The 54,914-nt window shown below is 68.3% G+C and carries 55 protein-coding genes and 1 tRNA gene (2 of these 56 cut by a window edge); 33 read left to right on the top strand and 23 right to left on the bottom strand.

What is annotated here, in order from left to right; translation table 11 throughout:
- The 3 genes in view from G8O29_RS09515 to idi are tightly spaced (at most 2 nt apart) and all read left to right on the top strand, a layout consistent with a single transcriptional unit that may run on beyond the window.
- Positions 1 to 314, top strand: partial view of a BCD family MFS transporter gene (locus G8O29_RS09515; RefSeq protein ID WP_166403009.1) — the final stretch only. It extends 970 nt beyond the left edge of the window; only the last 314 of its 1,284 coding nucleotides appear in the window; its start codon lies beyond the left edge, outside the window; the stop codon is at positions 312 to 314.
- 2 nt (positions 315 to 316) lie between these two features.
- Positions 317 to 1,495, top strand: coding sequence for a geranylgeranyl diphosphate reductase (locus G8O29_RS09520; RefSeq protein ID WP_166403010.1), 1,179 nt, complete (start codon positions 317 to 319; stop codon positions 1,493 to 1,495).
- The gene (gene idi, locus G8O29_RS09525) at positions 1,486 to 2,055 is read left to right on the top strand and encodes an isopentenyl-diphosphate delta-isomerase (protein WP_242679033.1); all 570 of its coding nucleotides are present in this window, start codon (positions 1,486 to 1,488) and stop codon (positions 2,053 to 2,055) included. The genes G8O29_RS09520 and idi overlap by 10 nt, the downstream gene beginning before the upstream one ends.
- 104 nt (positions 2,056 to 2,159) lie before the next feature.
- Here idi and bchO read toward each other — a convergent pair whose 3' ends face one another.
- From bchO to crtA, 4 genes are read right to left on the bottom strand one after another with little or no spacing between them, the layout of a single operon-like run.
- A complete protein-coding gene (bchO, locus tag G8O29_RS09530) occupies positions 2,160 to 3,059 on the bottom strand; it encodes an alpha/beta fold hydrolase BchO (RefSeq protein WP_166403011.1) in 900 nt (299 codons plus the stop codon).
- Position 3,060: 1 nt separating this feature from the next.
- Positions 3,061 to 4,716: a magnesium chelatase subunit D gene (locus G8O29_RS09535; protein WP_166403012.1), complete on the bottom strand. Its 1,656-nt coding sequence runs from the start codon at positions 4,714 to 4,716 to the stop codon at positions 3,061 to 3,063.
- Positions 4,716 to 5,768, bottom strand: a complete 1,053-nt coding sequence (gene bchI, locus G8O29_RS09540; RefSeq protein WP_166403013.1) for a magnesium chelatase ATPase subunit I — start codon at positions 5,766 to 5,768, stop codon at positions 4,716 to 4,718. Before bchI ends, G8O29_RS09535 begins: the two co-directional genes overlap by 1 nt.
- On the bottom strand, positions 5,765 to 6,532 hold the full coding sequence (gene crtA, locus G8O29_RS09545; protein WP_367890161.1) for a spheroidene monooxygenase: 768 nt from the start codon (positions 6,530 to 6,532) through the stop codon (positions 5,765 to 5,767). Before crtA ends, bchI begins: the two co-directional genes overlap by 4 nt.
- A gap of 84 nt (positions 6,533 to 6,616) precedes the next feature.
- Here crtA and G8O29_RS09550 point away from each other — a divergent pair, with 84 nt between their 5' ends.
- Genes G8O29_RS09550 through tspO form a run of 3 tightly spaced genes read left to right on the top strand, consistent with a single transcriptional unit; the run spans position 6,617 to position 9,748 of the window.
- Complete coding sequence (locus tag G8O29_RS09550; RefSeq protein ID WP_166403014.1) at positions 6,617 to 8,197, top strand: phytoene desaturase; 1,581 nt, start codon at positions 6,617 to 6,619, stop codon at positions 8,195 to 8,197.
- A complete protein-coding gene (crtB, locus tag G8O29_RS09555) occupies positions 8,194 to 9,204 on the top strand; it encodes a 15-cis-phytoene synthase (protein WP_166403015.1) in 1,011 nt (336 codons plus the stop codon). Before G8O29_RS09550 ends, crtB begins: the two co-directional genes overlap by 4 nt.
- A 55-nt stretch (positions 9,205 to 9,259) precedes the next feature.
- Complete coding sequence (gene tspO / locus G8O29_RS09560; RefSeq protein WP_166403016.1) at positions 9,260 to 9,748, top strand: tryptophan-rich sensory protein TspO; 489 nt, start codon at positions 9,260 to 9,262, stop codon at positions 9,746 to 9,748.
- On the opposite strand, the gene crtC is transcribed toward tspO, so the two are convergent.
- Together crtC and crtD are read right to left on the bottom strand one after the other, a co-directional pair.
- Positions 9,745 to 10,608 carry a carotenoid 1,2-hydratase gene (gene crtC, locus G8O29_RS09565; protein ID WP_367890162.1) on the bottom strand — a complete coding sequence of 288 codons (864 nt, stop codon included), beginning with the start codon at positions 10,606 to 10,608 and terminating at the stop codon, positions 9,745 to 9,747. The genes tspO and crtC overlap by 4 nt on opposite strands.
- Positions 10,575 to 12,140: a 1-hydroxycarotenoid 3,4-desaturase CrtD gene (crtD, locus tag G8O29_RS09570; RefSeq protein ID WP_166403017.1), complete on the bottom strand. Its 1,566-nt coding sequence runs from the start codon at positions 12,138 to 12,140 to the stop codon at positions 10,575 to 10,577. The genes crtC and crtD overlap by 34 nt, the downstream gene beginning before the upstream one ends.
- A 110-nt stretch (positions 12,141 to 12,250) precedes the next feature.
- On the opposite strand from crtD, the gene G8O29_RS09575 reads away from it, so the two are divergent.
- From G8O29_RS09575 to G8O29_RS09645, 15 genes are all read left to right on the top strand, one after another.
- Positions 12,251 to 13,114, top strand: a complete 864-nt coding sequence (locus tag G8O29_RS09575; protein WP_166403018.1) for a polyprenyl synthetase family protein — start codon at positions 12,251 to 12,253, stop codon at positions 13,112 to 13,114.
- Positions 13,111 to 14,223 carry a methyltransferase gene (locus G8O29_RS09580; protein WP_166403019.1) on the top strand — a complete coding sequence of 371 codons (1,113 nt, stop codon included), beginning with the start codon at positions 13,111 to 13,113 and terminating at the stop codon, positions 14,221 to 14,223. Before G8O29_RS09575 ends, G8O29_RS09580 begins: the two co-directional genes overlap by 4 nt.
- A gap of 129 nt (positions 14,224 to 14,352) precedes the next feature.
- Positions 14,353 to 15,288, top strand: a complete 936-nt coding sequence (gene bchC, locus G8O29_RS09585; protein ID WP_166403020.1) for a chlorophyll synthesis pathway protein BchC — start codon at positions 14,353 to 14,355, stop codon at positions 15,286 to 15,288.
- A complete protein-coding gene (locus tag G8O29_RS09590) occupies positions 15,285 to 16,286 on the top strand; it encodes a chlorophyllide a reductase iron protein subunit X (RefSeq protein ID WP_166403021.1) in 1,002 nt (333 codons plus the stop codon). The genes bchC and G8O29_RS09590 overlap by 4 nt, the downstream gene beginning before the upstream one ends.
- A complete protein-coding gene (locus G8O29_RS09595) occupies positions 16,279 to 16,434 on the top strand; it encodes a hypothetical protein (RefSeq protein WP_166403022.1) in 156 nt (51 codons plus the stop codon). The genes G8O29_RS09590 and G8O29_RS09595 overlap by 8 nt, the downstream gene beginning before the upstream one ends.
- Positions 16,431 to 17,927 (top strand): chlorophyllide a reductase subunit Y, encoded by a 1,497-nt coding sequence (gene bchY / locus G8O29_RS09600; protein ID WP_166403023.1) that lies wholly within the window; start codon positions 16,431 to 16,433, stop codon positions 17,925 to 17,927. Before G8O29_RS09595 ends, bchY begins: the two co-directional genes overlap by 4 nt.
- Before the next feature lie 94 nt (positions 17,928 to 18,021).
- A complete protein-coding gene (gene bchZ, locus G8O29_RS09605) occupies positions 18,022 to 19,503 on the top strand; it encodes a chlorophyllide a reductase subunit Z (protein WP_166403024.1) in 1,482 nt (493 codons plus the stop codon).
- On the top strand, positions 19,500 to 19,733 hold the full coding sequence (pufQ, locus tag G8O29_RS09610) for a cytochrome PufQ (RefSeq protein WP_166403025.1): 234 nt from the start codon (positions 19,500 to 19,502) through the stop codon (positions 19,731 to 19,733). Before bchZ ends, pufQ begins: the two co-directional genes overlap by 4 nt.
- A 165-nt stretch (positions 19,734 to 19,898) precedes the next feature.
- Entirely contained in the window at positions 19,899 to 20,048 is a 150-nt protein-coding gene (gene pufB, locus G8O29_RS09615; RefSeq protein WP_128514097.1) for a light-harvesting antenna LH1, beta subunit, read from the top strand.
- 13 nt (positions 20,049 to 20,061) lie between these two features.
- A complete protein-coding gene (pufA, locus tag G8O29_RS09620) occupies positions 20,062 to 20,235 on the top strand; it encodes a light-harvesting antenna LH1, alpha subunit (RefSeq protein ID WP_166403026.1) in 174 nt (57 codons plus the stop codon).
- A 134-nt stretch (positions 20,236 to 20,369) separates the two neighbouring features.
- A complete protein-coding gene (gene pufL, locus G8O29_RS09625) occupies positions 20,370 to 21,218 on the top strand; it encodes a photosynthetic reaction center subunit L (RefSeq protein ID WP_166403027.1) in 849 nt (282 codons plus the stop codon).
- The gene (gene pufM / locus G8O29_RS09630) at positions 21,211 to 22,134 is read left to right on the top strand and encodes a photosynthetic reaction center subunit M (protein ID WP_166403028.1); all 924 of its coding nucleotides are present in this window, start codon (positions 21,211 to 21,213) and stop codon (positions 22,132 to 22,134) included. The genes pufL and pufM overlap by 8 nt, the downstream gene beginning before the upstream one ends.
- A 9-nt stretch (positions 22,135 to 22,143) precedes the next feature.
- Positions 22,144 to 22,377, top strand: coding sequence for an RC-LH1 core complex protein PufX (gene pufX, locus G8O29_RS09635; RefSeq protein ID WP_242679035.1), 234 nt, complete (start codon positions 22,144 to 22,146; stop codon positions 22,375 to 22,377).
- Between the two features lie 168 nt (positions 22,378 to 22,545).
- On the top strand, positions 22,546 to 24,486 hold the full coding sequence (dxs, locus tag G8O29_RS09640) for a 1-deoxy-D-xylulose-5-phosphate synthase (RefSeq protein ID WP_242679036.1): 1,941 nt from the start codon (positions 22,546 to 22,548) through the stop codon (positions 24,484 to 24,486).
- A 116-nt stretch (positions 24,487 to 24,602) separates the two neighbouring features.
- Entirely contained in the window at positions 24,603 to 25,211 is a 609-nt protein-coding gene (locus G8O29_RS09645) for a hypothetical protein (RefSeq protein ID WP_166403030.1), read from the top strand.
- Here the strand turns inward: G8O29_RS09645 and ribD are convergent.
- Positions 25,163 to 26,275, bottom strand: a complete 1,113-nt coding sequence (gene ribD / locus G8O29_RS09650) for a bifunctional diaminohydroxyphosphoribosylaminopyrimidine deaminase/5-amino-6-(5-phosphoribosylamino)uracil reductase RibD (RefSeq protein WP_367890155.1) — start codon at positions 26,273 to 26,275, stop codon at positions 25,163 to 25,165. The genes G8O29_RS09645 and ribD overlap by 49 nt on opposite strands.
- Positions 26,272 to 26,739, bottom strand: coding sequence for a transcriptional regulator NrdR (nrdR, locus tag G8O29_RS09655; protein ID WP_128514091.1), 468 nt, complete (start codon positions 26,737 to 26,739; stop codon positions 26,272 to 26,274). The genes ribD and nrdR overlap by 4 nt, the downstream gene beginning before the upstream one ends.
- Positions 26,740 to 26,933: 194 nt before the next feature.
- On the opposite strand from nrdR, the gene G8O29_RS09660 reads away from it, so the two are divergent.
- Both G8O29_RS09660 and G8O29_RS09665 read left to right on the top strand, forming a co-directional pair.
- Complete coding sequence (locus tag G8O29_RS09660) at positions 26,934 to 27,818, top strand: glycosyltransferase family 2 protein (protein ID WP_166403031.1); 885 nt, start codon at positions 26,934 to 26,936, stop codon at positions 27,816 to 27,818.
- Positions 27,819 to 27,881: 63 nt separating this feature from the next.
- Positions 27,882 to 28,151: a hypothetical protein gene (locus G8O29_RS09665; protein ID WP_166403032.1), complete on the top strand. Its 270-nt coding sequence runs from the start codon at positions 27,882 to 27,884 to the stop codon at positions 28,149 to 28,151.
- Between the two features lie 45 nt (positions 28,152 to 28,196).
- Here G8O29_RS09665 and G8O29_RS09670 read toward each other — a convergent pair whose 3' ends face one another.
- The 6 genes from G8O29_RS09670 to G8O29_RS09695 all read right to left on the bottom strand — a co-directional run bounded on the left by G8O29_RS09670 (position 28,197) and on the right by G8O29_RS09695 (position 35,394).
- Positions 28,197 to 28,709 (bottom strand): DUF2478 domain-containing protein, encoded by a 513-nt coding sequence (locus G8O29_RS09670; protein WP_166403033.1) that lies wholly within the window; start codon positions 28,707 to 28,709, stop codon positions 28,197 to 28,199.
- A 58-nt stretch (positions 28,710 to 28,767) separates the two neighbouring features.
- A complete protein-coding gene (locus G8O29_RS09675) occupies positions 28,768 to 31,227 on the bottom strand; it encodes an arsenate reductase (azurin) large subunit (RefSeq protein WP_166403034.1) in 2,460 nt (819 codons plus the stop codon).
- Between the two features lie 13 nt (positions 31,228 to 31,240).
- Positions 31,241 to 31,765 carry an arsenate reductase (azurin) small subunit gene (locus tag G8O29_RS09680; RefSeq protein ID WP_166403035.1) on the bottom strand — a complete coding sequence of 175 codons (525 nt, stop codon included), beginning with the start codon at positions 31,763 to 31,765 and terminating at the stop codon, positions 31,241 to 31,243.
- Positions 31,766 to 31,914: 149 nt separating this feature from the next.
- Positions 31,915 to 33,123, bottom strand: a complete 1,209-nt coding sequence (locus G8O29_RS09685) for a sigma-54-dependent transcriptional regulator (RefSeq protein ID WP_166403036.1) — start codon at positions 33,121 to 33,123, stop codon at positions 31,915 to 31,917.
- Positions 33,116 to 34,540: a sensor histidine kinase gene (locus G8O29_RS09690; RefSeq protein WP_166403182.1), complete on the bottom strand. Its 1,425-nt coding sequence runs from the start codon at positions 34,538 to 34,540 to the stop codon at positions 33,116 to 33,118. Before G8O29_RS09690 ends, G8O29_RS09685 begins: the two co-directional genes overlap by 8 nt.
- Entirely contained in the window at positions 34,540 to 35,394 is an 855-nt protein-coding gene (locus G8O29_RS09695; protein ID WP_166403037.1) for a substrate-binding domain-containing protein, read from the bottom strand. The genes G8O29_RS09690 and G8O29_RS09695 overlap by 1 nt, the downstream gene beginning before the upstream one ends.
- 112 nt (positions 35,395 to 35,506) lie before the next feature.
- Here G8O29_RS09695 and G8O29_RS09700 point away from each other — a divergent pair, with 112 nt between their 5' ends.
- Entirely contained in the window at positions 35,507 to 35,827 is a 321-nt protein-coding gene (locus G8O29_RS09700; RefSeq protein ID WP_166403038.1) for an ArsR/SmtB family transcription factor, read from the top strand.
- Positions 35,824 to 36,837 carry an ACR3 family arsenite efflux transporter gene (gene arsB, locus G8O29_RS09705; RefSeq protein ID WP_166403039.1) on the top strand — a complete coding sequence of 338 codons (1,014 nt, stop codon included), beginning with the start codon at positions 35,824 to 35,826 and terminating at the stop codon, positions 36,835 to 36,837. The genes G8O29_RS09700 and arsB overlap by 4 nt, the downstream gene beginning before the upstream one ends.
- A gap of 63 nt (positions 36,838 to 36,900) precedes the next feature.
- Here arsB and G8O29_RS09710 read toward each other — a convergent pair whose 3' ends face one another.
- From G8O29_RS09710 to G8O29_RS09725, 4 genes are all read right to left on the bottom strand, one after another.
- Entirely contained in the window at positions 36,901 to 37,998 is a 1,098-nt protein-coding gene (locus G8O29_RS09710) for an MFS transporter (RefSeq protein ID WP_242679038.1), read from the bottom strand.
- A 102-nt stretch (positions 37,999 to 38,100) separates the two neighbouring features.
- Positions 38,101 to 39,153: a permease gene (locus tag G8O29_RS09715; RefSeq protein ID WP_166403041.1), complete on the bottom strand. Its 1,053-nt coding sequence runs from the start codon at positions 39,151 to 39,153 to the stop codon at positions 38,101 to 38,103.
- A 52-nt stretch (positions 39,154 to 39,205) separates the two neighbouring features.
- Positions 39,206 to 39,523, bottom strand: coding sequence for an ArsR/SmtB family transcription factor (locus G8O29_RS09720; protein WP_166403042.1), 318 nt, complete (start codon positions 39,521 to 39,523; stop codon positions 39,206 to 39,208).
- A 282-nt stretch (positions 39,524 to 39,805) separates the two neighbouring features.
- Positions 39,806 to 39,880: transfer RNA gene (locus G8O29_RS09725), tRNA-Thr, on the bottom strand.
- Positions 39,881 to 40,190: 310 nt separating this feature from the next.
- On the opposite strand from G8O29_RS09725, the gene murA reads away from it, so the two are divergent.
- The 5 genes from murA to G8O29_RS09750 all read left to right on the top strand — a co-directional run bounded on the left by murA (position 40,191) and on the right by G8O29_RS09750 (position 44,452).
- Positions 40,191 to 41,459, top strand: coding sequence for a UDP-N-acetylglucosamine 1-carboxyvinyltransferase (murA, locus tag G8O29_RS09730; protein ID WP_166403043.1), 1,269 nt, complete (start codon positions 40,191 to 40,193; stop codon positions 41,457 to 41,459).
- Positions 41,456 to 41,929, top strand: coding sequence for a DUF2948 family protein (locus G8O29_RS09735; protein WP_166403044.1), 474 nt, complete (start codon positions 41,456 to 41,458; stop codon positions 41,927 to 41,929). Before murA ends, G8O29_RS09735 begins: the two co-directional genes overlap by 4 nt.
- 122 nt (positions 41,930 to 42,051) lie before the next feature.
- Positions 42,052 to 43,353, top strand: coding sequence for a histidinol dehydrogenase (gene hisD / locus G8O29_RS09740; protein WP_166403045.1), 1,302 nt, complete (start codon positions 42,052 to 42,054; stop codon positions 43,351 to 43,353).
- Positions 43,354 to 43,505: 152 nt separating this feature from the next.
- Positions 43,506 to 43,985 carry a UPF0262 family protein gene (locus G8O29_RS09745; protein WP_166403046.1) on the top strand — a complete coding sequence of 160 codons (480 nt, stop codon included), beginning with the start codon at positions 43,506 to 43,508 and terminating at the stop codon, positions 43,983 to 43,985.
- 62 nt (positions 43,986 to 44,047) lie between these two features.
- On the top strand, positions 44,048 to 44,452 hold the full coding sequence (locus G8O29_RS09750) for an arsenate-mycothiol transferase ArsC (RefSeq protein ID WP_242679046.1): 405 nt from the start codon (positions 44,048 to 44,050) through the stop codon (positions 44,450 to 44,452).
- Positions 44,453 to 44,592: 140 nt separating this feature from the next.
- Here G8O29_RS09750 and G8O29_RS09755 read toward each other — a convergent pair whose 3' ends face one another.
- Positions 44,593 to 45,240, bottom strand: coding sequence for a DUF2238 domain-containing protein (locus G8O29_RS09755; RefSeq protein WP_166403047.1), 648 nt, complete (start codon positions 45,238 to 45,240; stop codon positions 44,593 to 44,595).
- A 41-nt stretch (positions 45,241 to 45,281) separates the two neighbouring features.
- On the opposite strand from G8O29_RS09755, the gene G8O29_RS09760 reads away from it, so the two are divergent.
- The gene (locus G8O29_RS09760; RefSeq protein ID WP_166403048.1) at positions 45,282 to 45,986 is read left to right on the top strand and encodes an endonuclease/exonuclease/phosphatase family protein; all 705 of its coding nucleotides are present in this window, start codon (positions 45,282 to 45,284) and stop codon (positions 45,984 to 45,986) included.
- A gap of 186 nt (positions 45,987 to 46,172) precedes the next feature.
- On the opposite strand, the gene ade is transcribed toward G8O29_RS09760, so the two are convergent.
- Positions 46,173 to 47,873, bottom strand: a complete 1,701-nt coding sequence (gene ade, locus G8O29_RS09765) for an adenine deaminase (protein ID WP_166403049.1) — start codon at positions 47,871 to 47,873, stop codon at positions 46,173 to 46,175.
- A gap of 99 nt (positions 47,874 to 47,972) precedes the next feature.
- On the opposite strand from ade, the gene G8O29_RS09770 reads away from it, so the two are divergent.
- On the top strand, positions 47,973 to 48,893 hold the full coding sequence (locus G8O29_RS09770; protein ID WP_166403050.1) for a DMT family transporter: 921 nt from the start codon (positions 47,973 to 47,975) through the stop codon (positions 48,891 to 48,893).
- Here the strand turns inward: G8O29_RS09770 and G8O29_RS09775 are convergent.
- From G8O29_RS09775 to G8O29_RS09785, 3 genes are all read right to left on the bottom strand, one after another.
- Entirely contained in the window at positions 48,823 to 50,022 is a 1,200-nt protein-coding gene (locus G8O29_RS09775; RefSeq protein ID WP_166403051.1) for an aromatic ring-hydroxylating oxygenase subunit alpha, read from the bottom strand. The genes G8O29_RS09770 and G8O29_RS09775 overlap by 71 nt on opposite strands.
- A gap of 140 nt (positions 50,023 to 50,162) precedes the next feature.
- A complete protein-coding gene (locus G8O29_RS09780) occupies positions 50,163 to 51,839 on the bottom strand; it encodes an alpha/beta hydrolase (RefSeq protein WP_166403052.1) in 1,677 nt (558 codons plus the stop codon).
- Between the two features lie 99 nt (positions 51,840 to 51,938).
- Entirely contained in the window at positions 51,939 to 52,400 is a 462-nt protein-coding gene (locus G8O29_RS09785) for an Lrp/AsnC family transcriptional regulator (RefSeq protein ID WP_166403053.1), read from the bottom strand.
- Between the two features lie 105 nt (positions 52,401 to 52,505).
- Here G8O29_RS09785 and putA point away from each other — a divergent pair, with 105 nt between their 5' ends.
- A protein-coding gene (gene putA / locus G8O29_RS09790; protein ID WP_166403054.1) for a bifunctional proline dehydrogenase/L-glutamate gamma-semialdehyde dehydrogenase PutA crosses the window boundary here: on the top strand, positions 52,506 to 54,914 show its 5' portion. The gene runs 1,041 nt beyond the window's last position; only the first 2,409 of its 3,450 coding nucleotides appear in the window; its start codon is at positions 52,506 to 52,508; its stop codon lies beyond the right edge, outside the window.

The following is a 54,914-nucleotide window of genomic DNA, read 5'->3' on the forward strand; positions in this document are numbered from 1 at the left end:
TGGGCGTGTTCTCGGGCATGTTCGCCATCGCGTCCATCGGGGCGATGATGCAACTGGCGGGGCAGGGCCGTGCGGGGCGCGAGGGGACGCGGATGGGCGTCTGGGGGGCGTCGCAGGCCATTGCTCAGGGGCTGGGCGGGTTCGCGGGCGCAGCGCTGGTCGATGCGCTGCGGCTGGCGGGGTCGAACGCAAACGCCTTCGGCATCGTCTTTGCGCTGGAGGCGCTGTTGTTCGTAGCCGCCGGGCTGATGGCCTGGCGGATCATTGACGGGGGCCGTCTGAGAGCCTCGACGCGGCTGGTTCCGGGAGAATGACCATGTATGACGCATTCGTGGTGGGGGGCGGGCCTTCGGGGGCCACGGCAGCCGAGGATCTGGCGCGGGCGGGCTGCAAGGTGGCGTTGCTGGACCGCGATGGGCGGATCAAGCCCTGCGGGGGCGCGATCCCGCCCCGCGCGATCAGGGATTTCGACATACCGGACCATCTGGTGGTGGCGAAGATCAGGACGGCGCGGATGATCTCTCCCACGGGCCGCGCGGTCGATATCCACATCGAGGGCGGCTATGTCGGCATGGTGGACCGCGAGGATTTCGACGAATTCCTGCGGGATCGCGCGCGGATGGTGGGGGCGGAGCGGCTGACCGGAACCTTCCTGCGGGTGGAGCGGGATGCGGCGGGGACCCACGTTGTCTGGCGCGAGAAGGCGTCGGGGCAGGAGCGGCGGTCCTTGTGTCGCGTGGTGATCGGGGCGGATGGGGCGAAGTCGGGCGTGGCGCGGGCCGAGGTGCCGGGCGGGGACAGGATTCCTTACGTCATCGCCTATCACGAGATCATCAAGGCCCCGGCGGCGAATGCGGGCTATGACCCGGTGCGCTGCGATGTGGTCTATGACGGGCAGATTTCGCCGGACTTCTATGGCTGGGTCTTCCCGCATGGCGACAGGGCGTCGGTGGGGATGGGAACCGAGGACGGCGCGGTGGATCTGAAGAAGGCCACGGCGGACCTGCGGGCGATGGCGGGGCTGACGGATTGCGAGACGATCCGGCGTGAGGGGGCTCCGATCCCGCTGAAGCCTTTGGATCGGTGGGACAATGGGCGGGACGTGGTGCTGGCCGGGGATGCGGCGGGGGTTGTGGCACCAAGCTCGGGCGAGGGCATCTATTACGCGATGGCGGGGGGGCGGGCGGCGGCGACGGCGGCCATGGCGTTCCTGCGGAGCGGGCGCGCCAGTGAGCTGAAGATGGCGCGGAAGATGTTCCTGAAGGAGCATGGGACCGTCTTCAAGGTCTTGCGGTCGATGCAGAATGCCTATTATCGCAACGACGAGCGGCGCGAGCGGTTCGTTTCGCTGTGCCATGACATCGACGTGCAGCGGCTGACCTTCGAGGCCTACATGAACAAGAAACTGGTCGCGGCGCGCCCCTTGGCGCACCTCAAGATCGGGGTGAAGAACGTGATGCACCTGCTGGGGATCGTGAGTCCGAAATGGTCGTGATGGAGCCGATCGACCTGCCGATCCCGGCCTTCGGGCCGGATGGTGTTCTTGTGCCCGTCGGCAAGCTGGCCGTGCACCGGCAGGGGTTGCGTCATCCGGCGGTGTCGGTGTTTGTCTTGCGCGGCGCGGAGATCCTGATCCAGCAGCGGGCGGCGGGGAAGTATCACACTCCCGGACTTTGGGCGAATACCTGCTGCACGCATCCCCTGTGGGGCGAGGCTGCGGCCGATTGCGCGGTGCGGCGGCTTTCGCAGGAGTTGGGGATTTCGGGCCTTGACCTGCGGCATGTGGGGCAGGTGGAGTATCGGGCGGATGTGCCGGGGGTTCGGGAACCCCTCATCGAGCACGAGGTGGTCGAGGTTTTCGTGGGCGAGGCTGGCTGGCCTTTGGACCTGGAGCTGGACCCCGACGAGGTGCAGGCGGTGCGGTGGATTTCCCTGGATGCGCTGCGGGCCGAGATTGCGGCGACGCCGGAGGCGTTCACGCCCTGGCTGCGGATCTATCTGGAGAGCCACGCGGCAATGATCTTCCAGAGTTCGGAAATCGCGGGATCGGTCTGAAGGAACCCCGCCCCGGACTTGATCCGGGGCCTCGTGGGTCAACAGGAGGCCCCGGATCAAGTCCGGGGCGGGCTCCCGGATCAAGTCCGGGGCGGGGTTCCGGATCAAGTCCGGGGCGGGGTCTCGGGTGATCCGTTCTGCGCAAGCACCTTGAGGATCAGGGCTGACAGGCCGTCCTCGGTTTCCTCATGCGCCAGGTGGCCGAGTTTCGGCAAAAGGTGCAGTTTCGCGCCGGGGATGCGTTTGGCCGCGTCGATCGAGACCTGTGCGGGGACGGCGCGGTCGCCCTCGGAGGCGATCAGGGTGACTTTCGTTGCCGTCTGAGGGAGGCGGTTGAGGAGGCCCTGAAGTCTCCACTCGGCCATCATGCCCAAGGTCCCCGTGACGTGATCGGGGTCGCGGACCAGCGTCAGGTAGCGCGCGCGACCCTCGGCATCGAGGGGGGAGCCGGTGCCCGCAAGGATGCGGTCCACCGTGCCGGGGCGGCCGAAGAAGGCGGTGATGGCGGAGGCGGCGAAAGGCAGGGTGGCAAGGCCCCTGGCGAGGATCGGGAAGAGGAAGGCGGCGGCGCCGTCGAATTCTCCGAGTGCCGCGTTCAGGCCGATGACCTGGGGGACGGGGCGCAGTTCGGCCATGCGCAGGCCGATGGCGGCACCGGCGGAGTGGCCGATGATGGCCTGGGGCTGGACTTGAAGCGTGTCGCACAGGGTCCAGAGGTCCTGCGCCATGGCGTCTAGGCCAAGGCGGCCTGCGAAGCCCTTGGCAGAGCAGCCGTGGCCGGGGAGGTCGGGGGTGATGGTGCGGTAGTGCTGCGCGAGGCCGGGGATCGTGCGTGCGAAGCTGTGGCCGGAGGCTCCGGTCCCGTGGAGGAGGAGGAGGGCGGGGGTGTCCCCGGAATGTTCGGGCGGGCCGGTGTCGATCACCCAGAACCGCTGGCGGCCGGTGGAGACGAGGCTCGATTGGGCCTTGAAGGGCCAGTCGGCGGGGAGCGCGGCGGGGGTCATGTCAGGCCAGGGTTGCGGCAATCGCCCGGGCGTCGGCCCGAGGAAGCGGAACATAGCGGCTGTGCATGACCTGTGCCAGATCGGCAAGGGCCGGTTGCGGGCGGTTGGCGACGTCCAGCGTGACGGCGGCGATCCCGGCGGCGCGGATGGCGGTGGCGATCCGGTGGGCGTCCAGTTGCGCCTGGACGCGGTCCGGCTGGCCGTTCAGCGCGATGTTGGCGCGGCCGTCGGTCAGGAGGGCAAGGCTGGGGGTCATGCCTTGGCGTCTTGCGCGCAGCGCGGTGTCGAGGGCGGTCGCGAGGCCCGAGGCGAGGGGGGTGCCGCCTCCCCCTGGCAGGCCACGGAGCCGGGCCTTGGTGGTGGTCAGGCTGCGGGTGGGGGGGAGGATCAGCTCGGCCTGTTGCCCGCGCAGAACGACAAGGGCGACGTGGTCGCGGCGGCTGTAGGCTTGCGCGAGCATCAGTTCGACGGCCCCTTTGGCTTCGCCGAGGCGGGCCATGGCGGAGGAGCCGGAGGCATCGACGATGAAGATCAGGACGCGGTCGGAGACCTGCCTGTAGCGTTTCAGGCGGAGGTCGGAGCGGTGGACGATCAGCGCGCGGTCGTGCGGGTCGTGGCGTTTCCGCAGGACCTGCCAGGGGGCGGCTTTTCTGAGCGTTGCCACGAGGTCGATGCGGGACTGGCCGTCGGGGCGGCCGGGTCTTGACGGGAGCGGGCGGCCACGGCGGTTGCCTGCTTTTGCGGAGCCGGTGCCGGAGGCCCCCCGCGCGGCGCGGTTGGCGCGGTCGGCTTGCAGCTTGGCGAGGATGTCGGGGGGGAGGGCGGCCTGGGCGGCCTCGATCAGGAGGTCGGCGAGGTTCTCGAGGTCTTGTTCTTCGGGTTGAGCGTCCGGGGTGTCGGGTTGGTCGGGCGGCGGAGGCTCGGGCGGCTGATCGGGCTGGGCCTCGGCTTCGGGCAGCGCGCGGTGGGCGAGGCCGAGTTCGGCGGCTTGGATGAGGTCGGTTTCGGTGACTTCCGAGCGACCGTCCAGCGCGGCGATGGCGCGGGCGGCGCGGCGGGTGGTGAGGAGGGCGCGGGGGGAGTCTATCCGCAAGCGGGCGGCGAGTTGGGCGAGGGCCTCGGTCAGGTCCTGCGGGACGGTGACTTGCGGGTAGAGGGCGCGGGCTTTGGCGAGGGTGCGTTTGCCGATGGGTCTCGGGAGCCGTTTCGGGGCGCGGTCGCCGTCGAGGGTGAGGAAGAGACCGAGGCGGTCGGAGAGGGCGGAGGGAAGGCCTTCGCCGTCTTCGGCGGCCTCATCCAGGGCAATGAGGGCGTGGTGGCCGCGGTCGAGGGCCTGGGCGAGGCGGGCGGTGAGGGACGGGGGGGCGGATTCCGCCATCGGCAGGATCAGGAGGGCGGGGTCGGAGAGGAGGCCGGGGCGGTGGACGGGGTGGCCTGCGGCGAGGGTGGCGACGGGGTCGGGGCCTCCCAGAAGGGCGAGGTCGTCGATGTTGGGGGACAGGCGGCGCTGGGGGCGGTCGAAAGGGGTTTGCGCGAGGGCCGTGGTGGCGATGTCGCGGATGGGGCCGGCGCGGGAGCGCAGCCAGAGGCCGCCCATGCCCACCGGATCGACGGCGAGGATGCGCAGCGCGAGGGAGAGGCGCGCCCAGGGGTCCATCAGGCGAGGGTCTCGGATACGGCGCGGGCGACGCGGTCTGCCGCCCCGGCTTCGTCCAGCGGGTCGCGGCGGAGGCGGTGGCCTAGGGCCATGGCAGCCACGCGGCGCAGGTGGTCGCGGGTGACGGAGGGCGCGGCTTCGCTGGCGGCAAGGGCGCGGGCGGCGCGGAGGAGGGTGAGTTCGCCGCGCACGCCGTCGGAGCCAAGCGCGATGCAGAGGCTCGCGCAGTCTTCGAGGGCGGCGCGGGGGGTCTGGACTTTGGGGAGGGCGGCGCGGGCGTTCAGGATGGTGGTGCGGAGCCTGGCTTCCTCGGGTGCCCAGGTGGCGGCGAAGGCATAGGGGTCGGCCTCATAGGCTTCGCGTCTCAGCACCACTTCGACGCGGGTGGCGATGTCGCGGGGGGAGCGGACCTCTACCGACAGGCCGAAGCGGTCGAGGAGTTGGGGGCGGAGGTCGCCTTCCTCGGGGTTGCCGGAACCCACGAGGACGAAGCGGGCGGGGTGGCGGATGGAAAGGCCGTCGCGTTCCACCACGTTCTCGCCGGATTGGGCGACGTCGAGCAGGAGATCGACGATGTGGTCTTCGAGGAGGTTCACTTCGTCGATGTAGAGATAGCCCCGGTTGGCGCGGGCGAGGAGGCCGGGCTCGAAGGCCTTGACGCCCGCCGCGATCGCGCGTTCGACGTCGAGGGCGCCGGTCACGCGATCCTCCGACACGCCGAGGGGCAGGTCCACGACCGGGGTCGGCTTGTCGATGACGGATGCGTCGGGGATGTCGGCCCAAGGCGGGCATTGCGACGGATCGGCGCTGTTCACCGGGCAGGAGGCCACGGCGCGGATGGGGGGCAGAAGGGCAGCGAGGCCCCGGACGGCGGTGGATTTGCCGGTGCCGCGGTCGCCGAACACCAGAACGCCACCGATCATCGGGTCGATGGCGGTGAGGACCATCGCAAGCCGCATGTCGTCCTGGCCGACGATGGCGGTGAAGGGGAAGGGCGGTTTCGGGCCGGTGGCCGCCTGGGCGGGTGATTTCGGGCGGTAAAGCGCGGTCATGCGGCGTGCCTTTCTGTATCCCGGGCCCCGGCGAGGGGGTCGGTGCCGCTCCATTGCCCTTGGGTGCCAAGGACGTGGAAGCGGGCGTAGAATTCTTCCGCGAACCAGCCGTTGTCGCGGGCGGCTTTCATCGCGGCGGCGTGGGGGCCCATGTGGCGGGCAAATTCGGCCATGCGGGCGGCGTCGGGCCAGATCGAGAAGGTGACCTGGTGAAGCAGGGGAACCTCGCCGATGCCGATCTTGAAGAGGACATTCCGGTCGGCGCCGATGCGGGCAGAAATGTCGGGGACGCGGGCCCAGAAGGCCGGGGCGTGCCGGGGTTTGACGGTGGCGCGGGTCAGGGCGGCGATGGGGCCGTTATGGGCCTGCGGGTCCGTGGTGTCGGTCAGCGGGTTGACCCCGGCCCAGGCGCCGCGGGCGGAGAAGGGGCTGAGGAACACGGTCCAGCTTTCCGCCGCACGGGTGCGCCAGCGAGAGATGACGCGGTGGTTGGCGATGTGGTCGCGGGCCTTTTCGAGGTCGGGCCAGACGGCGAAGATCGCCCAGACCGACCAGTTGGGCCGGGGCGTGAAGCCTTCGCCGGTGCCCGACCCGCAGAGTTTCACGAACCGCGCGCCGGACCAGAGCCTTCGAGGCCGCGCAAGCGCCATCTGCCCGATCACCCAGATGCGGCTCATGGGGGACGAAAAGCGGAAGAGGCTGAGCGTGGCAACGGAAATGAGTCGATCCTCCGGCCCATGTGTAAGGATAAGATTACACTTAATGCGGCCGCAGGGAAGCTAAATCGCCCTGTTTTGGCAGGCAAAAAGGCAAGTTGTAAATCTGGGCGGACAGTATAGGCTGGGGGCATGACACAGCACACTCGGTCCGGCCAGGTTGACAGGCTGCCCTCTGCACTGGATGGCCGCGGGCGGGCCGTCGTGATCGGCGCGGGGCTTGGGGGCCTTGCCTCGGCGATGCGGCTGGGGGCCAAGGGCTGGCAGGTGACGGTGGTGGACCGGCTGGACCGGCCGGGGGGGCGGGGGTCCTCGATCACGCAAGGGGGCCACCGGTTCGATCTGGGGCCGACGATCGTGACGGTGCCGCAGACGCTGCGCGAGTTGTGGGCCGTGTGTGGGCGCGACTTCGACCGGGACGTGCGGCTGGTGCCGATGGACCCGTATTACAGGATCCTCTGGCAGGATGGGTCGAGCTTCACGATGGGGCCGGGCGATGCGCGGATGGAGGCCGAGGTGGCGCGGCTGTCGCCGGGTGATCTGCCGGGGTTCCGGCGGTTCCTGAAGGACGCCGAGGCGCGCTACTGGTTCGGGTTCGAGGACCTGGGGCGCCGGTCGATGCACAGGCTGGTCGATCTGATCAAGGTGCTGCCGAAGTTCGCCTGGTATCGGGCGGATCGGTCGGTCCATGCCCATGCGGCGCGGCGGGTGAAGGACGAACGGCTACGCTTTGCGCTGTCGTTCCATCCGTTGTTCATCGGGGGCGATCCGTTCCATGTGACCAGCATGTATGCGCTGGTCAGCCATCTGGAGCGGGCCTTTGGCGTTCACTATGCGATGGGCGGCGTGCAGGCGATTGCCGAGGCCATGGCGGCGGTGGTCCGGGATCAGGGCGGGTTCGTCGTGCAGGGGGTCGAGGCGGACGAGGTGCTGGTCGCTGGCGGCCGGGCGTCGGGCGTGAAGCTGGCGGATGGGCGGGTGCTGGCGGCGGATGTCGTGGTGTCGAACGCCGATCCGGGGACGACCTATACGCGGCTGTTGCGCAAGCAGCCGGTGAAGCGCTGGACTGCTCCGCGCCTGATGCGGTCGCGCTGGTCGATGAGCCTCTTCGTCTGGTATTTCGGGACCAGGGGGACGAGGGAGATGTGGCCCGAGGTCGGGCATCATTCCATCGTCGTGGGCCCGCGCTATCGCGCGCATATCCGCGACATCTTCCAGACCGGGAAACTGTCCGAGGACATGAGCCTGTATGTCCACCGCCCCTCGGTCACCGATCCGTCCGTTGCGCCGGAAGGGGACGACACCTTCTACGTCCTGTCGCCGGTGCCGCATCTGGGGCATGACAACGGGGTGGACTGGGCGCAGGAGGCCGAGCCCTACAGGCAGAAGATGCTGAAAGTGCTGGAGGAACGGCTGTTGCCGGGCCTCACGGGCCGGGTGACGGAAAGCCTGGTCTTCACGCCCGAAACCTTCCGCGACCGCTATCTGTCGCCGCATGGGGCGGGCTTCTCGCTGGAGCCGCGCATCCTGCAATCGGCCTGGTTCCGGCCGCATAATGTGTCCGAAGAACTGCCGGGCCTGTATCTGGCGGGCGCGGGGACGCATCCGGGCGCGGGCGTGCCGGGGGTGATCGGGACGGCGGAGGTGCTGGCCTCGCTGGTGCCGGATGCTCCGGTTGCGGCGCGGGCGTCCGTGCGGATGGCGGCGGAATGATCGCGGCGGAGGACATGGCGGCCTGCCGGGCGATGATCCGCACCGGGAGCCTGTCGTTTCATGCGGCCAGTCGCCTGTTGCCCGCAAGGGTACGAGACCCGGCGCTGGCCTTGTATGCCTTCTGCCGGGTGGCGGATGACGATGTGGACGAGGTGCAGGACAAGGTGCATGCCGTCCTGCGGCTGCGCGAGCGGCTGGACCTGATCTATGCCGGACGACCGGAGCCGCGGCCTTCGGACCGGGCTTTCGCAACGGTAGTGCGGGATTTCGACATGCCGCGCGCCTTGCCCGATGCGCTGCTGGAGGGGCTCGCCTGGGATGCGATGGGGCGGCGCTATGCCAGCCTGGCCGACCTGCACGCCTACAGCGCGCGGGTCGCGTCGAGTGTCGGCGTGATGATGTGCGTGCTGATGCGGGTGCGCGATCCCGATGCGCTGGCGCGGGCGGCGGACCTGGGGCTGGCGATGCAGCTGACCAACATCGCCCGCGACGTGGGCGAGGATGCGCGGGCGGGGCGGTTGTTCCTGCCCCTGGACTGGCTTGAGGAGGCGGGGATCGACGCCGATGCGTTCCTTGCGGACCCCCGGCCATCGGCGGCGCTGGCCGGGGTGGTGCGGCGGCTTCTGGCGGTGGCCGATGATCTTTACCGGCGGGCAGAGGCGGGCGTGTCATCGCTGCCGTCCGACTGCCGGCTGGGGATCGCGGCGGCGCGGCATATCTATGCAGCCATCGGGTCGCAAGTGGCGCGGGCGGGGTTCGACAGCGTGACCCGGCGCGCGCGGACCTCGCGCGGGCAGAAGCTGGCGCTGATGGGACGGGCGGCGGGGTCGGCGGTCCTGTCCCATCTCATGCCGCAGCCCGCGCAGCTGCATGCCCGGCCGGTGCCCGAGGTGGCCTTTCTGGTCGAGGCGGCGGGCCAGCGGTCGGCGCGGCCGCAGCGGTCCGAGACCCTGCTGCAAATTCTGGCACAGCTCGAGGCGCGCGACCGGCGCGGGGCGGCGGGCTGAGGGAACCACCCGGACGGCGCTGGCGTTCGGCCTGCGTTACCGCTAGGGTGATGCGATGGATATCTGGGTGTTCCTTGTCTTTCTTCTGGCCTGCGGGCCTGCCGCCGCGACCGGCGCGATGTTTTCGCCGGGCGCATGGTATGAGGCGTTGAAAAAGCCCGTCTGGACCCCTCCGAACTGGCTGTTCCCGGTGGCCTGGACCACGCTTTATCTGTGCATGTCGCTGGCGGCAGAGCGGGTGGCGCGGCAGGCGGGGGCGACCCCGGCCGTCGGCATGGCGCTCGCGCTTTATACCTTGCAGATGGGGCTCAACTGCCTGTGGACGCCGGTCTTTTTCGGGCTGCGGCGGATGCGGGCGGGGATGCTGGTGCTGGCGCTGTTGTGGCTTGCGGTGGCCGCGACGCTGGTCGCGTTCTGGCGGTTGGACTGGATCGCGGGGCTTCTGTTCGTGCCTTACCTCACCTGGGTCACGGTGGCGGGGGCGCTGAACTGGTCGGTGGTGTCGTTGAACCCGGATCAGGCGAAGGGGCCAGTGACCGTTTAAGGCCAGAGTGCCCGGCGCGGGACCCTCACCGCGAGCATCGGTTTCAGAAGCGGCTGGCGGAAGCGGACAAGATCCAGCGCCTCGTGCATCCCGAGGGTGCGTTCGCCGTCGATGGTCGTTTCCACCAGCGCGCGGGAGTAGAACGGGGCCTCCAGCAGCGACAGGTGCGGGCGGGGTTTCGTGCCCCGATCGGCGCGGGTTTCGCGGCGGACGGCCCAGGGGTTGCGCTGGAAGCGCGTGCGCGGGGGGGCGGTGGTTTCGCGCACCTCTCCGTCGGGGGTGATTTCCACTGCAAGGTCGAAGTGGCGGCCGTCGCGCAAGGTCGCGTCGTAGAAGCACATCGCGCGGTCCCGCAGCGGGTAGCGGCCCCAGGTCCAGAAAGCGAAGTCGGCTTCCAGCGCGCGGGTGCCGAAATTGGCGTCGAAATAGCCGTGGCCGCGCCAGCGGTGGCCCTGGGTGAGGCTGACCTCGATGTCGGCGATCGGAGCGAAGGGGCGCCAGAGATGGGCGGCGTCGGGGGTCAGGAGGACCTCGGTCCGCGTGACGGCACGGGGGGTCAGCACGACACGGCCCCGGACGGGCGTGACCATGGGCGGGGCGCCCCATTCGTTGACCTCGATGACCAGTTCCTTGCCGGTCCAGGTGACGGAGGAGGGGCCGATCTGAAGCCGGTCCGGGGATTGGCGCAAGGCAGAGCGGCCCCGGTCGGTCATGGTGAAGCGGCCGTTGAGGCCGGAGGTGACGACGTTGAGGCAGCAGTGGTTTTGCGGCTCGCGCCTGCCCGACCATTTGTACCAGGGCGAGAAGACCGAGCCGATGAAGGCGATCAGCGAGACGGCCTTGGTCCCGTCGTCAGAGATGCCGTCGACATACCACCAGGCATAGCCGTCCGGGCCGACGTCGAGGCTGAAGTCAGGTCCTGAAGCGCCTGTAAGGCGGCCTGCCTGCCGGAGAGCAGCGCCATCGGCACCCCCGCCCCCGGATGCACGCCGCCCCCCGCGAGGTAGAGCCCCGGCAGGCCGGTCCGCGCCACCGGACGCCGGAAGGCCGCCAGCGTCCCCTCGGGCGAGGCCCCGTAAATCGCGCCCAGGGAGGCCGGGAACCGCGCCGCGAGGTCCTTCGGTCGGGTCAGCGCCTCGGATCCCGGTGGGGGCGAGAAGGTCAGGCCCATCAAGCCCAAGGCTGGGAAGGTGCGGTCGTGGCATGATTGGTCCTCGTCCTTGTGGTCGGGCTGGCCTGCCGGGGCGTTCAGGATGATCTGGAAGCGTTCGGTGGCGGGTGTCGGCCCCAGCTCGCGGTCCTGGGCGTTGAGGTAGAGGGTGGGGCTGTCGGGCATCCTCCCCGCGCCGATGGGGCCGAATTCGGCGCTTGGGTCGGCGGTGAAGAAGAGGTTGTGGTGGATCAGGTCCTGCGCGCGGGGGCCTTGCGGGATGGCGGCGAAGGACCAGACCCAGGCGGAAAGGCTGGGTTTGCCGGGGGGGGTGAGGGCGGATTGGGCGGCCTCTCCAAGATGGCCGTCGGCAAGCGCACGCGGGTCGCCGTTGAAGACGACGATGTCGGCGGGGTGGTGGCCCTGGTCGGTTTCCACATGGGCGACGCGGCCGGACTGGCGGGTGATGCGGCGGGCTTGGGTGGCGTAGTGGAAGCGGACGCCCAGGCGTTCGGCTGCGCGGGCAAGGGCAGCGGCGAGGGCCTGGATGCCGTCGGTCACGGCCCAGACGCCCTGCGCCTCGGCCTGCCAGACCAGCGACAGGACGGCGGGCGTGTGGGCGGGGCGGCCACCGACGTAGGTCGCGTAGCGGCCGAAAAGCTGGCGCAGGCGCGGGTCGCGGAAGAACTGCGTCAGCCAGCGGTCCAGCGTCATGCCGGGAAGGAGGGCGGGCCAGAGTCCGGGTTTGGTCAGGGTGGTGCGGGCGATGGCGGCAAGGTCGGGTCTGGCGGCCCGCATGACGGGCTGTTCGAAGGCGTCGTAGAGGGCGCGGGCGGCGGTGTCGAAGCGGGCGAAGCCTTGCGCCTCACGGTCGCCGGCGAAGGCGCGGATCGCCTCGACGTTGGCCTCGCGGTCGGGGAAAAGGTCGAGGGGGCCGGAGCCCGGCCACCAGTGGCGGGCGAGGCGGGGGAGGCGGGTGATCCCGACCTCGGCCTCGGTGGTGGTGCCGCAGAGCGCGAAAAGCGCATCGACCTCGGACCGCAGGGTCAGGACGGTGGGACCCATCGCCGCCGGTCCGGCCGGGGTTTCGCGGGCGCGGGCCTTGCCGCCGGGGGTCTTGGCGGCCTCGACCACGGTCACGCGGCAGCCCGCGGCGGCAAGGCGGATCGCGGCGGCCAGCCCCCCCATTCCGGCGCCGATCACCACCGCGCGGGGCTGGCCTTTCACATCGGCGGAGGGCATTCGGATCGCCTCTTGTCAGCTTTGAAAGACAGACTGGTGTAAATTCAAGTTTACACATGCCGGCCGCAATGCCAAACTGAATCGACAGGCCCAGAGAGGAGTCCTCCGCCGTGCCATTCGCCGAGCGTATCGAGAAGGCCCTTCACGACAGCCTTGCGCCCCTGAACCGGAAGGACGCGCCGCCGAAGCTGGCGGCGGCGATCCCCTATGCGGTTTTCCCGGGGGGCGCGCGGATCCGGCCGACGATCCTTCTGGCGGTGGCCACGGCCTGCGGCGACGACCGGCCGGAGCTTTCCACCGCGGCGGCGGTGGCGCTGGAGCTGATCCATTGCGCCAGTCTTGTGCATGACGACCTGCCCGCCTTCGACGACGCCGACCTGCGGCGGGGCAAGCCCACGGTCCATCGCGCGTTCAGCGAGCCCCTGGCGGTGCTGGCCGGGGACAGCCTGATCGTCCTTGCCTTCGAGGTGCTTGCGAAGGCGGGGCACCATGCCCCCGACCGCGCGCTTGCGCTGACCGGGGCGCTGGCGCGGCACACCGGCGCGCCCTTCGGGATCTGCGCGGGCCAGGCCTGGGAGAGCGAGCCGAAGGTGGACCTTCTGGCCTACCATCGGGCCAAGACGGCGGCCCTGTTCGTCGCGGCGACCCAGATGGGGGCGCTGGCGGCAGGGCAGGAGGCCGAGCCCTGGACGGAACTGGGCGACCGGATCGGGGCGGCCTTCCAGGTGGCGGATGACCTGAAGGATGCGCTGCTGACCAGCGATCAGATCGGCAAACCTGCCGGGCAGGATGCGGCGCATCTGCGGCCGAATGCCGTGCAGGCGATGGGGGTCGAGGGGGCGGTCGCGCATATGAAGGATATCCTGGCGGGGGCGATCGCGTCGATTCCGTCCTGCCCTGGCGAGGCGATGCTGGCGGGTCTGGTCACGGCCTATGCCCGCAAGATGACCGTCCTGCCCGAGGCCGCCAGATGAACGCCGAGCCGCGCCCGCCGCCCGCGCGGCCCGAGGCGCTGGGGTTTCTGACCCGCCTGGCGCTGTCGCCCCGGTTCCACCGGCTGGCTGCCCGCATCCCCGGTCTGCGCTGGAAGGCCAGGGCAGAGGGGGCGGCTCTGTTTCAGGTCATCTCGGGTTTCGTCCAATCGCAGGCGCTGGTGGCGCTGGTCGAGGGGCGGGTGCTTCATGTCCTCGCCTCGGGCGCCAAGACGACCGAGGATCTGTCGCGGCATTGCGCCATTCCGCCAGCGCCGCTGGAGGTGCTTTTGCGCGCGGGGGCGGCGTTGAGGCTGTTGTCCGGCGATCGCAGGGGCCGCTGGCATCTGGCCCCGCGCGGGGCGGCCTTCCTGACCGTGCCCGGGCTGGAGCCGATGGTCAGGCATCACCATGTGCTTTATCGCGATCTGTCTGATCCGCTGGCGTTTTTCCGGGGTCAGACCGAGACGGAGCTTGCCGGGTTCTGGCCCTATGTCTTCGGGGCCCTGGCGCAAGAGGACGCAGGGCTGGCGGCGCGCTACAGTCGGCTGATGGCGGAAAGCCAGGTGCTGGTGGCCGAGGACACGCTGCGGCTGGTGGACCTGTCGAAGCGGAGCCATCTGCTGGATGTGGGCGGGGGCACGGGGGCGTTCCTCGCCGAGGTGGGCCGCGTGCACCCCGGGCTGAAGCTGTCGCTGTTCGACATGCCCGCCGTGCTGGCCGGGGTGCCCGCGGCGCTGCGGGACCGGATTTCCCTGCATCCCGGCAGCTTCCGCAGCGACCCGCTGCCGGTGGGTGCGGACGCGATCAGCCTGATCCGGGTGCTTTACGACCACGACGATGCGACGGTGGCCGCCCTCCTGGCCAAAGTCCACGCCGCCCTGCCGCCGGGCGGAATGATCCTGGTGTCAGAGCCGATGTCGGGCGGCGACAGGCCGGACCCTGCGACGGACGTCTATTTCGCCATCTACACGCTGGCGATGCGGACCGGCCGGACCCGGTCTGCGGCCGAGATCGCGGGACGGTTGCGTGCAACAGGTTTCACCGATCTGCGCCAATGCCCGGGCGATCGGCCCTATGTGACCTCGGTCGTGACGGCCAACCGGCCTTGATAACGCGACATATTCGCCCGTTTTTTGCGATATGCCGAAAAGTTGTCCAATTAATTTGACATCCCAAACTGTCAGTCTAGACTTACACATAGTGCGAAGCTCGCACCGATTCAGGAAGGCTGCAAGTTCGTGGACGCCAATGCTGTCATCCTCTCGGGTCCTCAATCCCTGAAGCTAGGCGCGGTCGGGTTGAAAGCGCCGGTGCCGGGCGACGTGGTGGTCCGGGTGCGGCATTCGGGGATTTCGACGGGCACGGAAAAACTGTTCTGGCTGGGCACGATGCCTGCGTTTCCCGGAATGGGCTATCCGCTGGTCCCGGGCTATGAGGCGTTCGGCGAAGTGGTGGAGACCTGCGGCGAGACGGGCCTTGCGGTCGGCGACCATGTCTTCGTGCCGGGGGCCAACTGCTATGAGGGCGGGGTGCGCGGGCTGTTCGGCGGGGCATCAAGCCTGCTGGTGACTCAGGCGGCACGGGTGGCAAAGCTGGATGCCGGCTATGGCGAACGGGGCGCGCTGCTTGCGCTGGCTGCCACGGCCTATCATGCGCTGGCCGGCGGGCCGCTGCCGGATCTTGTCATCGGACACGGGACTTTGGGCCGTCTTCTGGCGCGGATCGCGCTGGTGATGGGCGGCGCTCCTGTCGTCTGGGAGATCGACGCTGCGCGTCGGTCCGGGGCCGAGGGCTATGAGGTCATCGCGCCGCAGGATGATCCGCGCCGCGATTACAAGGTGATTCTCGATGCCTCGGGCGCGGCGGGTCTGCTCGACACGCTGGTCCCCCGGCTGGCGAAGGGCGGCGAGGTCGTTCTGTGCGGCTTCTACACCGCCCCGATCAGTTTCGCCTTCCCGCCCGCCTTCATGAAAGAGCTGCGGCTGCGGATCGCCAGCGAGTGGCAGCCCGCCGACCTGGAGGCGACGCGCCGTCTGATGGACGAGGGCCGGTTGTCGCTGGACGGGCTGATTACCCACCGCGCCGCCGCGGCCGATGCGGCCTCGGCCTATGCGACCGCCTTCACCGACCCCGCCTGCCTGAAGATGATCCTGGATTGGAGTGCCGCAGCATGACCGAAGTTCCCAATCTGAAGGATTTCGACGCCCGCCTGCGCGACGAGGCCGCGATGGAGCCGTCGCTGGAGATCCCGCAGGACCCGCCGTCGAAGAAGACGCAGATCATCGCGATCTACGGCAAGGGCGGGATCGGCAAGTCGTTCACGCTGGCCAACCTGAGCCACATGATGGCGGAAATGGGCAAGCGGGTCCTGCTGATCGGCTGCGATCCGAAGTCGGATACCACCTCGCTTTTGTTCGGCGGCAAGGCTTGCCCGACGATCATCGAAACCTCGACCCGCAAGAAGCTGGCCGGTGAGGAAGTGAAGATCGGCGACGTCTGCTTCAAGCGCGGCGGGGTCTTTGCAATGGAACTGGGCGGCCCGGAGGTCGGTCGCGGTTGCGGCGGGCGCGGGATCATCCACGGGTTCGAACTGCTGGAGAAGCTGGGGTTCCACGACTGGGACTTCGACTATGTGCTGCTGGACTTCCTGGGTGACGTGGTCTGCGGCGGCTTCGGCCTGCCGATCGCCCGGGACATGGCGCAGAAGGTGATCGTGGTCGGCTCGAACGACCTGCAAAGCCTGTATGTGGCCAACAACGTCTGCTCGGCGGTGGAATACTTCCGCAAGCTGGGCGGGAACGTGGGCGTGGCTGGCCTGGTCATCAACAAGGATGACGGGACCGGAGAGGCCGCGGCCTTTGCCAAAGCGGTGAACATTCCGGTGCTGGCCTCGATCCCGGCGGATGACGACCTGCGGCGGAAATCGGCGAATTATCAGATCGTCGGCACCCATGCGACGCAATGGGGCGGGCTGTTCGAGATCCTGGCCAATGCGGTCGCGGATGCGCCGCCGCTGCGCCCGAAGCCGCTGACGCAGGACGGGCTGCTGGGTCTGTTCGATGCGGAAACCACCGGCAAGGACTTTGTGCTGGAACCCGCGACGGATGCCGACATGCGCGGGTCCTTCGCCGCCGTGAAACCCAGCCTGGAAGTGGTCTACGACAATGTTTGACCTTGATCGCCTTGCTGAACTTGACGCCGCGATCGCGGGACTTTCCAACCCCGCCCCGGACCTGATCCGGGGCCTCAAGCGTCGGCCCGAGGCCCCGGATCAGATCCGGGGCGGGGTCACCGCCGGGCGCGAGGGGAAAGCAGCATGACCGACCACCTCGCCCCCTTTGACGGTGTCGGCTGCCACTCCGGTGCAGAGATGGCCGAGGCTGCGCGGGCGGCTGGTAACTCGGAAGTGCTTGACCGCTATGCGGCGGACTATCCGCAGGGCCCGCACGACAAGCCGCAGTCGATGTGCCCGGCCTTCGGAAGCTTGCGCGTCGGTCTGCGGATGCGGCGGGTGGCGACGGTGCTGTCGGGATCGGCCTGCTGTGTCTATGGGCTGTCGTTCGTCAGTCATTTCTATGGTGCGCGCAGGTCGGTGGGCTATGTGCCCTTCAACTCGGAGACGCTGGTGACCGGCAAGCTCTTCGAGGACATCCGCGATGCGGTGCATGAGCTGGCGGACCCGGACCGCTATGACGCGGTGGTGGTGACGAACCTCTGCGTTCCGACGGCAAGCGGTGTGCCGCTGCGGCTGTTGCCGAATGAAATCAACGGGGTGCGGATCATCGGCATCGACGTGCCGGGGTTCGGGGTGCCGACCCATGCCGAGGCGAAGGACGTGCTGGCCGGGGCGATGCTGGCCTATGCGCGGTCCGAGATCGAGGCAGGGCCTGTTGCCGCGCCTGCTCAGGGTCGCAGCGACCGTCCGACCGTGACCCTTCTGGGCGAGATGTTCCCGGCCGACCCGATGATGATCGGCGCGATGCTGGCGCCGATGGGTCTGGCGGCGGGTCCGGTCGTGCCGTGCCGCGAATGGCGCGAGCTGTATGCGGCGCTGGATAGTGGCGTCGTGGCGGCGATCCATCCGTTCTACACCGCCGCGATCCGGGAGTTTCAGGCGGCTGGGCGGACCATCGTCGGCAGCGCCCCCGTGGGCCATGACGGCACGATGGAGTGGCTTGCGGCGATCGGGGCGGCTTACAATGTGGCCCCCGATCTGATTGCAGCGGCGCAGAATGCCTTTGGTCCGGCGATCAAGGGGGCCCTGGCGGCCAACCCGATCAAGGGGCGGATCACGCTGTCGGGCTATGAAGGGTCCGAACTCCTGGTCGCTCGCCTGCTGATCGAAAGCGGCGCCGAGGTGCCCTATGTCGGCACGGCCTGCGCGCGGAACGAATGGTCGGCGGCGGACCGCGAGTGGCTGGAGGCCAGGGGCTGCGTGGTGAAATACCGTGCCAGCCTGGAGGATGACCTGGCCGCGATGGAGGCGTTCCAGCCGGACCTCGCGGTCGGGACGACTCCGGTGGTGCAGAAGGCCAAGGAGAAGGCTACCCCTGCGCTTTACTTCACCAATCTGATTTCCGCGCGGCCCCTGATGGGACCGGCGGGGGCGGGGTCGCTGGCTCAGGTGGTGAACGCTGCGATGGGCAACAAGACCCGGATGGAGGGCATGAAGGCCTTCTTCGAAGGGGTCGGCACGGGCGATACCTCGGGCATCTGGGAAGGGCCGCCGAACCTGCGCCCCGATTTCCGGGCGATCCATCAGAAGAAGCTCGACAAGGCCGCCAAGGCTGCGAAGGCGGAGGAGATGATATGACGCTCCGCCCTGTCCACCCGCGCCAAATTCCTTCGAAGGAATTTGCAAATCTTTTCGAAAAGATTTGCGGCTCCCGGCTGGCGGAGGTTGCGCCATGCTGATCCAGGATCATGACCGGGCGGGTGGCTACTGGGGGGCGGTCTATGCCTTCTGCGCGGTGAAGGGGCTTCAGGTCGTCATCGACGGACCCGTCGGCTGCGAGAACCTGCCGGTGACGTCCGTGCTGCACTACACCGACGCGCTGCCGCCGCATGAGTTGCCCATCGTGGTGACGGGTCTGGGCGAGGAGGAGCTGGGCCGCGACGGCACCGAAGGCGCGATGCGGCGGGCCTGGAAGACGCTTGATCCCGCGCTGCCGGCGGTGGTGGTTACTGGCTCGATCGCCGAGATGATCGGTGGCGGGGTCACGCCGCAGGGGACGAACATCCAGCGCTTCCTGCCGCGCACCATCGACGAGGACCAGTGGCAGGCCGCCGACCGGGCGATGACCTGGATCTTCACCGAATTCGGGATGACCAAGGGCCGGATGCCGCCCGAGACGCCGCGCGCCGAGGGGGCGAAGCCGCGCGTCAACATCCTGGGGCCGATGTACGGCACGTTCAACATGGCGTCGGACCTGGCGGAAATCCGCCGTCTGGTCGAAGGCATCGGGGCCGAGATCAACATGGTGATGCCGCTGGGTGCCCACCTGGCCGAAATGCGGAACCTGGTGAACGCCGACGTCAACGTGGTGATGTACCGCGAGTTCGGCCGGGGCCTCGCCGAGTGTCTGGGCAAGCCCTATCTGCAAGCGCCGATCGGCCTTGAATCCACCACCCTGTTCCTGCGCACGCTGGGCGAGATGCTGGGGCTGGACCCCGAACCGTTCATCGAACGCGAGAAGCATTCGACGCTGAAGCCGCTCTGGGATCTCTGGCGGTCGGTCACGCAGGACTTCTTCGCCACGGCCAGTTTCGCCATCGTCGCGAACGAGACCTACACGCGGGGCATCCGCAAGTATCTGGAAGACGACCTTGGCCTGCCCTGCGCCTTTGCGGTCCCAAGGCTCGCGGGCAAGAAGACCAACAACGAGGGTGTCAGAGCGCTGATGAAGCAGCACCGGCCGCTGATCGTGCTGGGGTCGATCAACGAGAAGATGTATCTGGCCGAGCTGAAGGGCGGGCATGGCCCCGCGCCCAGTTTCATCCCGGCCAGTTTCCCCGGCGCCGCGATCCGGCGCGCCACGGGGACGCCCTTCATGGGCTACGCGGGGGCGGTCTATCTGCTGCAAGAGGTCTGCAACGGCCTTTTCGAAGCGCTGTTCCACATCCTGCCCCTGGGGTCGGAGATGGACAGTGCCGAGGCGACACCCACCACGTTGCGCCGCGACATGCCATGGGATGCCGACGCGCAACTGGCGCTGGACCGCATCCTGGCCCAGCACCCGGTGCTGACCCGCATATCCGCTGCGCGCAGCCTGCGCGATGCGGCTGAAAAGACCGCGCTCGACCATGGGGCCGAGCGGGTTGTCCTTGAATTCGTCGAAGCCCTGGCAGGCGGAAGCCGCACAGGGTCTGCAAGGGGAGAGAAAGCATGAGCGACCAGAGCTACATCAGCCACGTTCAGCTGAAAGCCGCGCATCACACGCGCACGCCCAAGGCCGAATATGCCACCTATTTCGCGCTGATCCTGATCCTTGCGTTGCCGGTGCAGGGCCTGGTCTGGCTGGCCCAGGCCCTGCGGCACATGCGCCTTCCGGCCGAAGGTCCCCTAGCACGCGCGCTGCGCGATGCCGAGGAGATCACGCCCTTGATCTTCCGCCCCTGAACGGGCGGATCCAGTGACCGACGTGGTGCGCCCGCCCGTCCGGTGAAGCCTTCGGGGAGGGCGGGGGAAACCCCGGCCTTTCCGGACCAGACGGAGCAGCAGTCCGCTGTCCCGTGAACCCAGCCGCAGGGTATGCGGCGTCAGTCAACCCCTTCGGAGGATAACATGGCTGATAAATCCGACCTGAGTTTCACAGGTCTCACCGACGAGCAGGCGCAAGAACTGCATTCCGTCTACATGAGCGGGCTCTGGCTGTTCACAGCCATCGCCGTGGTTGCTCATCTGGCGGTCTACATCTGGCGTCCGTGGTTCTGAGGAGGAACGAGAAATGTCCAAATTCTACAAGATCTGGCTGATCTTCGATCCTCGTCGCGTCTTCGTGGCACAGGGCGTGTTCCTGTTCCTCCTGGCCGCAATGATCCACCTCGTGCTGCTCAGCACGCCGGCCTACAACTGGTTCGACATCGCGGCCGCAAAGTATGGCTACGTCACGTCCCAGTAGGCTTGACTGACCGTTGCGGGCGGCGGTCTTCACCGCCTGCCGCCCGCAACAACCTGACGTCTGACACATATCCGGCAAGCCAGACCGCCCGCGCCCGACGGCGGCCGTGGCCGGAGAGAAAAGGAGAGGGAAGCATGGCACTGCTCAGCTTCGAACGAAAGTACCGCGTGCCGGGGGGCACGCTGATCGGCGGCAATCTGTTCGACTTCTGGGTCGGCCCCTTCTACGTCGGATTCTTCGGGGTCCTGACCTTTTTCTTCTCGGTGCTTGGCACCTTGTTGATCCTGTACGGGGCCGTGCTGCAAGGCACCTGGAACCCCTGGCTGATCTCGATCAATCCGCCGCCGGTCGAGAACGGGTTGGCCATGGCGCCCCTGCGCGAAGGGGGCCTTTGGCAGATCATCACCATCTGCGCCATCGGGGCCTTCGTGACCTGGGCGCTGCGCGAGGTCGAAATCTGCCGCAAACTGGGGATGGGCTACCATGTGCCCTTCGCCTTCGGCGTGGCGATCTTCGCCTATGTCACGCTGGAGGTGATCCGGCCGGTCCTGATGGGGTCCTGGGGCTATGCCTTCCCCTATGGCATCTGGACGCACCTCGACTGGGTGTCGAACACCGGCTACACCTACGGCAACTTCCACTACAACCCGGCGCACATGATCGCGGTGACCTTCTTCTTCACCACCGCACTGGCGCTTGCCCTGCACGGGTCGCTGATCCTGTCGGCCGCCAACCCCGAAAAGGGCAAGGAGATGCGGACGCCGGATCATGAGGACACCTACTTCCGCGACCTCATCGGCTATTCCGTGGGCACCTTGGGCATTCACCGCCTGGGCCTTCTGCTGGCGCTGAACGCGGGCTTCTGGTCGGCGGTCTGCATCGTGATCTCGGGCACGATCTGGTTCGAACAGTGGGTGGTCTGGTGGGATTGGTGGCTTGAACTGCCCTGGTGGGCCAACATTCCGGGAGGCGTCAATGGCTGAGTATCAGAACATCTTCACCCAGGTGCAGGTGCGCGGTGCCCCCGAAATGGGGATGACCGAAGAGGTCGAACTGTCGAACCGCACCAAGGGGGCAAGCTTCTCGACGCTGGCCGGGTGGCTTGGCAATGCCCAGCTCGGGCCGGTCTATCTGGGCACGATGGGGGTGATCTCGCTGGCCTCGGGGCTGGCCTGGTTCGTCACCGTCGGCGCCTGGTACTGGTATCAGGCGGGCTTCAACCCGGCGGTCTTCCTGCGCGACCTGTTCTGGTTCAGCCTGGAACCCCCGGCCGAGGAATACGGCCTGGGCTTCGCGCCGCTGGCGGAAGGGGGGCTCTGGATCATCGCCAGCTTCTTCCTTCTGGTCAGCGTCCTGGCCTGGTGGGTCCGCACCTATCTGCGGGCACAGGCCCTGGGGATGGGCAAGCATGTCGCCTGGGCCTTCGCCTCCGCGATCTGGCTGTTCCTGGTCCTTGGTCTCTTCCGGCCGATCCTGATGGGGTCCTGGAGCCATGCCGTGCCTTACGGCATCTTCAGCCACCTCGACTGGACCAACAACTTCTCGCTGCAATACGGCAACCTGTTCTACAACCCGTTCCACGCGCTCAGCATCGTCTTCCTCTATGGGTCGGCCCTGTTGTTCGCGATGCACGGGGCGACCATCCTGGCCGTCAGCCGCTTTGGCGGCGACCGGGAGCTGGAGCAGATCGTCGATCGCGGCACCGCGTCCGAACGGGCGGCTCTCTTCTGGCGCTGGACCATGGGGTTCAACGCGACGATGGAAGGGATCCACCGCTGGGCCTGGTGGTTTGCGGTGCTGGTCACGCTGACCGGCGGCATCGGCATCCTGCTGACCGGCACGGTCGTCGACAACTGGTACGTCTGGGCACAGGAGCACGGCTACGCGCCGATGCAATAGGAGGGCATGATGCCGAACGACTATTTCGACGAAAGCAGGCAGACCAGCCTCGCCTTCTGGGGCCTCGGACAGATGCTGAAAGGGGCGGGCTATGCTGCGGCCTTCCTCCTCGCGGTCGGGCTGTTCATCTGGGCTCTCTACCTGATCGGGCTGTTGTTGCCCGAGGAAAGTCGCCAGACCCCGTCGCCCTACGGGGCACTGGAAACGCCCGCCCTGGTGGCGGAAGGTCACGGCCTGGCCTGAGACCGTCCGGTCCGCTGCACGTCAGCGGGCCGGACCTGCCGATCCGAACCCTCCCACGGGTCCGGATGTCGGGACCTCCGGGCCCCGGTTCCCTTCCTGTCGGACGACAGGCACTTGTGCCGTGTGGCCAATCCCCACACGGCACCCTTTGCCCGAAAGGAGCAAACCATGACCGCGCCCGGTTCCCTTGCCTGCATGACCCCGAAACCGATGCTCGACAGAGTGGCCAGCCCCGCCGACCTGCGGGCCTTGCCGGATCGGGACCTGCCGCAACTGGCCGACGAGTTGCGCCGCGAGGTGATCGAGGTGGTCAGCCAGACCGGCGGGCATCTCGGGTCCTCCCTGGGGGTGGTCGAGCTGACCGTGGCGCTGCATGCGGTCTTCGACACGCCCCGCGACAAGCTGATCTGGGACGTGGGGCATCAGTGCTATCCGCACAAGATCCTGACCGGCCGCCGCGACCGGATGCTGACCCTGCGGCAGGCCGGGGGTCTGTCCGGCTTCACCAAGCGGTCGGAAAGCGAATACGACCCCTTCGGCGCGGCGCATAGCTCGACTTCGATCAGCGCGGCCCTTGGCTTTGCCATGGCGCGCGAGATGGGCCAGCCGGTGGGTGACACCGTGGCCGTCATCGGCGACGGGGCGATCACCGCCGGAATGGCCTATGAGGCGATGAACCATGCGGGCCATCTGGGCAAGCGGCTGTTCGTGATCCTGAACGACAACGACATGTCCATCGCGCCCCCGGTGGGCGCGATGCAGACCTATCTGAATTCGATCGCCAGCAAGGAGCCCTTCGCCACCCTGAAGGCCATCGCCGAGGGGCTAGAGGATCACCTGCCCGCCCCCTTGCGCGAAGGCGCCCGCCGCGCGCGCGAGATGGTCAGCGACCGCCCGGGCGGCGTGACGCTGTTCGAGAAGCTGGGCTTTTCCTACTTCGGCCCGGTGAACGGCCATGACGTGCCGATGCTGCTGCACGCGCTGCGCTCGATGCGCGACAAGGCTGATGGCCCGGTGCTGCTGCATGTGGTCACCAGAAAGGGCTACGGTTATGGCCCGGCAGAGGGGGCCGACGACAAGTATCACGGGGTGGCGAAGTTCGACATCGCCACCGGCAGGCAGCACAAGACGCCCGCCAACGCGCCGAACTACACGGCGGTCTTCGGCCAGACCCTGACGGATGAAGCCGCGCGCGACCCGCGCATCGTGGCGATCACGGCGGCGATGCCGGGGGGCACCGGGCTGGACGTGATGCAGAAGCGCTTTCCCGCGCGGGTCTTCGATGTGGGCATCGCCGAACAGCACGGCGTGACCTTCGCAGCGGGGCTGGCGGCGGGGGGGATGAAGCCCTTCTGTGCGATCTATTCCAGCTTCCTGCAACGCGGTTACGACCAGATCGTGCATGACGTGGCGCTGCAGAACCTGCCGGTCCGCTTCATGATCGACCGGGCGGGCCTCGTGGGCCAGGACGGCGCGACCCATGCCGGGGCCTTCGACATCATGTTCCTGGCGAACCTGCCGAACATGGTGGTGATGGCGGCCGGCGACGAGGCCGAGCTGGTCCACATGATCGCCACGGCGGCGGCGCATGACGCCGGCCCCATCGCGCTGCGCTATCCGCGCGGCGAGGGGATGGGGGTGGCCCTGCCCGAACGCGGCCAGCCGCTGGAGATCGGCAAGGGCCGCATCCTGCGCGAGGGCGGCGATGTGGCGCTTCTGTCCTTCGGCGCGCATCTGTCCGAGGTGCTTGCCGCGGCGGCGATCCTGGAGGCCGAGGGGGTCTCGGTCACCGTGGCCGATGCCCGCTTTGCCAAGCCGCTTGATTCGGATCTGGTGGATCGGCTGCACCGCCAGCACCGCAGTCTGGTGACCGTCGAACAGGGATCGACCGGGGGATTCGGGGCGCTGGTCCTGCACCACCTCGCGATGAGCGGACAGCTGGATCGCGGCGGGGCGGTGCCGACGATGACCCTGCCCGACAGGTTCATCGACCAGGCCTCGCCCGCGCAGATGTATGCCTGGGCGGGCCTTGCCGCAGAGGATATCGCAGCCATGGCGCGGGGCACGCTGTCCTCGGCACAGTCGGCCAGAATTGTCAGGCTGCGCTGACAGAAGCCGCATTTCAAGCCGAAAAAACCGCCCGATAGTGTAAACTTCGGACAAGCTTTCGTGCAAACTTGTGCTAGTGTCCTCCGCAAAGACGACCACCGGCGAAGGGGACGGGAGTGAGGTTTCTCCAGGTCTACGCAGTTGTAGACAAGGAATTCCGTCTGCTCTGGGTGGGCGGCGAGTGGGATGAATTCGCGCTTCAGAACGCGGCGCAGCAGGCTGTTGCGAACCATGTCCTTTCGACCTCGCTGATGTCGCATATCGCCGGAGAACAGACACGCGCCGCCACCGCGCGCCTGATCGAGGCCGTGCTGACCACCAAGCGCCCGCTGCGGATGCAGTACCGCTGCGACAGCCCCAGCATGGCCCGGCTGTTCCAGCTGACGATCCAGCCGATGAAGGACGACCGGGCGTTGATGGTGCACGACCTGAAGGACGCCTGGCATTTCTCGCCGCCTCTCAACATGTGGCACTACGATCCGGCTGCGGCCGATTGCAAATGTTCCTTCTGCGGGGCCGTCCGGCTTGAGGGCGAGAGCGACTGGACCAGTTGCGACGACATCGGCGAGCGGCATCCGACGCGCGTGTTCTACGAGGTCTGTCCAAGCTGCCAACGGGCCGTGTCAGAGGCCGTCGAAAGGGTGCTGCAAGGCGATGCCTTCAGCCCGGCGCTGGATCACGACGAGATTCCCGAACCCGGTCGCGCGAAGGACCAGAGCGAATAGAGGTCGGGGCCCAGCCTCTCTGTCTGACGCAGGATGGGGCGCGGGGCGTCCGCCAGGGCGGCAAGACGCAGGTCGCCGAGGGCAGGGTGGCCCTCGGCCCCGATCAGAACACCGCCGGAGAACAGCGCCAGATCGTCCACCAGACCGGCGCGGATAAGCGCGGCGGCCAGAGTGCTGCCGCCTTCGTTCAGGATCCGGGTCAGCCCCCGTCCCGCCAGGCTGCGCAGCGCGGCGGCAAGGTCGAGCCGCCCGTCCGTCTCGGGCACCGCGATCAGTTCGGCCCCGGTCTTATCCCAGGCACGCCGCGCCGGGTCCGGGGCCGAGGCGCCGTGCAGGACCCAGACCGGGTGATCCTTGGCGCTGCGGCCAAGGCGGCTGTCGGGTGCGTGGCGCAAGGCGCGGTCGACAAGGATGCGGACCGGCTGGCGCGGCGCCCCCAGATCGCGGACGGTCAGATCGGGATCGTCGGCCAGCGCGGTTCCAGACCCGACCATGACGGCGTCGTGCGCCAGCCGCAGGGCATGGACCTTGCGCCGGGCCTCTGCGCCGGTGATCCAGCGGCTTTCCCCGGTGGCCGTGGCGATCCGGCCGTCCAGCGAGGTGGCGAGTTTCACGGTCACGAAGGGCAGGCCCTGCGTCACGCGCTTCAGAAATCCGGCGTTCAGCCGGGTCGCCTGTTCGGCCATGACGCCTTCGGACACGGCAATCCCCGCCGTGCGCAGCATCGTATGACCCTTGCCCGACACCCGGGGATCGGGGTCGGTCAGCGCGGTTACCACTCGCGCCACGCCAGCGGCGATCAGCGCCTCGGCGCAGGGCGGGGTCTTGCCGTGATGGGCGCAGGGCTCCAGCGTGACATAGGCCGTGGCGCCGCGGGCCTGCGCTCCGGCCTGGTCCAGGGCCCGGACCTCGGCATGGGGCCGGCCGCCCGGCTGGGTCCAGCCGCGCCCTACCACCAGCCCGTCCCGCACCAGCACGCAGCCGACCGCCGGATTCGGCCAGACATTGCCAAGGCCCCGCGCCGCCAGGCGCAGGGCATGGGCCATATGGCCTTCGTCGCTCACTCTTCCCCGGCGGCTCCGGGCCGAAGCTCGCTTACAAAGCCGTCGAAGTCGTCGGCGGTCTGGAAGTTCTTGTAAACGCTGGCGAAACGGACATAGGCGACCGTGTCGATCCGCGCGAGGCTTTCCATCACGATCTCGCCGATGACCTTGGACGAGATGTCGGTGTCGCCCAGCGATTCCAGGCGGCGCACGATGCCGCTGATCATCTGGTCGATGCGTTCGGGGTCGATCGGCCGCTTCTGCATCGCGATGCGGATCGAGCGTTCCAGTTTCGAACGGTCGAAATCCTCGCGCTTGCCGCTGGACTTGATGACGACAAGATCGCGCAACTGGACACGTTCATAGGTCGTGAAACGGCCACCGCAGGCCGGACAGAACCGCCGGCGGCGGATCGAGACATGATCCTCTGCCGGACGCGAATCCTTCACTTGCGTGTCGATGTTGCCGCAGAACGGGCAGCGCATCGGCTCCCTCCTTGCTTTGGTGTTGGTCCTGCCTCTAGGCCGGGTGTTTCCCCCCGTTTCCCATACCGACTATAGGGGCGGGCCTTGCATCTGGGGAAGGCATATAATCGCGGCCCAGAATATGGGGGCGGCACTGTGGCGGCTTGGACTCACGCCCGGCTTGCGGGGGGCGGAAGCGGAGGGGTAGATGAAGCATGACCGACCCAAGTATCGCCCCCCGCATCGCGCTTTGTGCCATCATCCGGAACGAGATCCGCGCCCTGGTGGAATGGCTGGCGCATTACAAGGCCCTGGGCGTCAGCGAGGTGGTGATCTACGACAATTCAAGCACCGACGGCACCACCGAGGCGCTGCGCGTGCTGGACGAGGCGGGCGAGCTGGTCCACCTTGATTGGCCCCATTCGGTGGGCGCGCGCCCGCAGCGGCTGGCCTATGAACATGCCCGCCGGCACAGTGACGCGGACTGGCTGGCCTTCTTCGACGCCGATGAATTCCTGGTCCTGCACCAGGATGCAAGCCTTGGCGCCTTTCTGGCCCGGATGCCGCCGGATGTCTCGGCTGTTGCGGAGAACTGGATCGTCTTCGGCAGCGGCGGGGCACAGACCTATCTCCCGTTGCCCGTCACCGAACGCTTTACCGAGGCGCTGGCGGCCGATGCGCCTGCGAACCGGACGGTCAAGGCGATCGGGCGGCGCGAACGGCTGTCGGGCACCGGCATCCACCGGGTCGCGGTCGCGCAGGGGCGCTATGTGATGCCCTCGGGCGCCCCGGCCGAGTTCGACGGGCTGACGGCGACCGTGGCACCCGAGGTGACGGTTGCGGCGCTGCATCACTACGCGATCAAGTCACAAGAGGAATTTGCCGAGAAACGGGCGCGCGGCCATGCCAATTCGCAGTTCCCCGAGATCAAGCGGGCGCGCCTGGAGGCAGGTCTTGCCACGCTGGACGCCGGGGGTGCGCGCAATGACATCCTCGCGCGCCGTTCGGGTCCGATGCGGGCCGAGGCGCTGCGGCTGCGCGGCAACCTGCTGGAGGCGGGACTGCGCTTTCCGGTCTGGCCCTTCGTCGAGCATAGCTGAATGGCTGTTCGGAAAAATCTCGTCGATTTCGTCATGTTCGTGTTACAATTTCCCTTTATGCGGATGCGACTCGCCCTTCTGTTTCTCTGCGCGACGCCGGCCCTGGCGAAGGGTCCGATTGCCGAAGTGATCTGCGTGCCGCGCCCTGAACTGGAACGGAAATTGTCCGGTGCCACCGTTTCGGCCGCGGGGCTGCGCGACAGCGAGACGGTGCTGGAAATCTGGACCCGGCCTTCGGGTGACCGGACGCTGGTGCAAAGCTATGCCGACGGGATCGCCTGCATCCTCGCCATGGGCGAGGCATGGGAGGCCATGGTGCCCCCGCCCGCCTGAGGGCGCGGTCCAGAGGAACCCGCGCCGCCGGGTCGGGATCACCGCTCAGGCAATCCCGGCCGGGATCATTGCCTTGCACCAGTTGGCAACCTGGCGCGGATCGGCGGGCAAAGCGGTCACCCCTTCTCCGGCAAAGGCCAGAAAAGCTGCTAGGTTCAACCCGTTGACGCCGATCAGGACCGGAAGCCCAAGCTCCAGCGCGTCGGCGATCACCGGGACCATGCCCTTGCCTTCGGCCTCGCGCTTGCCGAACTTGTTGACGATCAGAACCTCGGCGCCGGGCAGCCGGTTCTGCACGGCGACCACGGTCTGCTCAAGCGCGCCGGAATCCAGCGTGCAACCCCGGGCGAGGTCGCCACGGTCCTCGCTGATGCGGACGACGGGGCCGTCGGGCAAAACCGCAAGGTCCATGTCGCATTTCCGACGGTCCGGGCGTTCGATATTCGACTGCACCGTGCCCGCAAGCCGGACCCCGTCGGCGGCCAGTATAGCGGCGGTTTCGGCGATCAGGGCATCGGTGCGACCGCGGCCCTGCAGGGTGACATAGGCAAGTTTCATCGGCGTTCCCTGAAAAGGAAACGCCGCCCGGGGCCTTCCCGGGCGGCGCAAGGTCAGATCAGAGCTCGACTTCCCACGACTTGTAGGACACCGCCGCCGAGGCCGGGGTCGCATCCGAGATCTTGCGGATGTTCGCCCAGGTGGCCTTGTAGTTGGGCAGGATCAGCTCGTTCACGCCGGCGTTCACGATGTTGCCCTGCGCGCCGTTCGGGGCACCGAAGACCATGAAGGTCTCGTTGCGCTTCGCGGTCGGCTCGGGGTAGGCGAGCGCCTGGGTGGCGCCCATGTCGTTGTAGACCTCCACCATGTCGCCCGCCTTGATGCCAAGCTCGGCCATGTCCTCGGGGTTGATCTGGATGAAGGGCACCGGGAAGCGGTCCATCACGAACTCGTTGCCCTGATCCAGGAACCAGTTCTGCCAGTTCATGTTGGCCCGGCCGTTGTTGATGAAGAACCGGTGGTTGGCCTGCTGCTGGGCCTTGCCCGCCGCCTGCCAGCCGCGCCATTCGCCCATGCAGAACAAGGCCTTGCCGTCCTCGCGCCCGTGCCGGGTGAAGACCCCGTCCTCATAGAGGCGGTTGGTGCCGATCAGCTTGCCATCGGCATAGCCCACCACAGGTTCCAGCACCCCGTCGTTGCCCATGGCGCGCAGGCGGTCATAGGTGACTTCGGGGTTGCCCTGATGGTAGCCATCCATGAAGGCGTCTTCCTCGGTCTTCCAGTCATAGCCCTTGAACTGGTCGGCATAGTCGTTGCGGCCCTCTTCGCGCAGCACACGTTCCAGGTTCTGGGCGATGCCGGCGGCGATGAGGCAGTCGGGGCGCGCCGAGCCCGGCGGGTCCATGTATTTCTCGGTCAGCCGCAGGCGCCGTTCGCCGTTCATCGAGGTCAGGTTCATCTCGCCCGATTCGGCCGCCGGCAGGATGACATGCGCGGCCTGGCCGATCTGGCTGTGGATGATGTCCACGCAGACCGAGAAGATGCCACCCGCATTGACCGCCGAAACGATCGCATCGACCAGCTCCTCGCGCGACCGGCCCGCCGCGGCGTCCATGGCGTCCTTCACCATCTGGCTGCGCCGGTTGTAGACGCGCTTGAACTGGCTGGCGTTCAGCGTGGTCTTGTAGTGGTCGTTGGCCCAGATGTGGTGCACCTTGCCGCGACCGGCGATCAGCAGGTCGTCGATATAGGGCGCAGGGCGGCCGACATGGGCGTCGGAGGGGCGGTAGTAGCCTTCCTGGTGGCCGCCCAGACGGCAGCAGCCGCCGCCTTCGCGGCCCACGTTGCCGGTGGCCAGCGCGATGTTCAGCAAGCTGCCGATGGCACGATAGTTGTCGTTGCCCCAGATGATGCCCTTTTCATAGCCGGTGACGCATTTCCGGCGGCTGCCGTCCTCCTTCGGCTTGGCGATCCACTCGGCGGCCTGGATGATCTGCGCCTCGGTCAGGCCGGTGGCGGCGGCGCCGTCGGCCAGGCTCATCTTGCAGGCGACGCGGGCCGCCTCGAACGAGCCAAGCGAGGCGGGATGCGCAGAGTCGGCCGGCACCGCCACGTCGCCCTGGAAGGTCGATTTGGCGATGAAGTCGGCATCGACCCAGCCCTGATCGGCGATGTAGGTGAACAGCGTGTTGTGCAGCGCCACGTCCGAGCCCGGCTTGATCGCCAGATGCAGCACGTTTTCGGCCCCTGCATACTGCTCGCTGGCATCCACCGTCACCGTGCGGCGCGGGTCCGAGATGACGACCTTGGCCCCGTTCTGCATCCCCTTGGCCATATGGTTGAGGAACAGGTTGGTCTGGCATTCCATCGGGTTGGTGCCGACCAAGAAGATCGTGTCGGTCACTTCGTAGTCGGCGTAGTTGTAGTTCAGCTCGTCCACGCCCATGTCGCGGCTGGAGTGGACCTCGGAATTGTAGGCCGGGCGGTTGTGGATGCGGCAATGCCTGACCTTCATCGATTCGAAGTAGAGCTTGCCGGTGCCCCAGGTGTTCTCATACCCGCCTGCGCTGCCGCCGTGGTCGAACATCGACACGAACAGATCGTCCTCGTTGTCCTTGTCGATCACGCGGGCGGTGACGCGGGCCACCAGGTCCAGCGCATCGTCCCAGCTGGTCGGCTGCCAGGTACCATAGCGCCAGACCATCGGATCGGTCAGGCGCTGCTGCTGCGTGCCGGTGACGTCGGACTTGCGGTTTTCCGCCATCCGCGCGCCGCGGATCGAGCCGAGGCCCGAGTTCACCACGCAGTTCACATCGGGCTTGATGACCAGATGCACATCCTTGCCGTTCTGCTTGACGACGTTGTACATCGAGGGCGCATACCAGGCCTCGGTCTCGGCCCCCTGCTGCTGCGACAGGTCCGCGCCGATCCAGTTGCTGTCGGTGGAGCCTTGCGTCTTCAGCGGCCAGGTATAGGCCTTGTAGCCGCAGCCGACGATGCAGTAGTGGCAGGCGACGTTGTGTTCCTTCGCGCCTGCGGGAATGATCGGCAGGCGGTCGATGTTGCGCTTGTAAGCCATGTCGATTCCCCCCTTATGCCAGCACGTTTGACAGACGGCCGTAGATCAGCTCGTCCGCGCCTTCGGCATAGATGTCGCCCTTGTCGTCCACCCGCAGGGTGAACTGCGGCAGGTTCTGCGTGGCATGGCCCCAGATCTGCTGGCCGCCCTTTTCGCAGTCGAACCGGCTGAAGTGCCCGGGGCAGTTCAGCGTCTTGTCCGAGGCGGCATAGCTCATGATGTAGCCCTTGTGCGGGCAGAGCACAGAATAGGCGACGATGTCGCCGTCCGGGCCGACGCCGCCCTCGACCGGGGTGCCCAGTTTCAAGAGGATGCCGGGGCTGTCGGCATCGGGGTAGCCGATGTCCATCGGCTCGTTCACCTTCAGGTCCGAGATGTTGGCCAGTTTGCTGGACGGATAGTCCAGCATCGCCTTCGCCGTCTGTGCCTGCGCCTGCCCCGCGGGCAGGACCGTTGCCGCCGCAGCCCCCGCCGCGCCAAGGACACCCCCGCGCAGGAACTGACGGCGGCCGACATCGACCAACCGGTTGCATTTCATGGTAGCTTCCCTCCCTGGCTGCCTTTGCCCAAGGATAGCGGAGCGGCAGGCGCACGCGCGACGGTTGGCGCCCCTGCGCTGCAATGCGGCAAGTCGTTGCAGAAAAACGCGAATTTCGATTGTTCGGATATCCGAACATGCTGCGGGCCTCAGAGCCCAAGTTTCTGCATCTTTTCCCACAGCGTGGTGCGCGACACGCGCAGGATGCGCGCCGCCTCGCCGATCTGGCCCCGGGTGCGCTCCAGCGCCGCGATGATCTGCGCGCGCTCGGCAGCGTCGCGCGCCTCTGCCAGCGAGCGCAGCGACGGCTCGCCCGCCTGTTCGGGAAAGAGGTCCGAGGTCAGGACATGCGCGCCCTCGGCCATTTCCACCGCGCGCATCAGACGGGCGCGCAGCTCGCGGCCGTTGTCGGGCCAGTCATGCGCACGGATCGCCTCTTCGGCCGAGCCCGCCAGACCGACCAGCGGCACCGCGCGACGCGCGTTGAAGGCCGGGAACAGGCGGTTGGCCAGCCAGACGGCATCCTCGGGCCGTTCGGCCAGCGTGGGGACGACGATCTCGTGCGCACGCAGCCGTGCCAGCAGATCGGCGCGCATTGGCGGGCCGGCAGCCTCGCCGATCCGCAGGGCGGCGGTGGCGATCAGGCGGAAGGCGGGATCGGCCAGGGCAGCGACCAGCCGGTCCTGCACGCCGGCCCCGGCTGCCTCCAGGCCGACCAGGATCAGGGTTCCGTCCGCGGCCTCGGCGATGGCCCGATCCAGCGCGGCCACATCGACCGGCGCGCGGCGGGCGTCCAGCACCACGCAAGGCGCGGCGCGGCGGTCCGACAGCGCATGCACCCGCCGCGCGAGCCGCAGCTTGCCAAGGCCCGAGGCGCCAAGGATCAGCAGCGGCGCGTCCTGCCCCGCGGCCTGCGCGATCTGCCGATCGACCATCCGGGCGGCATCGGAGATGCCGGTCTCGGACGGCATCTCCAGATCGGCGCGCGGGCGCATGACGCGCGCCAGCCGGGCCAGGAAATCGCCGATCTCGAAGGGCTTGACGATATACTCTGCCGCACCCGACCGGATCAGCCTTACGGCCTGGTCGATCGTGCCCTGGCCGGTGATGAACAGGAAGGGCGGCGGGTGGCTGGTGCGGGTCAGCGTGTCGTAGAGTTCTTCCCCCGTCCCGTCGGGCAGGCGGATGTCGCAGATCACCGCGTCCACCGACCGGCGCGGGGTGCGGATCGCGGGCAGGGCGCGGGCGATCTGGCGGTGCCATTGCACCTCGGCCCCTTCCAGTTCCAGCCGTTGCAGAAGCGAGGCCCCCATGATCTCGTCGTCCTCGACCAGGACGATGCGCCGCCCCTCAAGCATCGGCGGCCTCGCGCAGGGGCAGGTCCACGCGGACTTCCGTCATGCCGCCGTGCCGGTCATGGCTGATCCGCCCGCCCAGGGCTTCCACCAGATCGCGCACCAGCCGCAGGCCGACGCCCCCGCCCGGCGGCAGAGGACCCGAGCCCATCAGGCGCGCCAGGTCGAAGGGCGAAAAGCCCGGGCCGCTGTCGCGGACCGACAGGCGCAATTCCGCAGGCGCGCCTGTGACGCTCAGGCCGACCTGGCCGGCCTGTCCGGCAGCATTGCCGGCGTTCAGCAGAAGGTTCAGCGCGATCTGCCGGACCGGCGCGGCGGGAAGCTGCGCCAGCAGGGCGGCGGGCGCCTCCACCTGCCACGACAGGACCTGCGCGTGGCTCGCGGCCTCGGGTTCGAACAGAAGCCGCAGATCCTCGAAATCCTCGGGCCGCAGCGGCTGGCCCGCGCGGTCCAGCCGGTTCTGGTCAAGGATCGCCCGGGCCACGTCGCGCAGATGGCCAAGGCCGCGCTGCATCAGGTCGGCGGATTGCCGCACCACCTCGGGCCGGTCGGCATAGGTCCGGATCGTGTCCGCCGCGTTCAGCAGGCCGCCCAGCGGATTGTTGATCTCATGCGCCAGTGACGAGGACAGCCGGCCGAGACTGACGAACCGCTCGCGTTCGGCCAGCCGCCGTTCGGCCTCGTTCCGGCGTTCGACGGCGGTGGTCATGCGGTTGTAGGTCTCGATCAGCCGGGCAAAGCCGGGATCGCCCCGGGGGATCTCGGCCTCGGCGATCGGGCGGGGGCTGCCTTGCGCCGCGTCCATCGCCTGCACCAGCGTCCCCACCGGCCGCAGAATCCGCGCGACGGCCAACCAGCCGCCGAAGGCCAGGAGCGCCGTCGCCGCCGCATTGCCGACCAGAAGCCAGAGCGCGACACTGCGCCGTTCGGCCAGCAGGTCGGTCACGTCGAGTTCGGTCACGATGCTGCCGATCTCGCGCCCCTGGATGACCAGCGGCGCCGAGACGCGCAAGACCGGCTCGCCCGTCATCCGCACCGTCTCGGGCGCGACCGCCCCGGTCTGGAAGGCGGCGATGCTGTTGCCCACCGGCGCGCGGGGCGGGTCGGTCGCGGCCAGGATGCGCCCGCGTTCGTCGGCCACGACCGACAGAAGCAGCCGCTGCCCGTCATAGGCCGACCGCGCGCGGTCGAGGATGTCGTAGACCTCCCAGACATCCTGGCGCAGGACGGACGGGCCAAGGGCGACCGACAGCCCCTCGACATGCAGCCGCGCGGTTTCGGACAGGCGGGCATCCTGCACCCGGCCAAGGGCGTACAGAACGCCCTGGCTGGCCACCAGCCCCATGAGGATCATCAGCCCCGCCGTGACCAGAGGCACCCGCAGCGTGACTGGCAGGTCGCGGAACAGCCTGGGGATCATCATCGTGCCATCACGGCCATGCGACGGGCGATGCCGTCGAACAGGCTGTCGTCACCGGCGATCACGCCGTCCAGATACAACAGCCTCAGAACCTCGCGGCCCTCTGCCGTATCCCCGAGACCAAGCAGGGCCGACCGGCAGGTTTCGACACCCCTTTCCGCGATCCGGTCGCGGCGGGCGACGAAGGGCGGAAAGCCCAGCCATTCCGACCGCGCGATCACACGGGTGCGCGCGGTCAGGTCGGGTTCGGCCAGCGCCAGAGCCTCCCAGACATAGCCGTCCACGCTGCCCGACCGCGTAAGCCCCCCCGCGACCGAACGCACGACATTGCGGTGGCCGTAGGTGAAGATGACCCGAGAAAAGAACTGCTCCGGCGTCTCGCCGGCCTTGGCCAGGTCCGAGGCGGTGACAAGGAAGCCGGAATTGCTGTCGGGGTCGGAAAAGGCATGGACCGCGCCGCGCAGATCGGACAGCGACTGCGCCGCATCCCCGGACCCGACGATCAGGTAGGACTGGTAAAGCGGGCGGCCGCGCCAGACCGGCACGCCGATCAGCTGAAGTTCGGCTCGGTGCTGGAGGTAGGGGTAGCCGCAGGTCCAGGCGGCATCGACGGAGCCGTCCAGCAGCGCGCCGGAAATCTCCTGATAGGTGCGGCGCTGGACCAGTTCGATGTCCTGCCCCATGCCGCGGGCCAGCGCCGCGCGCAGGGTCGAGATGATCGCGGCGTCATTGTCCAGGAACACCGGGGTCAGGGCAAAGCGGAAGGGCTGCGCCTGCGCCATCGCGCCCCTGGACAGAAAGGGCGCCGCCAGCGCGACGGCCCCGACCAGCAGGTCGCGGCGGGTGCAGGCCATGGTTCCCCTCCCTTGTCGGCGATCCCCGCGCCGTTCGGGATGGCTTGCCCGCACCGCGCTTTGATCGTAGATCGACGATAATCATTGTGCGCACGGTTTGGAAAGGGTGCAGATGACCGACGAAACCTTGCTGGCCGCGCTGGCCAAGGCGCTGGCACATCCCGCGCGCATCCGCATCCTGCGCCTGTTGCAGGCCACCCCCGGCTGCATCGGCGGCGAGATCGTCGGGGCGGTGGGCCTGGCGCAGTCCACGGTGTCCGAACACCTGCGCATCCTGAAGGGCGCGGGGATCATCCATGGCGAGATCGACGGCCCCCGCATCTGCTATGCGCTGAACCCGGCGGCGCTGGTTCCGTTGACCGGCTTCCTCGCCGGGCTGATCCCGACGCCCGCAGGGGCCTGCTGCCTTCCCGCAACCGAGGTGCCGGCATGAGCCTGTTCGAACGCTGGCTGACGCTTTGGGTCGCGCTTTGCATCCTGGCGGGGATCGTGCTTGGCAATCTGGTGCCTGGCCTCTTCGCCACGCTTGCGGGGCTGGAATATGCCTCGGTCAATCTTGTGGTCGCGGTGCTGATCTGGGCGATGGTCTTTCCGATGATGGTCGCCATCGACTTCGGCGCGCTGAAGGATGTGGGCCAGCGGCCGAAGGGGTTGGTGGTGACCCTGGTGGTCAACTGGCTGATCAAGCCCTTCACCATGGCCGCATTGGCGGTGCTGTTCTTCAACCACCTGTTCGCGGGGCTGATCGACCCGGCCCGCGCGCCCGAATACATCGCCGGGCTGATCCTGCTGGGTGCAGCCCCCTGCACGGCGATGGTCTTCGTCTGGTCGCAGCTGACGAAGGGCGACCCCAACTACACGCTGGTGCAGGTCAGCGTGAACGACCTCATCATGGTCGTGGCCTTCGCGCCCATCGTGGCCTTCCTTCTGGGCGTGACCGAAATCCGCGTGCCGTGGGAGACGCTGATCCTGTCGGTGGTCCTGTACATCGTCATCCCGCTGATCGCAGGCTGGCTGACCCGGCGCGCCCTGATCGCGGGCGGGCAGCCGGTCGAGGCCTTCATCGCGAGGCTCAAGCCGGCCTCGGTCCTGGGCCTTCTGCTGACCGTGATCCTGCTTTTCGGCTTTCAGGGCCAGGTGATCCTGGCCCAGCCCGTGCTGATCGCCCTGATCGCGGTGCCGATCCTGATCCAGTCCTACGGCATCTTCGCGTTGGGCTATGCCTGGGCCTGGGCCTGGCGGCTGCCGCACAAGGTGGCGGCTCCCTGCGCGCTGATCGGGACCTCGAACTTCTTCGAACTTGCCGTGGCGGTCGCCATCGGCCTGTTCGGCCTGAACTCGGGCGCGGCGCTGGCCACGGTGGTGGGCGTGCTGGTCGAGGTGCCGGTGATGCTGTCGCTGGTGGCCTTCGCTAACCGCACACGCGACAGGTTCCCGGCCTGAGCCGGCCGATTCCGGCACCCTGTCCGCGCCGAAGCCAGGCGCGCGCGCAGACCGGCGGCCCGATCAGCGTCTGAGAACCAGCAGCGCGACGGTCGCCATGATCCCGACGCCTGCCGTCAGCCAGATCGCGTGCAGGCCCCAGGCGGCCAGGGCCGCCCCGAAGGCCAGAGGCGCCGCCGCCTGAAGGATCCGCGCCGGGGCGTTCAGCCAGCCCAGCCGCGCGCCGTAGCCTGCCGATCCGAACAGCGTCAGGGGCAGGGTGCCCTTGGCGATGGTCAGGATCCCGTTCCCCGCCCCGTGCAGAAGCGCGAAGGCACAGGCCGCGGGACCGCCGAAGGACACCAGACACAGGGCCGCGACCGGATGGGCCGCAGCCGCAAGCCGGGCCGAGGCCAGGGGGTGGAACCGGCGCAGAAGGCCGAACTCCAGCACCCGCGCCGCCACCTGCGCCGGCCCGATCAGCGCGCCGGCCGCAAGCGCCATCGCAGAACCGGCCCCGGCCTCCCGCAAGAGCCCCGGCAGATGCGCGGCCATGGCGGTTGCGTTGAACCAGGAGGCCGCAAAGACGAAGGCAAGCAGCGAAAGCGCCAGCCGCGACGGCGGCGGACCGTTCTCGGCCGCTGCGGTTGGTGACGGTGTCGTCCGGCTGCCCCTGGGCAGCGATGCGTTCAGCGGCAAGGCCAGGGCCAGATGGATCAGCGCCCAGCCGATGCAGGCCTCGCGCCAGCCCCATGTCGCCAGCATCAGTCCCGACAGGGGCCAGCCGACCGTGCTGGCAAACCCGGCGATCAGGGTGATGCCGGTGATCGGCCCGCGCGCCTCTGGTCCATAGATCCCCGCCAGCGTGGCGAACCCCGCTTCGTAAAGCCCGATCCCCATGCCAAGTCCGATCACCGCCCAGCCGGCGAACAGGACCCATGGCGTCGGGGCCGCAGCCATCAGGCACAGGCCGGCGGCAAAGACCAGGTTGGACAGCATCAGCACCCCCCGCCCGCCCGCACCGTCGATCCGCGCTCCGGCCCAGGGTCCGACCAGCGCCGAGATCACCATCGCCATCGAGAAGGCGCCGAAGACCCAGACCGGCGACAGGCCGAAGTCTTCCGCCATCGGCACGGCCAGCACCGCCGGGATATAGTAGCTGGAGGCCCAGCTGATCGTCATGGACGCGCCAAGAGCGGTGACGATCAGGCCGCGCCGCGCCAGAGGCCCAGGTGACATCATGATGCGGCGTCGATCAGGGCCGCAGCGGCAGGGCGTTGCGGCTCATGTCATGCTGGTCCACAGCTGGAACAGCACCCCCGAGGCGAAGGCGCCCGTCAGCGAAAGGCCGAGGTAGGCCGCAAAGACCGGCGGCCGCGCCAGGGCCCAGACCGCCATCGCCGCCGGGATCGAGGTGACGCCCCCCGCGACCAGAAAGGCCAGGCCCGCACCTGGCGCCATGCCCTGATCAATCAGACCGCCGACCAGCGGCAGCGCGGCATAGCCGTTCAGATAGGCCGGCACGCCTGCCAGCGTCGCGGTGATGATCGGCAGCAGACCCTGTCCGCCCAGCAGGGCCGTCACCGTCTCGGCCGGGATCCAGGCCAGCATCAGGCTTTCCAGAAGAAAGGCCAGCGTCAGCCACCTGGCAAGGAAAAGGGTGGTGTTCAGCGCCGTTCGGCCGAACTTTGCCCGCCGGTCGGCATCCGCCCAGAACCGCCAGATCACGGGTTTCGGCGCGCGGATCCTTGCCCCGCCACAGCCGCCGTTGCCGACCTCCGCGCGCAACGGATCGGCGAAGGCGCCCGCGGTCATCGCCAGATGCACCACGATCCCGCCGAACAGACCCAGGCCGATGGCGGCTGCGGTCTTGGCGACCGCGAACTCAAGGTCCAGCACGCCCGCCGTCAGCACGAACATCGACGGATCCATGATCGGCGAGGCCAGCCAGAAGGCCATGACCGCCGACAGCGGCACCCCCATCGTCAACAGCGCCGCGATCAGCGGGATCACCCCGCACGAGCAGAAGGGCGAGACCGCCCCCGCAAGCGCGCCGAGCCCGATCATCAGCAGCGGCGCGCCGGTGAAAGCCCTGGCGATCAGGTTGTCGGCACCTGTCGCCTGTGCCCAGGCGGCAAGGGCGATGGACAGGATCAGGAACGGCGCCGTGCCCAGAAGCGCGCCGGCCGCGAAGACCGCGCTCTCGGCGGCTTGGGTCCGGTCGATCATGGCCAGACCCAGCAGGATCGCGGCCGATGCCAGCCAGACAGGCTGGTCCCGCCAGAGGCGGCACAGCGCCGACTGAAGGCCAGGCACACCAGGATTTGCGACGGACATCACCGGATCTCCAGAAATATGGTTGTTTCAGGGGTGAAGAAGCGGGTCACTGTCACGCTGCATCCTGCGGCGCGCGGATCGTGACCCCGGCACAGCATTCCGAGGTCAGGAACCCGACCAGACGGCGCATCGCGGGGTAATCGACCCGGTTGAACACTTCGCGCCCGCGCTTGTCCTGCACCACAAGCCCCGCGTCGACCAGGGCCGACAGGTGATGCGCCAGCGTCGATGGCGCAAGCCCGAGGTGTTCGCCGATGTCGCCGACCCGAAGCCCCTCCTCGCCGGCCTTCACCAGCAGGCGAAAGATCGACAGTCGGGCATCGTGGCCAAGAGCCGCAAGGGCGCGGGCGTTGGGGCTGGTCGTGCTCATGCAGACAAAATAACCAAAAAACCAGTTTTGTAAATGATTCCTCGTGCTGTCCGGCAAGTCTTGGTTGCCCGGCCGCCGGGTCTTTCGCCTTACGGGCCGGTTCTCGACTTGTGCTGAAGGACAGCGCCGTTCCCGGCCTTTCCAAGGCTTGCCGGTACCGACGCATCGCGATGGCAGGCGGCGCACCAGGTCGGGCACGACGCATCCGCCTGACCCATCCGCACCGGTGGGCGGCACAAATCCAAGATGGATCAGATGCTTACGCAAGATCAAGGGGATAGATGGTGCTGCAAGAGAGGATTGAACTCTCGACCTCTCCCTTACCAAGGGAGTGCTCTACCACTGAGCTACTGCAGCGCCGTTGGTGGGGGTGCTTAGACGCAATCGATACCGCGCGCAAGAGGGATCGGGCAGGAAATCCCGCCCCGAATTCCCGCCCGGACCCGCCCCGTCTCTGGACCCGTCCCGGTGCTTGCGCTAGAAGGGCCGCCATGCGTGAGCCATCGGACCCCTCGCCTGGCGAAAAGTCCCGGACCCTCAAGCGACCGACCAGCCGGGAAGACCGGCTGAAGGCGGCGCTCAAGGCCAACATGGCGCGGCGGAAGGCACAGGCAAGGGCACGCGACGCCGAAGATGCGTCCGGCGACAGTGAAAGGGACTAGGGCAGATGGATTCGATTCTGGTGCGCGGCAACGGGGCCCTGTCGGGAGCCATTCCCATCGCAGGGGCGAAGAACGCCTGCCTGACGCTGATGCCTGCGACGCTTCTGTCGGACGAGCCGCTGACGCTGACCAACGCGCCACGGCTGAGCGACATCCGCACCATGACGCAGCTGCTGCAATCGCTCGGGGCCGAGGTCGCCAGCCTCCAGGATGGGCTGGTGCTGGCGCTTTCCTCTCATTCCATCACCAATTTCAGGGCCGACTACGACATCGTCCGCAAGATGCGCGCCTCGATCCTGGTCCTGGGGCCGATGCTGGCCCGCTACGGCCATGCCGAGGTCTCGCTGCCCGGCGGCTGTGCCATCGGCGCGCGGCCGGTGGACCTGCACCTCAAGGCGCTGGAGGCGATGGGCGCCGAGCTTGACCTGCGCGACGGCTATGTCCACGCGCGCGCGCCCGGTGGCCGCCTGAAGGGCGCGGTGGTGGAGTTTCCCTTCGTCTCGGTCGGGGCCACGGAAAACGCGCTGATGGCCGCCACGCTGGCCCGCGGCACCACGGTGCTGAAGACCGCAGCCCGCGAGCCCGAGATCGTCGATCTGGCCCGCTGCCTGCGGAAGATGGGCGCGAAGATCGACGGCGAGGGAACCTCGACCATCACCATCGAGGGGGTGGACCGGCTGGGCGGGGCCACGCATCAGGTCGTGACCGACCGGATCGAGCTTGGCACCTACATGCTGGTCCCCGCGATCTGCGGTGGCGAGGTGGAATGCATCGGCGGCACGCTGGACCTTGTGGAAAGCTTTGCCGAAAAGCTGGATGAGGCGGGGGTTTCCGTCAGCCAGACCAACCGGGGCCTGAAGGTTGCGCGCAAGAACGGACGGATCAGGGCGGTGGATGTGACCACCGCGCCCTTCCCCGGTTTTCCGACCGACCTTCAGGCGCAGATGATGGCGCTTCTCTGCACGGCCGACGGGGTGTCGGTGCTTGAGGAGAAGATCTTCGAGAACCGCTTCATGCATGCGCCGGAACTGATCCGCATGGGGGCGAGGATCGAGGTTCACGGCGGCACGGCCAGGGTGACGGGGGTCGAAAGGCTGCGCGGCGCGCCGGTGATGGCCACGGACCTGCGCGCCAGCGTCTCGCTGATCCTCGCGGGTTTGGCCGCCGAGGGCGAGACGGTGGTCCGGCGCGTCTATCATCTGGACCGCGGCTACGAGCGGGTCGAAGAGAAGCTGCGGGCCTGCGGCGCGCATATCGAGCGCATCAGCGAATGACCGACGCCCGGTTTCAGGACGGTGACGAGGACCCCCTTCGCCTGGTCGCCCGGGATGGCGAGGACCTGAAGGTCATCTCGCTCCTCGTCCAGGATGCCGTGTTGCCGGTGACCGAGCTGAAATTCGACGCCCGGCGGCGGCGCTTTGCCATGCTGCTGAACCGCTTTCGCTGGGAGGACCGGGCCGAGGCCGAACTGGTGGGCCGGGCCTATGAACGCGTGCGATCGGTGCTGGTGATCGAGGATGTTCGAAAAGTGCAAAGCTTTGGCTTTGATCGTGGCCAGAAGGATCTTGTATTGTCCCTTTTGTCCATGTCGTTCGAGCCGGGTGAAGACGGATCCGGGCGTTTGACGCTGGTGCTGGCGGGCGACGGGGCCATCGCCCTGGACGTCGAGGCGCTGGAGGTGCGGCTGGACGACGTGACCCGGCCCTATCGCGCCCCCTCGGGCAAGGTGCCGCGCCACGACTGAAGCGGGGGCCGAATTCCTTCGAAGGAATTTGCAAAAGTCTTCGAAGACTTTTGGTCTGTGGCATCGGCCTTGAGCCCGGCTTGTGCCCGCGCTATCTGACCCGCGACCAGCCGGAGGCCCCGATGCCCGCATTTCTCAACACCGCCGACCCGGACTTCGAGGCCGCCTTCCAGGCGCTTCTGGGGCAGAAGCGCGAAGAGGCCGAGGATGTCGATCAGGCCGTCGCCGCGATCGTTGCCGATGTCCGCGCCCGGGGCGACCGGGCGGTGATCGAGCTGACCGCCCGCTTCGACCGCCTGACGCTGACGCCGGAAACCCTCGCCTTCCCGGCCGCCGAGATCGAGGCCGAGATCGCCAAGGTCTCGCCCGAGGATCGCGCGGCGCTGGAGCTGGCGGCGGATCGCATCCGGGCCTATCACGCGCGGCAGAAACCGCAGGACGAAAGCTGGACCGACGCGGCGGGCGCGACGCTGGGCTGGCGCTGGACGCCGGTCTCGGCAGCGGGGCTCTATGTGCCGGGCGGGCTGGCGTCCTACCCTTCGTCGGTCCTGATGAACGCCATCCCGGCCAAGGTGGCGGGGGTTGGGCGGCTCGTCATCGCCTGCCCGACGCCGGGCGGCGCGGTGAACCCTCTGGTGCTCCTTGCGGCCCGCATCGCCGGGGTGGACCGGATCTACCGGATCGGCGGGGCGCAGGCGATTGCGGCGCTGGCCTACGGGACCGAAACCATCGCCCCGGTGGACAAGATCACCGGCCCCGGCAACGCCTTCGTCGCCGCCGCAAAGCGCCGGGTCTTCGGGCGCGTCGGCATCGACATGATCGCCGGTCCCTCGGAAATCCTGGTGATCGCCGATGCCGACAACGACCCCGACTGGATCGCGCTCGACCTGCTCTCCCAGGCCGAACACGACGAAAGCGCCCAGTCGATCCTCGTCACGACCGATGCGGCCTTCGGGCAGGCCGTGGCGGATGCCGTCGCCAGGCGCCTTGAAACCCTGGACCGGCGCGCCATCGCCGGGGCATCCTGGGCCGCGAACGGCGCCATCATCGTGACCCGCGACCTGGCCGAGGCCGCCGCGCTGTCGAACCGCGTCGCCCCGGAACACCTGGAACTCTGCGTCGCCGACCCCGAGGGCCTTGCGCAGGAAATCACCCATGCCGGCGCGATCTTCCTGGGCCAGTACACCCCCGAGGCCATCGGCGACTACATCGGGGGGCCGAACCACGTCCTGCCCACCGCCCGCTCGGCCCGCTTCTCCAGCGGGCTGTCGGTACTGGATTTCATGAAGCGCACCACGCTGGCCAGGATGACCCCCGAGGCGTTGAAGGCCATCGGTCCTGCGGCGGAACGGCTGGCGATCAGCGAAAGCCTCGAGGCGCACGGGCTGTCCGTCCGCGCCCGGCTGGACCGGCTGAACGGCTGAGCCAACCGCTTGCCGGGGGCCAGGCAGATGGGGCAGGCTGCGCCTGTCGCGCCCCGTCAGGCCGATTGCTTCCGGGGCCTGAACGCACCCATCCCCGCTTGACCCACGGCCCCTAGGTCGGGCATCAGGGGCGGACCGTTCGGGAACCGTCCATGACCAACCGCATCTGCCACATCGAGATCGACGAAAGGGGCCTGGTGCGCCCGACGCCGGAAATCGAACAGGAACGCCGCGTCGCGATCTACGACCTGCTGGAGGAGAATTCCTTCACCCCCGCCCGCCGCCCCGACCGCGAGATGCCGGAAGGCCCCTACCGTGTGCTGCTGGCGATCCGCGAGGGGCGGCTGGTCTTCGACATCGCCACCGAGGCAGGGGAAAAGGCGGCCGAGTTCCACCTTTCGCTCGGCCCGTTCCGCCAGGTGGTGAAGGATTATTTCCAGATCTGCGAAAGCTACTTCGACGCGGTGAAACGCCTGCCGCCCAGCCAGATCGAGGCGATCGACATGGCCCGGCGCGGCATCCACAACGAAGGTGCGTCCATCCTGCGCGAAAGGCTGGAGGGCAAGGCCGAGGTCGATACCGACACCGCGCGGCGTCTGTTCACGCTGATCTGCGTGTTGCACTGGGGCTGATCTTGGGCGACTTCCCGCAATCGGTGCTGTTCTGCTGCGACCACAACGCCGTGCGCTCCCCCATGGCCGAGGGGCTGATGAAAAAGATGTACGGCCAGCGCGCCTATGTGCAGTCAGCCGGCGTCAGGAACGACATGGAGATCGACGGCTTTTCCGTCGCGGTCTGCAAGGAACTGGGGATCGAGCTGTCCCGCCACCGCTCGCGGTCCTTCGAAGAGATGCAGGACTGGGGCGATGACCTGTCGCAGTTCGACCTCATCATCGCGCTGTCCCCGGCCAGCCAGCGCATGGCGCTGGAACTGACCCGATTTCACCACTTGGAAATCGAATACTGGCCGATCCTGGACCCGACCGGCCTCGGCGAGACGCGCGAGGCGAAACTCGCCGCCTACCGCCAGGCGCGGGACCAGATCAAGGCGCGGATGCTGGAACGCTTCGGGCCGCCCACCGAAACCCCCGGGCGCTGACCCGGGGCGCAAGACGGGCCATGTCGCCCAGCCTGCTCGGCCGCGATCCTCGACTGTCCCGCCACGTTCCAGGGCAGGGTGCTCTCGATCCAGCGGACCTGCGCCAGAACGGGCCCCGCGGCCTTGCGCCCCCCGGCCCGCTAGACCTTCGTCTTGCGCGTGAACAGCTTGCGGAACCGGGCCCGGTTGGTCTCGATGAACAGGTCGAACGGCGCGCCCAGCCGCCCGGCCCGGTCCAGCAGGTAGACCACGCCCGCCAGGGATGCCAGCAAAGCGCCCAGCGTGTTGACGATGAAATCGCCCATCGTGTCGGGCAGCCCCGACTTCATCATGTTGAAGCCGAACAGCGTGTCCATCGCATATTCGAAGATCTCCCACAGCACGCCCACGGTCATCGCCAGGCAGAAGGACAGCACCCCCAGCGCCCAAGGCGGGGCGGCATAGCGGTCGCCCTCGAACAGCATGAAGACCAGAAGGAACCCCAGGATCCCGAACCCCATGGCCGAGCCGAAATGCAGCACCAGGTCCCACCACCAGAACCGGTCGTAGAAGTCGTAGACCTCGCCCAGATACAGCGTCGCCAGCACGAAAAGCGCGATGGCGGCCAGGAAACTTGGCGGCAGGTGCAGGCCGACCCGGCTGGCCAGCTTGCCCGGCAGCACCGTCAGCACCAGCGCCACCAGCGTGATGAAAACCGCCGGCAGGACACCGTTCCAGGCCGCCACGACCGCCTCGACCGCCAGCAGCAGCCGGATGCCGGTCAGAACGATGGTCGATGGTGCGGGCACTGCCTTCTCCTTCCGTGGCTGTCGTGGCCTATATTGGGGACATGACCGTCGAGTCCAAGCCCAGCCTGCGCCTCGCCTCCTGGAACATCCACAAAGCGGTGGGAACCGACCGGCGCCGCGATGCCGACCGGGTGCTGGCAGGCATAGCAGCGTTGCAGGCCGATGTCGTCGCGCTGCAAGAGGCCGACTTCCGGCTTGGCGACCGCCCCTCGGCCCTGCCGCGCGACCGCATCGCCGAGGTGACGGGCCTTGACCCCCTGCCGATCGGTCGCAATGCCGTCAGCCTCGGCTGGCATGGCAATGCGCTTCTGGCGCGGCCGGGCATCAGGCTTTGCGGTCTTGACCATCTGGACCTGCCGGGGCACGAGCCGCGCGGCGCGGTGATCGTCGATCTCGACACGCCCCTGCCGCTGCGCGTGGTCGCGGTGCATCTGGGGCTGCTGCGTGCGGCGCGGCGGCGGCAGCTTGATGCGATCAAGGCTGCGTTGCAACGCCATCCGGCGCGGCCCACGGTGATCCTGGGTGATTTCAACGAACATTCCCGCAGCGTCGGGCTGGGACGCATCGCGCAGCCCTTCGCGATCCTGCCAACCGGCCCGACCTTCCCCGCGCGCCGGCCCTTCCTGCCGCTGGACCGGATCGCGCATTCGCACGACCTGGACCTCACCCCGCTCGACCCGCCGTCGGCCCCCGGCCCGCAGCCCTCGGACCACCTGCCGCTGCTGGCCGAGCTGCGCTGGCGCTGACGGGCACTCCCGGCCATGCGATGGCAGCGGATGGCCCTTCTGGCAGGATGTCCCTGCGGTTTCGGGCGCGCGAAGCCTCCTTGCGGCAGCCGTCACCGGCCGCGACCAGAAGTTAAGAATTTCCGAAGGCCCGCGGCCAAATGATTGATTTCAAAGGATCCGGAAGCCTGTCCACGCGCGGACCGATCAGGGAATGATCTCGAAGCGGTCCACATCGACCAGCCCCATGTCGGTGATCTTGAGATGCGGGATCACCGGCAGGGCCAGGAAGGCCAGTTGCAGGAACGGCTCCTCCAGCACTACCCCCAGCGAGCACGCGGCGGCCCGCAGCCGGACAAGATCCTCCCGCACCTCCTCGAAGGATTTCAGGCTCATCAACCCCGCGACGGGCAGGGCCAGTTCGGCCAGCACCCGCCCCCCCTCGACGACGACGAACCCGCCCTCGATCTCCACCAGCCGGTTCGCCGCGATCGCCATGTCCGCGTAGTCCGCCCCCACCACCGCGATGTTGTGATGGTCGTGGCAGACCGTCGATCCGATGGCCCCGCGGCGCAAGCCGAAGCCCTTCACGAACCCCGTCGCCCGGTTCCCGTTCACCCCGTGCCGCTCGATCACCGCGATCTTCACCAGGTCGCGGGCAAGGTCCGGCCGCTTGTCCCCATCCTGGGGCGCGATGTCGAAACTCAGATGTTCGGTGATGATCTTGCCCGGCAGGATGCCGATCACCGGGGTCTCGACCCGGTTGCCCCCGGTGCGGAAGTGCCCCGCCTCGATCCGCGCCGACTTCACCGACCCTCGCGCCACCGGCTCGGTCGTCTCGCGTCCTGCAAAGGCGGCCTCATCGGCCACCACGCCCCCCGCCAGAACCAGGCTCGCATGGCAGCCCTCCAGGCTGTCCACCACCACGATATCCGCCCGCTTGCCCGGCGCGATCAGCCCGCGGTCCTTCAGCCCGAAAGCCTCGGCCGCCGAGAGGCTCGCGACCCGGTAGACCGCCAGCGGCGGCGCGCCGAGGCTGATCGCGGTGCGGATCATGTGGTCGAGATGTCCATGCTCGCCGATGTCCAGCGGGTTCCGGTCATCGGTGCAGAAGGCAAGATAGGGCGAGAACCGTTCGGTCAGCAGCCCCACCAGAGCGTGCAGGTCCTTCGAGACCGACCCTTCCCGGATCAGCACCCGCATTCCCTTGCGCAGCTTTTCCAGCCCCTCGTCGTAGGAGGTCGCCTCATGTTCCGTCCGGATGCCCGTGCTGATATAGCCGTTCAGGTCATTGCCCCGCAAAAGCGGCGCGTGCCCGTCGATGTGGCGGCCCTGAAACGCCTCCAGCTTTTCCATGCAGCCCGGGTCCTGCATCAGCACGCCGGGGTAGTTCATGAACTCGGCCAGACCGATCACCTTGGGGTGGTCCATGAATGGCACCAGGTCCGCAGCCGAAAGCCGCGCGCCGGTCGTCTCCATATGGGTCGAGGGCACGCAGGAGGACAGCTGCACCCGCAGGTCCATCACCAGCTGAGACGCCGCATCAAGGAAATACCGTATCCCCTTCACGCCGCAGACATTCGCGATCTCGTGCGGGTCGCAGATCGCCGTGGTCACGCCGCGGGGGGTGACGCAGCGGTCGAATTCGTGCGGGGTGACGAGCGAGCTTTCCACATGCAGGTGCGTGTCGATGAACCCCGGCACCAGCACGCGGCCCGAGACGTCGATCTCGCGCCTGCCGGAATAGGCTCCGAAGACCCCCACGATGGTGTCGCCGCAGATCGCCACGTCGGTTTCGACCAGATCGCCGGTCATCAGGTCGAAGACCCGCCCGCCTTTGAGCACGAGATCGGCGGGCACCAGACCCCGGCCCTGTTCAATTCTGTCTGACAGCGGTGCTTTCGGCATGGCATTCTCCTTCCCGATCAGGGAACCTGAAAGCGCCCGCGGCGTAAAGAGGCCGCGACCCTGACGGAACGACCCATGCGCCCCCCGATGCGCCCCCCGATGCGCCCCCTGAGCGGCATTGCCCTGAAACTGGCCTCGGTGATGGTGTTCATCGTCATGGCCTCGCTCATCAAGTCCACCGCAAGCCATGTGCCCGCCGGGCAGGCGGTGTTCTTCCGGTCGTTCTGTGCGATACCCGTCATCATGGCCTGGCTGGCCTGGCGGCAGGAGTTGCGGACCGGCCTGAAGACCGTGCAGCCGCTGGGCCATGTCTGGCGCGGCGTGGTGGGGACGATGGCGATGGGCCTCGGATTCGCGGGCCTGGGCTATCTGCCCCTGCCGGAGGTGACGGCGATCGGCTATGCCGCGCCGCTGCTGACGGTGATCTTCGCCGCGATGTTCCTGGGCGAGGAAGTGCGGGCCTTCCGCATCTCGGCGGTGATCCTGGGGATGGTGGGCGTCCTGATCGTGCTGGCCCCGCGCCTGTCCATCGACCCGGGGTCTGCGGGCGTGGCCGAGGCTCTGGGCGCGATGCTGGTCCTGGGCGGGGCGGTCTTTGCGGCCCTGGCGCAGGTCTTCGTCCGCAAGCTGGTGATGACCGAGCAGACCTCGGCCATCGTCTTCTGGTTCTCGGTCACTGCGGCGGTCCTGTCGCTGGTCACGCTGCCGTTCGGCTGGGTCTGGCCCACCCCGCGCGAGGCGGCGATCCTGGTCGGCGCGGGGCTTCTGGGGGGGCTGGGGCAGATCCTGCTCACCTCCAGCTACCGAGAGGCGGATGCGTCGCTGGTGGCGCCTTTCGACTATGCCTCGATGATCTTTGCGCTGGGGATCGGCTATTTCGTCTTTGCCGAGGTGCCGACCTGGCCGATGCTGGGCGGGGCTGCGCTGATCGTGACGGCGGGCATCCTCATCATCTGGCGCGAACGCAAGCTGGGTCTCGAGCGGGCGCGGCAGCGCAAGGCGATGACGCCGCAGGGCTAGTCTCCTCGTTCGCCTTCGTCTCCTCGTCGGTGCTCCCTGCGAGGAGGAGCCGAAGGCGCACGACGAGCCGTCTCAGGCACAGCCGGTCCACCACACGGAGGCCCATCGCCTGCACCGTGACGTCGCGCCAGGACAGCGGCCCGGGCTTGTAGAGCGCCGAGCCAAGCGCGCGCTGCTGTTTTTCCAGAATGCCCACGTCTTCCTTTGCCACCCGTTCCCAGCGGTCGTGGTAGGGCGCGGCCCGTGCCAGGAAGTCCGGCAGGGCCAGCCGGTCCTCGGGGAAGCAGCCGCCGACTTCCAGCAATGTGCGGCTTTCGCTGACCGGGATCGTGTTCAGCCACCACAGGCAATCCTGCGCGACGGCGAACTGGACCGTGGGGAAGATCACGGTGAAATAGGTCCCCATCCGCGCGTCCGCGTCCAGGCCCTCGATCGGCGGAAAGGGCGGCTGGTCGGTGCCCAAGGTGGCGATGGAGCGGCCCGAGATCACGTGGATCGCGATCCAGTCGCCCGTCGTCGCCGGGGACCGTGACTGCTGCGCCCCGACGGTGTCGCGGTGGACGATCCCGGTGTGGTAGGTCTCGACTGCGTTTTCGAGGATCAGTTTCCAGTTGCAGGCGACGTCCAGCGTGACAGCCCAGGTGCAGCGCATCCGGCCCAGCTTGTGGCTGGCCATTCGGTCCGGGAAATCGCCCAGGTGTTTCCGCAGCGACGGTCCGTCGCGGGTGAAGCGGGCGAAGACGAAGCCCTCCCACTGGTCGAGGTCGAGGGCGACCATCCCGTTCTGGACCTTGTCGAAGCCTTCGGCGTCCTTCATGTCCGGGCAGCCGTAGAGGCGGCCGTCGGTCAGGTAGCTCCAGGCGTGGTAGGGGCAGGTGATGCGGCCGCCGGTGTTGCCCCGGCCTTCCAGAAGAATCGAGCCGCGATGGCGGCAGACGTTGGCAAAGCAGCGCAGCCGGTCGTCGCTGCCACGGATCAGGACGATGGGCCCGCCGGGGCTGTCGAAGGCGCGGTAGTCGCCGGGCTGGGGCAAGTCCTCGGCCCGGCACAGGAAGAACCAGTGCTTCAGGAACAGCTTCTCGCGTTCCAGCGCGAAGATCGCCGGATCGGTGTAGAATCCCGCCGGCATGGCCGCGCCCGGTTCAGCGGCTGCCGTGCCGCGGCGATCTCGGTTGTGGCAAGGCTCATCCGGTTCTCCCAGTGTCGGGGGCAAGTCTGCCGCCATTGCGCAGGCTCTGGCAAGCGGCCGCAAGGCGCCCCGGCCAATCCTTACGGGCGCGCGCAGCCCTTGCCGAAGCCGCTGTCGCACAGGGCGATCAGGCGTGTCGTGTCGTCCGCCGTCCAGCCTTCGGGCCGGGTTACCTGAACCCAGGGGCCGATGTAGTCGGGCGCATGGTAGGCGTGGCCATAGCCGCCCGGGACGGAGGTGGACAGTGCCATGTCGAGCGCAAGCTGGAACTGGGTGACGACAGGCATGAAACGCAGATAGGGCGAGACGCCGTCGCCCGGGGCTTCCTGCATCCAGACCGGACGTTTCCAGACCGATAGGGGATCGTAGAAGACGATGGGATCGCTGGGATATTGCAGGAACATGATCCGCATGTCGCCCCAGTCGGATGCGCCAGAGCTGCCGTCCTCGCCCCGGCCCGCATAGCGGATGAAGTTGCCTGTCCCGATCTGTGGTCGCACCCAGGGGCTGCCGGGGTTCCGGCTGCGCTGGACCCGGTTCCAGAAGTCGGACGGGAAGGGCGGGCCGACCCAGAAGGCGCCGTCGATCGGGTCGTCGATGAGGCGGAAGAGATTGGTGGCATGCATCGAAGACCAGGCTCCGAGGCTGAGCCCGTGGACGTAAAGCCGCGGCCTGGCATCGCGCGGCAGGGTTTTCCAGTAGTCATGGATGCGCGCCAGCGTCGCGCCGGCCTGATCGAGCCCGGTCTCGGTCTCGAAGATCAGCGCCAGCGGCGAGTTCAGGTAGGAATACTGCACCGAGACCGTGGCGACATCGCCGCCATGCATGATGTCCAGCGGGTCGAAGGCGCCGGGGTCCATCCAGCCGGTGCCGGTCGGGCTGACCACGACCAGGACCTTGCGGCGAAAGGCATCCAGCCGGATAAGCTCGGCCAGGGCGAGATCGGCGCGCGCCTCGGGCGTTTCGGCATTGGCGCGGCCGACATAGACGCGGATCGGTTGCAGAGCAGGGCGCCCGGTGAAGGCCGCGATGGTCTCGGCATCGGGGCCGGTCATCACGAAGTCGCGGCCGGGCTGGCCCATGCGCTGCCAGTCGATCAGCGACCCCGGCCCGCCGGCCTTGCGTGGGTCGGTCGGTGCAGGCGGGGCGGTGTCGAACAGGTTCTGCGCCGCCTCGAACGAGGTGTCGAGCCCGGACAGCACCCGGTCGAGGATCCCGTCCCGTGTCACCACGATCAGGACGACCAGGACCAGAAGGCCGCCCAGCACGTCGGCACGGCGCGCGGGCATGACCCGCGCCAGACTGCGCCTCACCAGCCGGTAGAAGGCCAGGATCGCCCTGCCGATGCCGTAAAGCACGGCGAACACCGCCAGGGTCAGCGCGAGGATGGTGACGATGCGCGCCTCGGAGACCGGCTCCATCCCCATCCGCGCGCGGAGGTCCTCTTGCCAGAGGTGGCTGTAGATCAGCGCGGCGGCCAGAAGGGCGACCAGAGCGGCAAGCAGGGCCAGCGCGAAGATGCGGCGCGCCCGGCCCCGCAGGACCGGCATTTCGGCAAGGGACCACAGGCCTTCGACGATCCGCCCGCCGAGGTAGCCAAGCGCCAGCACCACGCCGCCCAGCACCCCCTGCATCACCGGTCCGCGCGGGATCAGCGAGGGTGTCAGCGAGGCGGCAACAAATAGAAGTCCAAGCGCAAGACCGGGCAGGGACAGCCGTGATACCCGGTCGGTGGAAGCGGGAAGGGTCGGTTGCATGCCGTCCTCGTCGTAGCCCTTGCTGCGCGTACCCGGTTAGCACAACGCAGATTGCCTGCACAGGGCCGGGTTGTCGGCGCCCCTGTGTCGCGACGGGTGTCAGAACACCTCCTTCACCGCCTCCATCGCGACATAGGTCGAGGTCGAGGCGACATGCGGCAGGGCCGAGATCACCTCGCCCAGCACGCGGCGATAGCTCTGGATATCCGAGGTGCGCACCTTCAGCAGGTAGTCGAAGCTTGAGGCCATCATGTGGCACTGTTCCACCTCGGGCACCGTCAGCACGGCCTTGTTGAACGCCCGCAGCGCCGCCTCGCGCGTGTCCGACAGCCGCACCTCGACGAAGGCCACATGGGCTTGGCCCATCTTGATCGGGTCCAGGATCGCGCGATAGCCGGTGATGATGCCGATTTCCTCCAGCCGCTTCATCCGCGCCTGGGTGGGCGATTTCGACAGGCCGATGCGGCGGGCAAGTTCCACGGCGGCGATGCGGCCCTCGACCTGAAGCACCCGCAGGATGGCAAGGTCGAAACGGTCCAGATCGGTGCGGTCGATTGGCATGCACTTTCCCCCGATTAATCCCCTTTTCGGCTGATTATCACGAAAAGTTCGGGAAAACAGCCTGCAAGTTTGGGTATATTCTGGCCGAAAAGCCAGGTGCCTGTCATGCAAAGCGAAACCGCCCCTTCCGCCTGGTCCGTCATCACGACGGGCACGCTGACCGACGAGACCGCGCTGGTTCAGCGCCTTGTGGCCGAAGCCGCTCTGGACGCGCCAGCCAGGGCCGCCATCGTGGCCCGGGCGGCCGATCTGGTCCGTCGCATCCGGGCCGGCGCGCGCCCCGGGCTAATGGAGGTCTTCCTCGCCGAATACGGTCTGTCCACCGACGAAGGCATCGCGCTGATGTGCCTTGCCGAGGCGCTGCTGCGGGTCCCTGACGCCGAGACGATGGATGCGCTGATCGAGGACAAGATCGCGCCAAGCGACTGGGGGCGGCATCTGGGGAAATCGGCCTCGTCCCTGGTGAACGCCTCGACCTGGGCCTTGATGCTGACCGGCAAGGTGCTGGACGACCGCGAAGGCGGTATCGCGGGCGCCCTGCGCGGCGCGGTGCGGCGTCTGGGCGAGCCGGTGATCCGCACGGCCGTTTCCCGCGCGATGAAGGAGATGGGCCGCAACTTCGTGCTGGGCGAGACCATCGACAAGGCGATGGAGCGCGCCGAAGAGCTTGAATCCAAAGGCTATACCTACAGCTACGACATGCTTGGCGAGGCGGCGCGGACCGAAGCCGACGCGCGGCGCTATCACCTGGCCTATTCCGCCGCGATCACCGCCATCGCGCGGGCGGCCAAGGGCAACGACATCCGCACCAACCCCGGCATCTCGGTCAAGCTGTCTGCTCTGCACCCCCGGTATGAGGTCGCCAAGCGCGACCGCGTGATGGAGGAGCTGGTCCCCCGCGTGCGCGCTCTGGCGACCTTGGCCAAGGCGGCGGGCCTGGGCTTCAACATCGACGCCGAGGAGGCGGACCGTCTGGCGCTGTCGCTGGAGGTGATCGAGGCGACCCTGTCCGACCCTGCGCTGAAGGGCTGGGACGGGTTCGGCGTCGTGGTGCAGGCCTATGGGCGGCGCGCCGGGGCGGTGATCGACTGGCTGCATGCCTTGGCGGGGAAGCTGGATCGCAAGATCATGGTGCGGCTGGTCAAGGGCGCCTATTGGGATGCCGAGGTGAAACGGGCGCAGGTCCTGGGGCTGGAGAGCTTCCCCGTGTTCACCCGCAAGCAGGCGACGGATGTGTCCTACATCGCCAACGCGCGCAAGCTTCTGTCCCTCACCGACCGCATCTACCCCCAGTTCGCCACCCACAACGCCCATACCGTCGCCGCCGTCCTGCACATGGCGGCCGACCTGGGCCTGACGCCGATGGACTACGAATTCCAGCGCCTTCACGGGATGGGCGAGCGGCTGCATGACATCGTGCTGACCGACCACGGCACGCGCTGCCGCATCTATGCGCCGGTGGGCGCGCACCGGGACCTTCTGGCCTATCTCGTCCGCCGTCTGCTGGAAAACGGCGCGAATTCCAGCTTCGTCAACCAGATCGTCGATGAGGACGTGCCCCCGGAAACCGTCGCGGCCTGTCCGCTGACGGCGGTCGAGGGCCTGTCCACGATCCCGAACCCGGTGCTGGCGACCGGCACGGCGCTGTTCGGGGCGCGAAAGAACGCGCGCGGCTGGGACCTGACCGATGCCGCCGATCTCGCCGCCATCGAGGCCGCCCGCGCGCCCTTTGCCGAGGCCCTGATCGATGCGGCGCCCCGGCTGGCCGGTCGGGTCGCGGGCGGCAGGCAACTGGCCGTCCTGAACCCGGCGACCGGCGCGCTGGTCGGCCATGTCACCACGGCGGGCCTGCCGGATGTGGACACCGCGCTGCGCCTGGCCGAGCCCTGGGCCGCCGCACCGGTCGAGCGGGCCACGGTCCTGAACCGCGCCGCCGACCGGCTGGAAGCCGATTTCGGCCGCATCTTCGCGCTTCTCGCGCGGGAGGCGGGCAAGACGCTGGCCGATGCGGTCGCCGAACTGCGCGAGGCGGTGGATTTCCTGCGCTACTACGCCTTGCAGACCGCCCAGCCGCACCCCGCGCGTGGGGTCTTTGCCTGCATCAGCCCGTGGAACTTTCCGCTGGCCATCTTCTGCGGCCAGATCGCTGCTGCACTGGCGGCCGGGAATGCCGTGCTGGCCAAGCCCGCCGAACAGACGCCGCTGATCGCCGCCTTGGCCATCGACCACCTGCTGGCCGCAGGTGTTCCGCCGACCGCGCTGCAACTTCTCCCCGGCGACGGCGCCATCGGCGCGGCGCTGACCCGCGACCCCCGTGTGAACGGGGTGGCCTTCACCGGCTCGACCGAGACCGCGCAGGCGATCCGCCGCGCCATGGCCGACCATCTGGACCCCACCGCGCCGCTGATCGCCGAGACCGGGGGGCTGAATGCGATGCTGGTTGACAGCACCGCCCTGCCGGAACAGGCGGTGCGCGACATCATCGCCTCCAGCTTCCAGTCGGCGGGACAAAGG

Source organism: Rhodobacter calidifons (assembly GCF_011174775.1).
In the GTDB taxonomy this organism is placed as follows: Bacteria; Pseudomonadota; Alphaproteobacteria; order Rhodobacterales; family Rhodobacteraceae; genus Tabrizicola; species Tabrizicola calidifons.

Excerpts from the sequence above, each read along its gene's own strand:
- pufX (WP_242679035.1), top strand. The coding sequence starts at position 22,144 with ATGCCGAACGACTATTTCGACGAAAGCAGGCAGACCAGCCTCGCCTTC.
- pufB (WP_128514097.1), top strand. The coding sequence starts at position 19,899 with ATGGCTGATAAATCCGACCTGAGTTTCACAGGTCTCACCGACGAGCAG.
- G8O29_RS09535 (WP_166403012.1), bottom strand. The coding sequence starts at position 4,716 with ATGGACCCCTGGGCGCGCCTCTCCCTCGCGCTGCGCATCCTCGCCGTC.
- G8O29_RS09770 (WP_166403050.1), top strand. The coding sequence starts at position 47,973 with ATGCGCCCCCTGAGCGGCATTGCCCTGAAACTGGCCTCGGTGATGGTG.
- G8O29_RS09665 (WP_166403032.1), top strand. The coding sequence starts at position 27,882 with ATGCGACTCGCCCTTCTGTTTCTCTGCGCGACGCCGGCCCTGGCGAAG.
- G8O29_RS09785 (WP_166403053.1), bottom strand. The coding sequence starts at position 52,400 with ATGCCAATCGACCGCACCGATCTGGACCGTTTCGACCTTGCCATCCTG.
- G8O29_RS09595 (WP_166403022.1), top strand. The coding sequence starts at position 16,279 with ATGTTTGACCTTGATCGCCTTGCTGAACTTGACGCCGCGATCGCGGGA.
- G8O29_RS09735 (WP_166403044.1), top strand. The coding sequence starts at position 41,456 with ATGACCGACGCCCGGTTTCAGGACGGTGACGAGGACCCCCTTCGCCTG.
- G8O29_RS09750 (WP_242679046.1), top strand. The coding sequence starts at position 44,048 with ATGGCCGAGGGGCTGATGAAAAAGATGTACGGCCAGCGCGCCTATGTG.
- bchZ (WP_166403024.1), top strand. The coding sequence starts at position 18,022 with ATGCTGATCCAGGATCATGACCGGGCGGGTGGCTACTGGGGGGCGGTC.
- crtD (WP_166403017.1), bottom strand. The coding sequence starts at position 12,140 with ATGCCCTCCGCCGATGTGAAAGGCCAGCCCCGCGCGGTGGTGATCGGC.
- G8O29_RS09690 (WP_166403182.1), bottom strand. The coding sequence starts at position 34,540 with ATGATCCCCAGGCTGTTCCGCGACCTGCCAGTCACGCTGCGGGTGCCT.
- bchI (WP_166403013.1), bottom strand. The coding sequence starts at position 5,768 with ATGACCGCGCTTTACCGCCCGAAATCACCCGCCCAGGCGGCCACCGGC.
- pufL (WP_166403027.1), top strand. The coding sequence starts at position 20,370 with ATGGCACTGCTCAGCTTCGAACGAAAGTACCGCGTGCCGGGGGGCACG.
- G8O29_RS09695 (WP_166403037.1), bottom strand. The coding sequence starts at position 35,394 with ATGGCCTGCACCCGCCGCGACCTGCTGGTCGGGGCCGTCGCGCTGGCG.
- G8O29_RS09760 (WP_166403048.1), top strand. The coding sequence starts at position 45,282 with ATGACCGTCGAGTCCAAGCCCAGCCTGCGCCTCGCCTCCTGGAACATC.
- G8O29_RS09745 (WP_166403046.1), top strand. The coding sequence starts at position 43,506 with ATGACCAACCGCATCTGCCACATCGAGATCGACGAAAGGGGCCTGGTG.
- bchO (WP_166403011.1), bottom strand. The coding sequence starts at position 3,059 with ATGACCCCCGCCGCGCTCCCCGCCGACTGGCCCTTCAAGGCCCAATCG.
- murA (WP_166403043.1), top strand. The coding sequence starts at position 40,191 with ATGGATTCGATTCTGGTGCGCGGCAACGGGGCCCTGTCGGGAGCCATT.
- G8O29_RS09780 (WP_166403052.1), bottom strand. The coding sequence starts at position 51,839 with ATGCAACCGACCCTTCCCGCTTCCACCGACCGGGTATCACGGCTGTCC.
- G8O29_RS09660 (WP_166403031.1), top strand. The coding sequence starts at position 26,934 with ATGACCGACCCAAGTATCGCCCCCCGCATCGCGCTTTGTGCCATCATC.
- G8O29_RS09715 (WP_166403041.1), bottom strand. The coding sequence starts at position 39,153 with ATGTCCGTCGCAAATCCTGGTGTGCCTGGCCTTCAGTCGGCGCTGTGC.
- bchY (WP_166403023.1), top strand. The coding sequence starts at position 16,431 with ATGACCGACCACCTCGCCCCCTTTGACGGTGTCGGCTGCCACTCCGGT.
- pufM (WP_166403028.1), top strand. The coding sequence starts at position 21,211 with ATGGCTGAGTATCAGAACATCTTCACCCAGGTGCAGGTGCGCGGTGCC.
- G8O29_RS09520 (WP_166403010.1), top strand. The coding sequence starts at position 317 with ATGTATGACGCATTCGTGGTGGGGGGCGGGCCTTCGGGGGCCACGGCA.
- G8O29_RS09675 (WP_166403034.1), bottom strand. The coding sequence starts at position 31,227 with ATGGCTTACAAGCGCAACATCGACCGCCTGCCGATCATTCCCGCAGGC.
- G8O29_RS09775 (WP_166403051.1), bottom strand. The coding sequence starts at position 50,022 with ATGCCGGCGGGATTCTACACCGATCCGGCGATCTTCGCGCTGGAACGC.
- G8O29_RS09680 (WP_166403035.1), bottom strand. The coding sequence starts at position 31,765 with ATGAAATGCAACCGGTTGGTCGATGTCGGCCGCCGTCAGTTCCTGCGC.
- pufA (WP_166403026.1), top strand. The coding sequence starts at position 20,062 with ATGTCCAAATTCTACAAGATCTGGCTGATCTTCGATCCTCGTCGCGTC.
- G8O29_RS09550 (WP_166403014.1), top strand. The coding sequence starts at position 6,617 with ATGACACAGCACACTCGGTCCGGCCAGGTTGACAGGCTGCCCTCTGCA.
- ade (WP_166403049.1), bottom strand. The coding sequence starts at position 47,873 with ATGCCGAAAGCACCGCTGTCAGACAGAATTGAACAGGGCCGGGGTCTG.
- nrdR (WP_128514091.1), bottom strand. The coding sequence starts at position 26,739 with ATGCGCTGCCCGTTCTGCGGCAACATCGACACGCAAGTGAAGGATTCG.
- G8O29_RS09590 (WP_166403021.1), top strand. The coding sequence starts at position 15,285 with ATGACCGAAGTTCCCAATCTGAAGGATTTCGACGCCCGCCTGCGCGAC.
- crtB (WP_166403015.1), top strand. The coding sequence starts at position 8,194 with ATGATCGCGGCGGAGGACATGGCGGCCTGCCGGGCGATGATCCGCACC.
- idi (WP_242679033.1), top strand. The coding sequence starts at position 1,486 with ATGGTCGTGATGGAGCCGATCGACCTGCCGATCCCGGCCTTCGGGCCG.
- G8O29_RS09670 (WP_166403033.1), bottom strand. The coding sequence starts at position 28,709 with ATGAAACTTGCCTATGTCACCCTGCAGGGCCGCGGTCGCACCGATGCC.
- G8O29_RS09685 (WP_166403036.1), bottom strand. The coding sequence starts at position 33,123 with ATGCTTGAGGGGCGGCGCATCGTCCTGGTCGAGGACGACGAGATCATG.
- tspO (WP_166403016.1), top strand. The coding sequence starts at position 9,260 with ATGGATATCTGGGTGTTCCTTGTCTTTCTTCTGGCCTGCGGGCCTGCC.
- hisD (WP_166403045.1), top strand. The coding sequence starts at position 42,052 with ATGCCCGCATTTCTCAACACCGCCGACCCGGACTTCGAGGCCGCCTTC.
- G8O29_RS09700 (WP_166403038.1), top strand. The coding sequence starts at position 35,507 with ATGACCGACGAAACCTTGCTGGCCGCGCTGGCCAAGGCGCTGGCACAT.
- G8O29_RS09720 (WP_166403042.1), bottom strand. The coding sequence starts at position 39,523 with ATGAGCACGACCAGCCCCAACGCCCGCGCCCTTGCGGCTCTTGGCCAC.
- arsB (WP_166403039.1), top strand. The coding sequence starts at position 35,824 with ATGAGCCTGTTCGAACGCTGGCTGACGCTTTGGGTCGCGCTTTGCATC.
- dxs (WP_242679036.1), top strand. The coding sequence starts at position 22,546 with ATGACCGCGCCCGGTTCCCTTGCCTGCATGACCCCGAAACCGATGCTC.
- G8O29_RS09580 (WP_166403019.1), top strand. The coding sequence starts at position 13,111 with ATGAACGCCGAGCCGCGCCCGCCGCCCGCGCGGCCCGAGGCGCTGGGG.
- G8O29_RS09710 (WP_242679038.1), bottom strand. The coding sequence starts at position 37,998 with ATGACGATCAGCTGGGCCTCCAGCTACTATATCCCGGCGGTGCTGGCC.
- pufQ (WP_166403025.1), top strand. The coding sequence starts at position 19,500 with ATGAGCGACCAGAGCTACATCAGCCACGTTCAGCTGAAAGCCGCGCAT.